This window comes from Dactylosporangium sp. NPDC005572, from assembly GCF_040605515.1.
In the GTDB taxonomy this organism is placed as follows: Bacteria; Actinomycetota; Actinomycetes; order Mycobacteriales; family Micromonosporaceae; genus Dactylosporangium.
This window is the reverse complement of record NZ_JBEXCY010000011.1, coordinates 57,887-115,152: the sequence shown is the minus strand read 5'-3', so window position 1 is coordinate 115,152 and position 57,266 is coordinate 57,887. Positions and strand designations below refer to the sequence as shown.

Here is a 57,266-nt window from a genome sequence, read left to right as displayed (position 1 = left end):
CGCTGGCGGACCGCCGCCTCGGAGAGGCCGACGACCTTGGCCAGCGCCGCGTACGACATCCGGCCGTCACGCTGCAACTGCTCGATGATGCGCTTGTTGACGTCGTCGAGGACTGGGTCGGTCACATGTGGATTCTTGCCCAAGACCCAGGGGTTGGCAACTAATTCCATGGCTGGTCAACGGCAGATCTGCGGAATCGTTTGGGGTACTGAAGGTCGGTTTTCCGTGCCAGACTGGCGGCCCCGGTTTCGGCGAGGTGACAGCCGTAACCTCGGCTTGACCAGGTAGCGCTTTTCGTTGTGCGACCCGATCGTGACGACGGAATCCCTTGTGAGCGATGGCACCGCGTGTCAGGATCAGTCGTCGGTTCACCGCCCCCCAGAAGTGTGCACCGGCATCGAGATCCATAGGAGCCCCCCGTGCGAAACCCCTCTCGCCCGCCGCTCTCCCCTGAAGCGGCCGCGATCCTGAATGCCACCGGACTCTCGCGCCGCACGCTGATGCGTGGCTTCCTGGCCGGCGGGGCGTTCATGGCGGCCGGTGGTGCGCTCGCGGCCTGCGGTACCGCACCCGCGAAGAAGCCCGACGCGAGCAGCAGCCCGTCGTGCGTCGGGACGGACGTCTCGGCGACCGAGAAGAAGCTCAACTGGTCCAACTGGCCGCTCTACATCGACGTCGACGAGAACGACGAGAAGAAGCGCCCGTCGATCGACGCCTTCACCGCGAAGACCGGCATCGCCGTGACGTACACCGAGGACGTCAACGACAACAACGAGTTCTTCGGCAAGGTCCGCAACCAGCTGCAGGCCTGCCAGTCGATCGACCGCGACGTCATGGTGCTCACCGACTGGATGGCCTCGCGCGTCGTCGGCCTCGGCTGGACGCAGGCGTTCGACCCGGCCAAGACCCCCAACTTCGGCAAGAACGTCCTCGCCTCGCTGCGCAACCGGCCGTGGGACAAGGACATGAACCACGCGGCGCCGTGGCAGTCCGGCCTCACCGGCCTGGCCTACAACGGCAAGGTGACCAAGGAGATCCGCACGCTCGACGAGCTGCTGACCCGCCCCGACCTCAAGGGCAAGGTCGCCGTGCTCACCGAGATGCGCGACACCGTCGGCCTGGTGCTGCTGTCGATGGGCAAGGACCCGGCCAATGTCACCGACGCCGACTTCGACGCGGCGATCGAGAAGCTCAAGAAGGCCGTCGACTCCGGCCAGATCCGCAAGTTCACCGGCAACGACTACAAGGAGGACCTCGCCAAGGGCGACCTCGCCGCGTGTGTGGCCTGGTCCGGCGACGTCATCCAGCTGGCCGCCGAGGACGAGAACATCAAGTTCGTCACGCCCGACGAGGGCCTGATGCTCTGGTCGGACAACATCCTGATCCCGTCCACGGCGACCCACAAGGCCAACGTCGAGCAGCTCATCGACTACTACTACGACCCGAAGGTCGCCGCCCAGGTCGCCGCGTCCGTCAACTACATCTGCCCGGTGCAGGGTGCGCAGGAGGCGATGCAGCAGGTCGACCCGGAGCTGGCCGACAACCCGCTCATCTTCCCCGACGCGGACACGCTGAAGAAGGTCCACTCCTTCAAGGCGCTGACCGAGGCCGAGGACAAGAAGTACGCCGAGAAGTTCGAGTCTGTTTCGGGAGCCTGATACATGGCCGAGCAGCACAGTGGTGCCAGCGGCGCCGACCTCAACCTGGTCGGCGTGACCAAGCGGTTCGGGGCCTTCACGGCGGTCGACGACCTCACCCTGACGGTGCCCCGGGGGTCGTTCTTCGCGCTCCTCGGCGCGTCCGGGTGCGGCAAGACGACCACGTTGCGGATGATCGCCGGCCTCGAGGAGCCGACGGCTGGCCGGGTGATGCTCGGCGACCAGGACGTGACCCGGTTGCGGCCCTACAAGCGGCCGGTGAACACGGTGTTCCAGTCCTATGCGCTGTTCCCGCACCTCTCCATCGCGGACAACGTCTCGTTCGGCCTGCGCCGGCGCGGCGTGAAGCAGTACGCCGACCAGGTGGAGCGCATGCTCCACCTGGTCGAGATGGACGGCTTCGGCAAGCGGCGGCCGGCCCAGCTCTCCGGCGGCCAGCAGCAGCGCGTCGCGCTGGCCCGGGCGCTCATCAACCACCCGCAGGTGCTGCTGCTCGACGAGCCGCTCGGCGCGCTCGACCTCAAGCTGCGCCGGCAGATGCAGGTGGAGCTCAAGCGGATCCAGACCGAGGTCGGGATCACGTTCGTCCACGTCACCCACGACCAGGAGGAGGCCATGACGATGGCCGACACGGTCGCGGTGATGAACGCGGGGAAGATCGAGCAGCTCGGCTCGCCCGTGGAGATGTACGACTTCCCCGGTACCGCGTTCGTGGCGAACTTCCTCGGCCAGTCGAACCTGCTCGCCGGTACCGTCAGCGGCCGCAACGGCGACGACGTGCTCGTCGAGGCGTACGGCGGCCGCTACTCGGTGCCCGCCGCGCGGGCCCGGGCCGCCGACGGCACGGTCTGGCTCGGCGTGCGGCCGGAGAAGCTGCACGTCGGCACCGAGCTGCCGGCCGGCCACCAGGGCGTGCGGGGGATCGTGACCGACTCGTCGTACATGGGCGTCAGCACGCAGTACCTGGTCCGCGCCGAGTGGGGCGACGAGTTCACCGTCTTCGTGCCGAACCAGGGCGTCTCGGCGCCGCTCGCCGTGGCCAGCGAGGTGACGGTGTCCTGGCGGCCCGAGCACGCGTTCCTGCTCAGCCGCCCGGCGGGCGAGACGCACGCTCCGGTCGTGGATGCCGAAGAAGTACCGGCATGAGCGCGCTCGGGCAACTGGGCGCGGGGACGGGGCCGGCGCCGGAGCTGCACAAGCCGCGCAAGAGCTGGCTGCCCTACCTGCTGCTGCTGCCCGGCGGCCTCTGGCTCATCGTGTTCTTCGCGGTACCGGCGATCCAGCTCTTCGCGACCAGCCTCTACGACCCCGAGGGGTCGCTGGAGAACGGCTACGTGATGACCTGGCACTTCGCCAACTACTCCGACGCCGTCCAGGAGTACCTGCCGCACTTCGGGCGCTCCATCGGCTACGCCGCGCTCACCACCGCCATCTCCCTGCTGGTCGGCTACCCGCTCGCCTACGCGATCGCGGTCAAGGGCGGCCGGTGGAAGAACGTGCTGCTCATCTGCGTCATCGCGCCGTTCTTCACCAGCTTCCTGATCCGCACGCTGGCCTGGAAGGTGATCCTCTCCGACGGCGGCTGGGTCGTGTCGACGCTGAACTGGCTGCACGTGCCGCTGCCCGACGGGCGGCTGCTGGCGACCACCCCCGCCGTGATCGCCGGCCTGGTCTACAACTTCCTGCCGTTCATGGTGCTCCCGCTGTACGCCAGCCTGGAGAAGCTCGACCCGCGCCTGGTCGAGGCGGCCGGCGACCTCTACGCCCGGCCGGTGGCCCGCTTCACCCGCGTGATCCTGCCGCTGTCCATGCCCGGCGTCGTGGCCGGCACGCTGCTGACGTTCATCCCCGCCGCCGGCGACTACATCAACGCGCAGCTGCTCGGGACGAACCGGCAGTACATGATCGGCAACGTCATCCAGTCGAAGTTCCTGCGTGTCGGCGACTACCCCGCCGCCGCCGCGCTCTCGTTCACCCTCATGGCGGCGATCCTCGTGCTGGTCTTCGTCTACGTCCGCCGCGCCGGAACCGACGAGGTGCTGTGATGGTCCACCGCCTCCGCCGCCTCGTCGCCGACCACTGGGTGATGGCGATCGGCCTGCTCGTGCTCCTGTACCTCTTCGTGCCGATCGCCGTGGTCGCCGCCATGTCGTTCCGGGACGCCGGCCGCAACGCGCCCTACACGCTGCAGAACTACAAGTTCACCTGGGACCACTGGGCGAACCCGTTCGGTACCGCCGGCATCGGCGACGCCTTCTGGACGAGCATCGCGATCGCGCTCATCTCCACCCTGGTCGCGACCGTGCTCGGCACGCTGATGTCGTTCGCGCTGGCCCGGCACCGCTTCCGCGGCCGGGCCGCCACCAACACCCTCATCTTCCTGCCGATGGCGACGCCCGAGATCGTGATGGGCTCGTCGCTGCTGGCGCTGTTCGTCGCGTCGGGCGTGCAGCTCGGCTTCTGGACGATCGTCATCGCGCACGTCATGTTCTGCCTGTCCTTCGTGGTCGTCACGGTGAAGGCCCGCCTGTCCGGGCTCGACCCGCGGCTGCAGGAGGCGGCGATGGACCTCTACGCCAACGAGACGCAGACGTTCCTGCGGATCACGCTGCCGCTGGTCATGCCGGGCATCGTGGCGGCGGCGCTGCTGTCGTTCTCGCTGTCGTTCGACGACTTCATCGTCACGAACTTCAACTCCGGCACCGTCGTGACGTTCCCGATGTTCGTCTGGGGCGCGTCGCAGCGCGGCATCCCGCCGCAGATCAACGTGATCGGCACGGCGATGTTCCTCATCTCGTTCCTGATCGTCCTCGTCGGACAGCTGCCGCGACTGCGCCGGAAGGCCTGACATGCGACTGCTCATCGTCGGGGCCGGCGGCGTCGGCACCGCGGCCGTGCGCATCGCCGCCCGCCGCGCGTTCTTCGAACACTGCGTGGTCGCCGACTACTCGCTGGAGCGCGCCCAGGCGGCGGTGGCCGCCACGGACGACCCGCGCTTCATCGCCGCCCGGCTCGACGCGTCGTCGGCGGCGGAGGTCGCCGAGCTGTGCCGGTCGCTGACGATCACCCACGTGCTCAACGCGGTCGACCCGCGCTTCGTCATGCCCATATTCGACGGCGCGTTCGACGCCGGGGCGCACTACCTCGACATGGCGATGTCGCTGTCCCGGCCGCACCCGACCCGGCCCTACGAGCTGACCGGCGTGAAGCTCGGCGACGAGCAGTTCGCCGCGTCCGACGCGTGGGCCGGCGCCGGGCGGCTGGCGCTGTGCGGCATGGGCGTCGAGCCCGGGCTGTCGGACGTCTTCGCGCGGTACGCCGCCGACCACCTCTTCGCCGAGGTGCACGACGTCGGCGTCCGCGACGGCTCCGACCTGGTCGTCGAGGGGTATGACTTCGCTCCGTCGTTCTCCATCTGGACCACGATCGAGGAGTGCCTGAACCCGCCGGTGGTCTACGAGAAGAACCGCGGCTGGTACGTCACGCGCCCGTTCTCGGAGCCGGAGATCTTCGACTTCCCGGCCGGCATCGGGCCCGTCGAGTGCGTGAACGTGGAGCACGAGGAGGTGCTGCTCATCCCGCGCTGGGTCGACGCCCGGCGGGTGACGTTCAAGTACGGCCTGGGCAACGAGTTCATCGAGGTCCTCAAGACCATCCACAAGCTCGGCCTGGACGCCACGGCGAAGGTCCGCGTCGGCGGCGTCGAGGTCTCGCCGCGGGACGTGGTCGCCGCGTGCCTGCCCGACCCGGCGACGCTCGGCGACCGCATGCACGGCAAGACCTGCGCCGGCACCTACGTCACCGGCCTCGGCCGCGACGGCCGCCCCCGCGCCACCTACCTCTACCACGTCGTCGACAACGCCTGGACGATGCGCGAGTACGGCTCGCAGGCCGTGGTCTGGCAGACCGCCATCAACCCGGTCGTGGCGCTGGAGCTGCTCGCCGACGGCACCTGGTCGGGCCGCGGGGTGCTGGGCCCGGAGGCGCTGCCGGCGAAGCCGTTCCTCGACCTGCTCACCGCGTACGGCTCGCCGTGGGGTATCCAGGAGAAATGACCCGTTCATGACCCGTTACGGCCCGATGTTCGGCCCCGACATCACGTTCCTGGGCGTGCCTCCCTGCGATCTGTCCGACTCCGGGAGCTTTGCGGACGCGGACGTCGTCATCCTCGGCGCCCCCTTCGACGGCGGCACCTCGCACCGGCCGGGCACCCGCTTCGGCCCGCAGGCCATCCGGCAGGCGTGCTACCTGCCGCACGACGGCTCTCGCCCGTCCCTCGCCCTGCGCGTCGACGCGCTGCAGGACCTGCGGGTGGTGGACGCCGGCGACGTCGAGATGTTCTCCGGCGACGCGGCCGCCTCGGTCGCCGCCCTCGAAGCCGCCGTCCACGCCGTCGCAGCCGCCGGCGCGATCCCGGTCGTCCTCGGCGGCGACCACACGATCGCCTGGCCCGACGCCACGGGCGTGGCCCGCAAGCTCGGCTTCGGCCGCGTGTCGATGGTCCACTTCGACGCGCACGCCGACACGGGCGACACCGAGTTCGGCTCGCTGATCGGCCACGGCCAGCCGATGCGCCGCCTGATCGACTCCGGCGCCGTGCGCGGCGACCGCTTCCTCCAGATCGGCCTGCGCGGCTACTGGCCCGGCCCGCAGACGCTGTCCTGGATGGCCGAGCAGCGGATGCGCTCGTACGAGATGACCGAGATCGTGGCCCGCGGCCTGGACGAGTGCCTGACCGAGGCGTTCGAGATCGCGGTCGACGACTGCGACGGCGTGTTCCTCTCGGTCGACGTGGACGTGGTCGACCCGGGGATGGCCCCCGGCACCGGTACCCCGGAGCCGGGCGGCCTGACGTCCCGCCAGCTGCTGGACGCGGTCCGCCGGTGCTGTTACGAGCTGCCGGTCGTCGGCGTGGACGTGGTCGAGGTCAGCCCGCCCTACGACCACGCCGAGATCACGGCCTACCTGGCCAACCGCGTCGTCCTGGAGGCGCTGTCCGCCCTGGCCAGACGCCGCCGCGGCGACGCCTGGGACCCCCACCAGCCCCTCCTCGACGCCCGCCAGCCCCCGCCGCCGCCCGGGCCGCCCGGGCCGTGATCACGTAGAGAAGTTGTCGCCGGGGTCGGGTTTGGGGCTGCGCCACGGGAGGCTGGGCCATGATCCCGAAGACTTGTTGTATCCAGGGGTACCAGAAGTCTTCGCGGTCCTGGTCGGTGGTGGCAACAACTCTTCGAGATCATGCTGTTCGGCGGTCCGGTGTGTCTGTGGTCGCCGGCTGGGCTTGCCGGCTGGGCTTGCCGGCTGGGCTTGCCGCAATGCCGCTCAGGAGGCGGCCGGCAGCGCCGATCGGTTCCGCCGAGCCGCCCCGCGTGGTCTCCTCCGCGATCTTGGAGTTGTGGTCCCGACCATGTACGGCCATGTCGGGCAATTCGCGGACCACAACTCCAAGATCGACGAGGGAGGGCTGGGGGGACGGTATGGCGCGACGGGGCGCGGCGGGCTACCCGAGGGCCGTCAGCTCCTCCGGGGTCAGCAGGCGGGAGCGGATCAGGAAGCGGACGCCCTCCGGGGCCTCCAGGGAGAAGCCGCTGCCGCGGCCCGGGACCACGTCGACGGTGAGGTGGGTGTGCCGCCACAGCTCGAACTGCGACCGGGACATCCAGAACGTCACCGGCTCGTCGACGCCGTCGACGCGCAGCGACGCGAGCAGGACGTCGGAGGACCCGGTGCGGAACTCGCCCTCCAGGTAGCACATCGGGGAGCTGCCGTCGCAGCAGCCGCCCGACTGGTGGAACATCAGCGGCCCGTGGGTGCCCCGCAGCGACCGGATCAGCTCGGCCGCCGCTGGGGTCACCGCCACCCGCTCCATCAGAAGAAGCCCAGCTTGTTCGGGGAGTAGCTGACCAGCAGGTTCTTCGTCTGCTGGTAGTGCTCCAGCATCATCTTGTGGTTCTCCCGGCCGATGCCGGACTGCTTGTACCCGCCGAACGCGGCGTGCGCCGGGTAGGCGTGGTAGCAGTTCGTCCACACCCGGCCGGCCTGGATCGCCCGGCCCGCCCGGTAGGCGAGGTTGACGTCGCGGGTCCAGACGCCGGCGCCGAGGCCGTAGAGCGTGTCGTTGGCGATCTTGATCGCGTCGGCGACGTCGGCGAACGAGGTCACCGACACCACCGGGCCGAAGATCTCCTCCTGGAAGATGCGCATCGCGTTGTCGCCCTCGAAGACCGTCGGCTGGACGTAGTAGCCGCCCGACAGCTCGCCGCCGAGGTCGGCCCGCTCGCCGCCGATGCGTACCTTGGCGCCCTCCTGGCGGCCGATGTCGAGGTACGACAGGATCTTCTCCAGCTGGTCGTTGGAGGCCTGCGCGCCGATCATCGTGTCCGTGTCGAGCGGGTGGCCCTGCTTGATGGCCCGCACGCGCTCGACGGCGGCGTCCATGAAGGTGGCGTAGTGGCCCTGCTGGACGAGCGCGCGGGACGGGCAGGTACAGACCTCGCCCTGGTTGAGGGCGAACATGGTGAACCCTTCGAGCGCCTTGTCGTAGAAGGCGTCGTCGGCCGAGCTCACGTCGTCGAAGAAGATGTTCGGGCTCTTGCCGCCGAGCTCCAGCGTCACCGGCTTGATGTTCTCGCTGGCGTACTGCATGATCAGCCGCCCGGTCGTGGTCTCTCCGGTGAACGCGACCTTCGCGACCCGCGGGCTGCTGGCCAGGGGTTTGCCGGCCTCGACGCCGAAGCCGTTGACGATGTTGACCACGCCCGGCGGCAGCAGGTCGGCGATGAGGCCCATGAGGACGTGGATCGAGGCCGGCGTCTGCTCGGCCGGCTTGAGCACCACCGCGTTGCCGGCGGCGAGCGCCGGTGCCAGCTTCCAGGTGGCCATGAGCAGCGGGAAGTTCCACGGGATGATCTGCGCGACGACGCCGAGCGGCTCGTGGAAGTGGTAGGCGACGGTGTCGTCGTCGAGCTCGCCGATACTGCCCTCCTGCGCCCGGACGGCGCCGGCGAAGTACCGGAAGTGGTCGACCGCGAGCGGCAGGTCGGCGGCCAGGGTCTCCCGGACCGGCTTGCCGTTCTCCCAGGTCTCGACGACGGCCAGCCGCTCGAGGTTCGCCTCGATCCGGTCGGCGATCTTGTTGAGGATGTTGGCCCGCTCGGCGACCGGGGTGCGGCCCCACGCGTCGGCGGCGCCGTGGGCGGCGTCGAGGGCGAGCTCCACGTCCTCGGCGGTGCCGCGGGCGATCTCGGTGAACGTCTGCCCGGTGACGGGGGTGGGGTTCTCGAAGTACTGGCCGCGGGCGGGCTTGACGTATTCGCCGCCGATCCAATGGTCGTAGCGGGACTCGAAGTCGGGGGCTTCGTATCGGGTCATCGATGACCTCCCAGGTTCGGCGCCCGCCGGCGGTGGCGGGCGGCCTGGGCGGACGCTAACGCCGGGGAGGTTGCAACGACGTTGCGCCGAACTCGGCGGCCAGCTGCCCGATGCGGTCGAGGACCAGCGGCAGGCGCGGCGAGCCGGCCGGCAGGGCGGCGGCCAGCGCCTCCCACATCCACAGGTCGTCGCCGCCCCAGCTGGACCCGGTCCAGGCGGTGAGCAGGGCCGGGTCGCCGGCGGCCCGGACCCCGGCCCGCAGCTGCCCCTCGACGAGCCGGCGCAGCCGCACGATGCCGGGCGCCTCCGAGGCGGGCAGCAGCGGCCCCCGGTAGGCGGCGAGCGCGCCGCCGACGTCGCCCCGCGCGAGCCGGTCGAGCACGCCCTGGAAGTCGGCGGAGACGATCTCGCGGATCCGGTACGGGCGGGAGTCGAGCAGGGCCGGGCCGACCAGCCGGCGGAGACGGGACAGCTCGGCCCGCAGGGTGACCGGGTTGAGCAGCTCGTCGCCGTAGAGGTCGAGGCCGAGCCGCTCGCCGGTGCACCCCTCGGGGTGCTGGAGCAGCACGACGAGCAGCTCGCTGTGCCGCCGGCTGAGCTTGCGGGCCCGGCCGTGGACGGTCAGCATCGCCTCGTCGCGGCCCAGCCCGGTGAAGGTGACGGTCGCCGGCGGGGCGGCGGTGGCGAGGTGGGCCTCGGCGGCGCGGGCGGTCGCCCGGACCAGCGCCAGGCTGTGCGGGTTGGCCAGGTGGTCGCCGCCGGTCACGTCGATCGCGCCGAGCAGCCGCCCGGTGTGCGGGTCGTGGATCGGGGCGGCCGAGCAGGTCCAGCGCTGCACCCGGCGGCTGAAGTGCTCGGTGGCGAAGATCTGTACCGCGTGGTCGACCGCGACCGCGGTGCCGGGCGCATTGGTGCCGGCGTGGGACTCGTCCCAGCGCGCGCCGGGGACGAAGTTCATCCGCTCGGCCTGGCGCAGCACGGCCGGGTGCCCCTCGACCCACAGCAGGCGGCCCCGCTCGTCGCAGATCGCCATGAGATGGTCGCCGTCCTCGGCGATCGCGCCGAGCAGGTCGCGGACCAGCGGGAGCGTCCGGCGCAGGGGATGGGCCTCGCGGTACTCCTCGAGCTCGGCGTCGGTGAGCTCGACCGGCGCCGTCGCATACGGGTCGAGCCGGGCGGCGGCGCTGCGCCGCCACGAGTCGGCGACGACGCCGCGCACCTGGTCGCCGATGGCTCCGGCGGCGAGGAAACCGTCCCACGCCCGCCCGTTCAGGCGGATCCGCTCGAGCGGATCCGCACCGGTGCGCAGCGCGAGCCACGGGTCGGCCATGGACCCATAGTGGCCCGCGCCACACACCAGCGCCAGGGGTCAGCCGAGCGCGGACTCCAGCCGGTCGAGGGCCCGGCCCAGGGTCTCGTCGTCCATGACCAGCGGCGGGAGGAAGCGGATCACGTTGGAGTACGTGCCGCAGGTCAGCAGCAGCAGGCCCGCCTCGTGGGCCGCCTTCTGGATCGCCGCCGTCCGGGCCGGGTCCGGGGTGGCGCCCAGCGGGGCGCCCCGGCCGTGGACGCGCTCCGCGGTCAGGGTGCCGGGCGTCGCCGAGCCGGGCACCACGATCTCCATGGCCAGCATGGCGCCGCGACCGCGGACGTCGCCGACGAACGGGTGCTTGCCGGCGAGGTCCCGCAGGCGCGGGAGCATCACCGACTCGATCCGCCGGGCGGCGGCGTTGAGGTCCAGCTCCCGCATGGTCTCGATCGAGGCCAGGGCGGCGGCGCAGGCGATCGGGTTGCCGCCGTACGTGCCGCCCAGGCCGCCCGGGTGGACCGCGTCCATGACCGTGGCGCGGCCGGTGACCGCGGCCAGCGGGAGGCCGCCGGCGATGCCCTTCGCGGTCGTGACCAGGTCGGGCTCGACGCCCTCGAACGTCGAGGCGAACCAGTCGCCGGTACGGCAGAAGCCCGTCTGGATCTCGTCGGCGACGAACAGCGCGCCCGCGCCGCGGGCCCAGGCGGCCAGCGACGACAGGAAGCCCGGCGCGGGCACCACGAAGCCGCCCTCGCCCTGGATGGGCTCGATGAGCACGGCGGCCACCTGGTCGGCGCCGACCTGCTTCTCGATGGTGTTGATCGCCAGGGCCGCCGCGTCCGGGCCGGACAGCCCGTCGCGGAACGGGTACGACATCGGGACCCGGTAGACCTCCCCGGCGAACGGCCCGAAGCGGTGCTTGTAGGGCATCGACTTCGCGGTCAGGGCCATCGTCAGGTTGGTCCGGCCGTGGTAGGCGTGGTCGAACACCACGACCGCCGGCCGCCCGGTGGCGTGCCGGGCGATCTTCACCGCGTTCTCGACCGCCTCGGCGCCCGAGCTGAACAGCGCCGAGCGCTTCTCGAACGCGCCCGGGGTGAGCGCGTTCAACTGCTCGCAGACGGCGACGTAGCTCTCGTACGGCGCGATCATGAAGCAGGTGTGGGTGAACCGCTCGGCCTGGCGCCGCACGGCCTCGACGACCCGCGGGGCCGAGTTGCCGACGTTGGTGACGGCGATGCCGGCCGCCAGGTCGATCCACTCGCGACCGTCCACGTCGGACAGCGTGCCGCCCGCCGCGTGATCCACATAGGACGTGATCATGCTGCTCACGCCGCGGGCGACGGCGGCGGTGCGGCGCTTGTGCAGGTCTGAGGACAGCGACATCACAGCTCGAAATTGTGCATGACGTGCTTCACCCGGGTGTAGTCCTCCAGCCCGTACATCGACAGGTCCTTGCCGTAGCCCGACTGCTTGAAGCCGCCGTGGGGCATCTCGGCGACGATCGGGATGTGCGTGTTGACCCATACGCAGCCGAAGTCGAGGCGCCGGGTCATCCGCATCGCGCGGCCGTGGTCGCGGGTCCAGACCGACGACGCCAGCCCGTACTCGACGCCGTTGGCCCAGCGGACCGCCTCGTCCTCGTCGCTGAACCGCTGCACGGTGATGACCGGGCCGAACACCTCGTCCTGGATGATCTCGTCGTCCTGGCGCAGGCCGGAAACGACCGTCGGCGAGTAGAAGTAGCCCCGGTCGCCGACCCGGGCGCCGCCGGCGTCGACCGAGGCGTGGCCGGGGAGCCGCTCGATGAAGCCGCCGACCCGGGCCAGCTGGTTGGCGTTGTTGAGCGGGCCGAAGAGGATGTCCTCGTCGTCCGGCGCGCCGGTCTTCGTCGCCGCGGCCTGCTCGCTGAGCGCGGCCACGAAGTCGGCGTAGATGCCCGGGCCGGCGAGCACGCGGGTGGCCGCGGTGCAGTCCTGGCCGGCGTTGAAGTACCCGGCGACGGCGATCGCCTCGGCGGCCGCCGCGAGGTCGGCGTCGTCGAAGACCACGACCGGCGCCTTGCCGCCGAGCTCCAGGTGGGTGCGCTTGAGCGACGGCGCGGCGGCGGCCGCCACCTCGCGGCCGGCGCGGACCGAGCCGGTGATCGAGACGAACTGCGGCGTCGGGTGGTTGACCAGGGCCCGGCCCGTCTCCCGGTCGCCGGTGACGACGTTGAGCACGCCCGGCGGCAGGAACTCGGCGGCCAGCTCGGCCAGCAGCAGCGTCGAGACCGGGGTCGTGTCCGACGGCTTGAGCACGACGGTGTTGCCGGCGGCGAGCGCCGGGGCGATCTTCCAGACCGCCATCATGAGCGGGTAGTTCCACGGCGTGACCTGCGCGCAGACGCCGATCGGCTCGCGGCGCACGTAGCTGGTGTGGCCCTTCATGTACTCGCCGGCGGACTTGCCCTCGAGGACCCGGGCGGCGCCCGCGAAGAAGCGGATCTGGTCGATCGCCGGCGGGAGCTCGTCGCTGGCGGTCAGGGCCCGCGGCTTGCCGGTGTTGCGGACCTCGGCGTCGATGATCTCGGCGGCCCGGTCCTCCATGGCGTCGGCGAGCTTCAGCAGCGCGCGCTGGCGCTCCGACGGCGTCGCGTCGCGCCAGGTCTCGAACGCCTTGGCGGCGGCCTTCACGGCCCGGTCGACGTCCTCGGCGCCGGACACCGGCGCGGAGGCGAAGACCTCGCCGGTCGCCGGGTCGATCAGGTCGGAATAACGGCCGTCAACGGGATCCACCTGGGCGCCGTCGACGAAGTTCTGCAGTTGTTTGGTCATGTGTCCACTCCTTTGAGTGCCGGCAGCCACATCTTTCCATCGAATCCGCAGTGCACAACCCCTTGAGCAACTGTTTCCGCGCCGTAAACGGGCATAGGATTGAGATCGTGACCCCGTTCTACATCGCCGGTCGCCCGGCCACCAGCGACGACGTCGTCGACATCCGGCATCCCTACGATGGGCGGGTCGTCGGTGGTACCGCATATGCCACCCCCGACCAGGTCGAGACCGCCGTCGCCGCGGCGGCCGCGGTCGCCCCGGAGGCCGCCGCGCTGCCGGCGAGCGCCCGGGCCGCGGCCCTCGACCACGTGAGCGGGCGGCTCAAGGAGCGCGCCGAGGAGGTCGCCCGGCTGATCACCGCCGAGAACGGCAAGCCGATGAAGTGGTCGCGCGGCGAGGTCGGCCGCGCGGTCTCGACGTTCCGCTGGGCGGCCGAGGAGGCCCGCCGCTTCTCCGGCAGCGTGCAGCGGCTCGACACCGACCCCGCCGCGACCGGCCGCATCGCGTTCGTGAAGCGGGTCCCGCGCGGGCCGGTGCTCGGCATCTCGCCGTTCAACTTCCCGCTCAACCTGGTCGCCCACAAGGTCGCGCCGGCGCTCGCGGTCGGCGCGCCGATCGTGCTCAAGCCGGCCCCGGCCACGCCGCTGAGCGCGCTGCTGCTCGGCGAGATCCTGGCCGAGACCGACCTGCCCGAGGGCATGTGGTCGGTCGTGCCGGTGCCCAACGACCGGGCCGCCGCGCTGGTCGCCGACCCGCGGCTGCCCGTCGTGTCGTTCACCGGCTCCGGCCCGGTCGGCTGGCAGATCCGCGACGCGGTGCCGCGCAAGCACGTCACGCTGGAGCTCGGCGGCAACGCGGCGGTCGTCGTCTGCGCCGACTGGGACGATCTCGACTGGGCCGCGACCCGCATCGCCACCTTCTCCAACTACCAGGCCGGGCAGAGCTGCATCGCCGTCCAGCGGGTGTACGTCCACGAGCGGCACTACGACGCCCTGGCCGACAAGCTGGTCGCCGCCGTCGAGGCGCAGCGCACCGGCGACCCGTCCGACGACGCCACCGACGTGGGCCCGCTCATCAGCGCGGCGGCCGCGGAGCGGGTCGAGGCGTGGGTCAACGAGGCTGTCGCGGCCGGCGGGAAGCTGCTCACGGGCGGGGTGCGCGACGGCGCCGCCTACGCCCCCACCGTCCTGGCCGGCGCGCCCGTCTCCACGAAGGTCGTCGCCGAGGAGGTCTTCGGCCCCGTGCTCGTCCTGGAGCGGATCGCCTCGGACGAGGAGGGCTTCGCCGCCGTCAACGACTCGCAGTACGGGCTCCAGGCCGGCGTCTTCACCCGCCGGCTCGACCGGGCGTTCGAGGCGCACCGGGTGCTCGACGTCGGCGGCGTCATCGTCGGCGACGTGCCGAGCTACCGGGCCGACCAGATGCCGTACGGCGGGTCGAAGGCCAGCGGCGTCGGCCGCGAGGGCCTGGCCTCCGCGATGGCCGACTACACCGAGGAACGGGTGATGGTGCTCACGGGCCTGCAGCTGTAGCTACTCCCACCCCGGACGGGGCTCGTCGGCCGCCGAACCCGGCGGCCGGACGGCCTCGCTGAGCGACGGGTCGAACACGTCCGGTTCGATGAAGATGAAGCACTCGTAGCTCAGCTCCTCCCGGACCCGAGCCTCGGCCCGGTTGATCGCCTGCGCCACATGGCCCATCGGCTCGTCGGCCCGCACCGCCACCTTGGCCGCGATGAGCAGCTGGTCGGGGCCCAGGTGCATGGTCCGAAGGTGGATCATGCGCTCGACCAGCGGCTCCCGCTCGATCGCCGCCTCGATGCGGTGCAGTGTGGCGTTGTCGGCCGACTCGCCGATGAGCAGGCTGCGCATCCGCTGCGACAGGGTGATCGAGATGACCACGAGCAGCGCGCCGATCGCGAGCGTCCCGGCCGCGTCCCAGCGCCCGTCGCCGGTGACGACCGCGAGGGTGATGCCTACCAGGGCGAACGTGAGGCCGGTCAGCGCGCCGAAGTCCTCGGCCAGCACGACCGGCAGCTCGGGGGAGCGGGTGGTCCTGATGAACCGCAGCCACGGCAGCCCGCGCCGGGACGGCTGGGCCTCGTGGACGGCGGTGCGCAGCGAGAAGCTCTCCAGCACGATCGAGACCCCGAGCACCGCGAACGCCCAGACCGGCGACTCGACCGGCGTCGGGTCGTGCAGCTTCTCGTACCCCTCGAACAGCGCGAACACGCCGCCGACCAGGAAGATCACCAGCGTGACGAGGAAGCCGTAGAAGTACCGGAAGCGGGCGTAGCCGAACGGGTGCAGCTGGCTGGCGCGCTGCCGGGCCCGGCGCCCGCCGACGAGCAGCAGCACCTGGTTGGCGGTGTCCGCCACCGAGTGCACCGCCTCGGCCAGCAGCGAGGACGACCCGGTGAACACGAAGGCGACGAACTTGCTGAGCGCAATACCGAGGTTGGCGGCCAGCGCTGCGACGATCGCCCGGATTTCGGCCATGATTCATCCTGCACCACAAGCGTTACGGGATCTCACCACCGCTACTCCGGACTGACACGTGCGCGGTACGTGACGGCACTAGGCTCCCAGTAGGAACAGTGACCACGACAATGGGTAGGGGACTGTGATCGACCTGAGCCGGATCGTCAAGGCGTACGACGTGCGGGGCACCGTGCCCGACCAGCTCAACGAGCCGGTGGCCGAGGCACTCGGCCGCGCGTTCGTGCTCACGCTGCGCGACCGCGGCGAGTTCGCCGAGCGGATCGTCACCGCGCACGACATGCGCGAGTCCGGCCCGGCGCTGGCGGGCGCGTTCGCCGCCGGTGCGCGCGCCGAGGGCGCCGACATCGTGGAGGCGGGGCTGGGGTCGACCGACCTCCTCTACTACGCGTCGGGTGCGCTGGACCTGCCGGGCGCGATGTTCACGGCAAGTCACAATCCCGCGCAGTACAACGGGATCAAACTCTGCAAGCAGGGCGCCAAGCCCGTCGGGCAGGACACCGGGCTGGCCGACATCCGCTCGCGCGCCCAGGCGCTGCTCGACGCGGGTGACCGCGCGGGCGAACCGAAGGGTGGAATCGAGCAGCGCGGCATGCTCACCGCCTACGCCGCGCACCTGCGCACGCTGGTCGACCTCACCGGCATCCGCCCGCTGACCGTGGTCGTCGACGCCGGCAACGGCATGGGCGGCTACACGGTGCCCGCGGTGCTGGGCGAGGGGCTGCCGCTGACGATCATCCCGCTGTACTTCGAGCTCGACGGCTCGTTCCCCAACCACGAGGCCAACCCGCTGGAGCCGGCCAACCTGGTCGACCTGCAGGCCAAGGTCCGCGAGACCGGCGCCGACCTGGGCCTCGCCTTCGACGGCGACGCCGACCGCTGCTTCGTGGTCGACGAGCGCGGCGAGGCCGTCGCGCCGTCGACGATCACCGCGATGGTCGCCGTCCGCGAGCTGGCCAAAGTGCCCGGGGCCACGATCATCCACAACCTCATCACCTCGCGGGTCGTGCCCGAGATCATCACCGAGCACGGCGGCGTCCCCGTGCGCACCCGGGTCGGCCACTCGTTCATCAAGGGCGAGATGGCCCGCACCGGCGCCGTCTTCGGCGGCGAGCACTCGGCGCACTACTACTTCCGCGACTTCTGGGGCGCCGACACCGGCATGCTCGCCGCGATGCACACGCTCGCCATGCTCGGCGGGCAGGCCGCGCCGCTGTCCGCGCTCGCCAAGGACTACGAGCGCTACGCCGCCTCCGGGGAGATCAACTCAACGGTCGCCGACCAGACCGCCAAGATGGCCGAGATCGAGGCCGTGTTCGCGGTGCCCGTCGACCGCCTCGACGGCATCACGCTGGACTTTCCCGACGGCAGCTGGGCCAACGTGCGCCCGTCGAACACCGAGCCGCTCCTGCGGCTCAACGTCGAGGCGCCGACCGCCGAGCGGATGGCGGCCCTGCGCGATGAGATGCTGGGTGTGATCCGCCGCTGACGCCCGCACGAAGGAGATGGCACGCGTGTCCGTCGACCCCGCCCTGCTTTCGATCCTGCGCTGCCCCGACGAGCACCACGCCGAGCTCACGCTCGACGCGGACGAGCAGACGCTGACCTGCACCGAGTGCGGCCGGATCTACGAGATCCGCGACGGCATCCCGGTCCTGCTGCTCGACGAGGCCCGCACCGCGCCGGCCGAGGGGGAGCAGTCGTGAACCCGCTGGAAGGCACCGCGGGCGTCCGCGGGCACCGGGACGTCGACCTGTCGCTGCTCGACAACGCCGAGGCGCTGGAGCGCAACGACCCGGGCGGCATGCTGCGGGCCACCGCGTCGGCCGGCGCCCAGGTGCGGGAGTCGGCGGCCCTGGCCGCCGAGACCGACCTGAGCGCGCTGGCCGACGAGGGCCGGCCCCGCGCCGTGGTCATCGCCGGGGTCGGCACCGCCGCCCGCACCGGCGACATCCTGGAGACCGTCGCCGGGCCGCGCTGCCCGGTGCCGGTCCTCGCCCACCGCAGCGCCGGCATCCCCGGCTGGGTCGGCGCCGCCGACGTGGTCATCGCGGTGTCGGCGTCGGGCCGCTCCCCGGAGGCGCTCGCCGCGGCCGAGGCCGCCGGCCGCCGCGGCGCCCGGCTGGTCGCGATCGGTGCCCCCGACACCCAGCTGCACGCCCTCGCCGACCGCTTCCGGGCGCCGTTCATCCCGGTGCCCCGCCGCGCCCCGGCCCGGGCCAGCCTGTGGGGGCTCGCCGTGCCGGTGCTGTTCATCGGCCGCCAGCTCGGCCTGGTCAAGGTCAACGAGGCGGACTTCGCGGAGACCGCGTCGCGTCTCGACGCCGACGCCGACCGCTGCCGCATGACCCTGGAGTCGTTCGTCAACCCCGGCAAGAGCCTCGCGCTCGACCTGGCCCACTCGGTGCCGATCGTCTGGGGCTCGTCGCCGCTGGCCACGGTGGCCGCGCGGCGCTTCGGCGACACGCTCGCCGCCAACGCCCGCTACCCCGCCGTGGCCGGCGCCCTCGGCGAGGCCGGCCGCGGCCGGGTGGGCCTGCTCGACGGCGTCTACGGCGGCCTGGCCGAGGCCGACCGCGACATCTTCGCCGACCCGTCCGACGACGACAACGACAGCCCGACCCGCCTGCGGCTGGTCCTGCTGCGCGACGGCGGGCTGGCCAACGACGAGGAGGAACTCGACGGCGAGCCGACCGTGGTGGAGGAGCGGCGCGCCGAGGCGGTCCAGGAGCTGGCCGAACGCCGCGGCGTGCGGGTGAGCCTGATCACCGCCGAGGGTGGCTCGGCTCTGGAACGATTGGCGTCGCTCGTGGCTGTGCCGGACTTCGCCTCCATCTATCTTGGACTCGCGCACGGCTTCGACCCCATGGCCGTGCCCGCCGTGTCCGAGATGAAGGAGCTGGTCAGTCCGTGAGTACCGAAGGTGGGACGAAGGCCGTAGTCGCGGCACTGTTCGCGAACCTCGGCATCGCCGTCACCAAGTTCATCGCGTTCGCCCTGACCGGGTCCTCGTCGATGCTGGCCGAGGCCATCCACTCGGTCGCCGACTCCGGCAACCAGGGCCTGCTGCTGTTCGGCGGCCGGCAGGCCGTACGGCCCGCCACCGCGCGCCACCCGTTCGGGTACGGCCGCGACCGGTACATCTACGCCTTCATCGTGGCCGTCGTGCTGTTCTTCGTCGGCGGCATCTTCGCGCTCTACGAGGCGTGGCACAAGCTGGCCGACCCGCACCCGATCGAGGAGTGGAAGTGGGTGCCGGTCGTGGTGCTCGTCGCCGCGATCATCATGGAGAGCCTGTCGTTCCGCACGGCCATCATCGAGACCCAGAAGATCAAGGGCGAGGCGTCGTGGTGGCAGTTCATCCGCCGCGCCAAGCAGCCCGAGCTGCCGGTCATCCTGCTCGAGGACCTCGCCGCGCTGCTGGGCCTGGTCCTGGCGCTGTTCGGCGTCGGGATGACCCTGATCACCGACAACGGCATCTGGGACGGCGTCGGCACCGCCGCGATCGGTGTGCTGCTCATCGTGGTCGCCGCGATCCTCGCGGTGGAGATGAAGAGCCTCCTGGTCGGCGAGTCGGCCACCGACGAGCAGATCGACGCCATCGAGCAGGCCATCGTCGACGGCCCCGAGGTCGAGTCCGTGATCCACATGCGCACCGTCCACCTGGGCCCCGACGAGCTGCTCGTCGCGGCGAAGATCGCGGTCCGGCACAACGAGACGGCCGACGAGGTCGCCCGCGGCATCGACGCGGCCGAGGCCCGCATCCGGGCCGCCGTGCCGATCGCCCGGGTCATCTACCTGGAGCCGGACATCTACCAGGCGGGGAAGGCCGGGCAGGAGACGGCCGCCCCCTCGACCGCGGAGGCGCATTAGCTTGGAGCTGCTGGATAGCCCGATCCGCAAGTACGCGTGGGGGTCGCACACCGCGATCGCCACCCTGCAGGGCCGCCCGGCGCCGACGGACGACCCGGAGGCGGAGCTGTGGATGGGCGCCCACCCGGCGAGCCCGTCCCGGCTCGCGGTGAGCGGCATGTCGCTCGTCGACGCGGTCGCCACCGACCCGCAGACCCTGCTGGGCCCGCGCAACGTCGAGCGGTTCGGGCTCCGGCTGCCGTTCCTGCTGAAGGTGCTGGCCGCGGCCCAGCCGCTGTCCCTCCAGGCCCACCCGGACCTGGAGCGGGCACGCGAGCGGTTCGCGGCCGGCCACGCCTCGTACGTCGACGCCTGGCACAAGCCGGAGATGCTGGTCGCGGTCACCGAGTTCGACGCCCTGTGCGGCTTCCGCGACCCGGCCGACACGGCCCGTGACCTGGCGGCACTGAACGTCCCGCGGCTCAAGGCGACGATCGACGCCCTGAGCCAGCCCGACCCGGCCCGGGCACTGCGCGACGCGGTCCGCGGCCTGCTCGGCCAGCCCGACCCGGAGCTGGTCGCCGACGTGGTGGCCGCCAGCCGCCCCGGCGAGCTGATCGCCGACCTGGCCGTCCAGTATCCGGGCGACACCGGCGTCATCGTCGCCACCCTGCTCAACCGCGTCCGCCTCCGCCCGACCGAGGCGGTCTGGATGCCGGCCGGCAACCTGCACGCCTACCTGCAGGGCGTCGGCGTCGAGATCATGGCCGCCTCCGACAACGTCCTGCGGGGCGGCCTGACCCCGAAGCACGTGGACGTGGAGGAGCTGCTGGACGTGCTGCGCTTCGAGGTCCTCCCGGACCCGGTGACGCGCCCGGTGGCCCTGGCGCCCGGCCTGACCGCGTACCCGGTGCCCATCGAGGACTTCACCCTGCACCGCGCGGTGCTCACCGCCGAGACCCCGGCGGTCCGCTTCCCGGCGGGCGGCCCACGCATCATCCTCTGCCTACGGGGCACCCTGCGGGTCGACGACGGCGTGGTCCCGGTGTCGCTGACCCAGGGCCAGGCAGCGTTCGCACCGGCGTCACGGCCGGAGCTCGCGGTGAGCGGCACTGGCGAGGCGTATCAGGCGGCGACTCCGTAGCGCTCGTGCTTTGGCCCTCGCCATGATCAAGGGAAACTTCTGGCTGTGATAGCGACCAGATCTTTCCCTTGATCATGGGGAGGAATCCGCACGCCCCGTCGATCTCGCACGGCGAGCTCCTCGCGGAGGCTCGAGGGTCCGTGGAGTCGTCCGCACGTCCACGCCGACCTCCGCGACCTCGGTGACCCGCACCGCGGTCCAGGAGTGCGGGGCGCGGCTTCAGTGGGCCGGGCGTGTCCGGCACGGTCGGTGACGGAGCGGTCGGCCGATTTGGCGGCGCGGGGTACGTTGATTGAGAAACGTGTCCGCATCGACGTGGTGCGATGCAAGGGTCATCGACAGCGCGAGCCCGGCGACCCGTTCTGCCAGGCGCGCTGCTGAGCGTCCTGCTCGCCGCGCTCTGCTGCTCCGGCGCGACGCGTCGCCTCCTGACCCCCGCGCTTGTGGCGGGGCTGTGGAGGCTCGTATGGACATCCGGTGGCGGATTCCCGGCAGCGCTGGCGGATGGCGTGGACGCGGCCAGCGCAGGGGTGCGGGCCGCCGAGGTCGTGGCGGGCTGAGGTCGCGGCGGGCTGAGGTCGCGGCGGGCTGAGGTCGCGGCGGGCTGAGGTCGCGGCGGTAGGTCAGGGCAGTAGGTCACGGCGGGGCGGGCCGACGGCGTTGTGGCAGCTGGGCGGGTCGCCGAGATCGCGGCAGTGGATCCCGGCCGGGCCGGCCGGCGGCGTCGAGGCGACCGGTGTGGACGTCCAGGCCGCCGAGGGTGCGTCCGGCAACGTAGGCCGGCGGCGTTCGGCGCATCCGGGGTGTCGAGGTCGCGACGCCGGTCGCCATGCCACGGAGTCGGCCCGACGCTGCCCGGCGTTTGACGCGCAGCGCATGCGGTACAAGTCCGGCTTGACCGATTTTTGCGATTTGCTCGACATTCGTATCGCGCAGAGTAGTGTTGCGGGTGCGCAGGGGTTGGCAATGGGTGCGAGCCGCATGCGGGGGAACCAAACCGGGGGGAAGCGCGGGGCGGTGGGAGCGATCTCACCGCCCCGCGCGCTGTCCAGTGTCAATCCGCGCCACCGTGAGGCGGTTGGTCCCCGGCAAATCGTCCCGCGTACCGTGAAGGGTCGCCGCAACGCCTCTGGAGAAGCAGGAGATTGCATTGACCAGCACGATGCCGCCGCAGACCGACCCGGGAGACCGCCCGCAGACCGTCGCCGACGGCGACTTCAAGGTGGCCGATCTCTCCCTCGCGGCCTTCGGGCGCAAGGAAATCCAGCTCGCCGAGCACGAGATGCCCGGCCTGATGGCGATCCGCCGTGAGTTCGCCGCTGCGCAGCCGCTGCGGGGTGCGCGGATCACCGGGTCGTTGCACATGACGATCCAGACCGCGGTACTGATCGAGACCCTCGCCGCCCTCGGCGCGCAGGTGCGGTGGGCGAGCTGCAACATCTTCTCCACCCAGGACCACGCGGCCGCGGCCATCGCGGTCGGCCCCGACGGCACGCCGGAGAAGCCGCAGGGCATCCCGGTGTACGCCTGGAAGGGCGAGACCCTGGAGGAGTACTGGTGGTGCACCGAGCAGGTGCTCGTCTGGCCCGACGGCCAGGGCCCCAACATGATCCTCGACGACGGCGGTGACGCCACCCTGCTCGTGCACAAGGGTGCGGAGTTCGAGGGCGCCGGCGCCGTGCCGTCGCCGGACACGGCCGACTCCGAGGAGTACGCCGTGATCCTGGGCCTGCTGCAGCGCTCGCTGCAGGAGGACAACCGCCGCTGGACCCGCGTCGCCGCCGGCATCAAGGGCGTGACGGAGGAGACCACGACGGGCGTGCACCGCCTGTACGAGATGCAGCAGCAGGGCACGCTGCTCTTCCCGGCGATCAACGTCAACGACTCGGTCACCAAGTCGAAGTTCGACAACAAGTACGGCTGCCGCCACTCGCTCATCGACGGCATCAACCGGGCCACCGACGTGCTCATCGGCGGCAAGGTCGCGGTCGTGTTCGGCTACGGCGACGTGGGCAAGGGCTGCGCCGAGTCGCTGCGCGGCCAGGGCGCCCGGGTCATCGTCACCGAGGTCGACCCGATCTGCGCGCTCCAGGCCGCGATGGACGGCTACCAGGTCGCCACGGTCGAGGACGTCGTCGAGACCGCCGACATCTTCGTCACCGCGACCGGCTGCCTCGACGTCATCACCGCCGACCACATGGCGCGGATGAAGCACCAGGCGATCGTCGGCAACATCGGCCACTTCGACAACGAGATCGACATGGCCGGCCTGGCCCGCCGGACGGACGTCAAGCGGATCAACATCAAGCCGCAGGTCGACGAGTGGAAGTTCGACGACGGCCACTCGATCATCGTGCTCTCCGAGGGGCGCCTGCTGAACCTCGGCAACGCGACCGGCCACCCGTCGTTCGTGATGTCGAACAGCTTCACCAACCAGGTCATCGCGCAGATCGAGCTGTTCACGAAGCTCGAGCAGTACCCCGTGGGCGTCTACACGCTGCCGAAGCACCTCGACGAGAAGGTGGCCCGCCTGCACCTCGACGCGCTCGGCGTCAGGCTCACCGAGCTGACCAAGAAGCAGGCCGAGTACCTCGGGATCCCGGTGGAGGGCCCGTACAAGTCGGACCACTACCGCTACTGATTCCAGTCCCGCGCAGCGGGGTCCGGTCATGTGACCGGACCCCGTTTGTGTTCTACAAGCTTGTAGCGGATCATCGAAGAGGTCTAAGGTATGGCTGACCTAACTTAGGTATAGCTAACCTACGGAGCTCGGCATGACCGCCATCTACCTGATCGGCCTCCGCGAAGGACTCGAGATCACGCTCGTCGTCTCGATCCTCGTGGCGTTCCTGGTCAAGAGCGGCCGCAAGCACCTGCTGAAGTGGGTCTGGTCCGGTGTCGCGCTCGCCGCCCTGATCTCGATCGGCTTCACGGCGCTGCTGGAGATCGGCGCCGCCGAGCTCACCTTCGAGCAGCAGGAGCTGTTCGAGGCGATCGCCTCGTTCGTGGCCGTCGCCTTCGTGACCTGGATGATCTTCTGGATGCGCCGCATGGCCCGGCGCATGGCCGCCGAGCTGCGTGGCCGGCTCGAAGAGGCGATCAAGGTCGGCACGTTCGCCGTCGCCGGCATGGCCTTCCTCGCCGTGATCCGCGAGGGCCTGGAGACGTCGATCCTGTTCTATGCCGCCGCACAGGGCGCGATGGACACCGCGGAGCCGCTCATCGGCATCTCGCTCGGCCTGCTCACGGCCGTCGTGCTCGGCTGGCTGCTGTATGCGAGCGCCGTGCGCATCAACCTGACGAAGTTCTTCACCTGGACCGGTGCCCTGCTGGTGCTGGTCGCCGCCGGCATCTTCAAGTACGGCGTGCACGACCTCCAGGAGGCCGGCATCGTGCCCGGCCTCAACACGTACGCGTACGACGTGACCAAGGCGTTCCCGCCCGACTCGTGGTACGCCGAGCTGCTGCGCGGCATGTTCAACTTCACGCCCCAGCCGTCCGTCCTGGAGACCGTCGCCTGGGCCGGCTACGGCATCCCGGTCCTCGTCCTGTTCCTGCTGCCGCTGCTGCGCAGGCAGCCGAAGACCGATGCGAAGCCGCCGGCAGTGGAGCCGGCCAGCACCAACGCCTGAAGTACCCACGGAATCCCCCTTCGTGTAGGAGCACCATGCGCATTTCACGACTGCTCGTCATCGGTGTCGCCTGCAGCCTGGCGGCGGCATGCGGCGGCGACAAGACCGAGGACCAGGGCGGCGACGCCCCGAAGAACGGCAAGATCACCGTCACCGCGACCGACACCGAGTGCAACGTCGCGACGACCGAGACCGCCGCCGGTCCGGTGACGTTCGCCATCAGCAACAAGGGCGCGAAGGTCACCGAGTTCTACGTCTACGCCGGCGGCGACCGGATCATGGGCGAGGTCGAGAACATCGCGCCGGGCCTGACCCGCGAGCTCATCGTCGAGCTGCCCGCCGGCACGTACGAGACGGCCTGCAAGCCCGGCATGATCGGCAAGGGCATCCGTGGCGGCTTCAAGGCCACCGGCGAGAACAAGCCGCTGACCGACGACGCGAAGCTCAAGCAGGCGACGACCGACTACCAGCGGTACGTCAAGAGCCAGACCGGCGCCCTGATCGACAAGACCACCGAGTTCGTCACCGCGGTCAAGGCGGGCGACATCGCGAAGGCCAAGGAGCTCTTCCCGATCGCCCGGACCTACTGGGAGCGCATCGAGCCCGTCGCGGAGAGCTTCGGCGACCTCGACCCGGCGATCGACGCCCGTGACGGCGACCTGGAGCCCGGCCAGGAGTGGACCGGCTTCCACAAGATCGAGCAGGACCTCTGGGTGAACAACGACGTCAGCAAGTCCGGCCCGACGGCCGACAAGCTGCTCACCGACGTCAAGACGATCGTCGAGAAGGCGAACACCGTCGAGCTGTCCCCGCTGAACCTGGCCAACGGCGCCAAGGAGCTGCTCGACGAGGTGGCCACCGGGAAGATCACCGGCGAGGAGGACCGCTACTCGCACACCGACCTGTGGGACTTCGCGGCCAACCTGGAGGGCTCGCGGGCGGCCATCGCCGCGCTGCGCCCGGTCATCGAGGAGAAGGACGCCGCCCTGGCCAAGACGCTCGACGAGAAGTTCGCCGCGGCCCAGGCCGAGCTCGACAAGCACCGCAAGGGCGACGGCTGGAAGCTGCACAACGAGCTGTCCGAGACCGAGCTCAAGGCGCTCGCCGACACGATCAACGCGCTCGCCGAGCCGATCAGCAAGGTCGCCCCGCTGGTCGCCACCAAGTAGTCACGCACCGGCCGCGGGGGCGCCCCGCCCCCGCGGCCGTCCACAATGGAGGTTTCGATGGACCGCCGGAAGATGCTCGGCCTCGCCGGGGCGGGAGCCGTCGGAGCGGCCGCCGCCGGTGTCGTCGGCGCACAGGTGTTCGACAGCCCAAACCCTGCGCAAGCCGCCGATGCGGGCGCCGCCATCCCCTTCTACGGCGCGCACCAGGCCGGCATCGTCACCCCGGCGCAGGACCGCCTGCACTTCGTCGCGTTCGACGTCATCACCAGCAAGCGCGAGGAGCTCGTCGAGCTGCTCCAGCGCTGGACCATGGCCGCCGCGCGGATGACCACCGGCAAGGACGCCGGCAGCATCGGCGCGGTGAACGGCGCGCCCGAGGCCGCGCCCGACGACACCGGCGAGGCGCTCGGCCTGCCGCCGTCCGGCCTCACCCTGACCATCGGCTTCGGCCCGAGCCTCTTCCGTACCGCCGACGGCAAGGACCGCTTCGGTATCGCGGACAAGCGCCCGGCGGCCCTCGCCGACCTGCCCCGGTTCGCCAAGGACACGCTGCAGCCGGCGATCTCCGACGGCGACATCTGCGTGCAGGCCTGCGCCCACGACCCGCAGGTCGCCGTGCACGCCGTGCGCAACCTCGCGCGCATCGGCTTCGGCGTGGTGAGCGTGCGCTGGTCGCAGCTCGGCTTCGGCCGCACCTCGTCGACCTCGCGCAGCCAGACCACGGCCCGCAACCTGTTCGGCTTCAAGGACGGCACCGCCAACCTCAAGGCCGAGGACGCGAAGCTGCTCCAGGACCACCTGTGGGTGCAGGCCGGCGACGGTCCGGAGTGGATGACCGGCGGGTCCTATGTGGTCACCCGCAAGATCCGTATGCTCATCGAGACGTGGGATCGCACGTCGCTCGGCGAGCAGGAGGGGATCATCGGTCGCAACAAGGGCGAGGGCGCACCGCTGACCGGGGTGAAGGAGTTCGACGAGCCGGCCTTCGCGGTGAAGGACGCCGCCGGTGAGTCGACGATAGCGATGGATTCGCATGTACGGCTGGCGCACCCGGACTTCAACAACGGCGCACGCCTGCTCCGGCGTGGGTACAACTTCGTCGATGGTTCCGACGGCCTCGGGCGGCTCGACGCCGGGCTCTTCTTCATTGCGTACCAACGGGATCCACGCCGCCAGTTCGTGCCCATGCAAACTCAGCTCGCGCGTCAGGACGCACTCAACGAGTACATCCGCCATGTGTCAAGTGGTTTGTTCGCCTGCCCGCCGGGCATCAAGGCCGCCGACGACTACTGGGGTCGATCCCTGTTTGCGTAGATTTGACGGGTTGTTTCCAGGTCATTTCGGGCGTGGGTCGGCAAGATCTACTTGCACCATCTGTAATCTGACGACTTCGCAACGTCCGTTAGTGCCGTAAATTCGTCCCGCAATCGTCCGCATAACGGGACAGTTACGAATCTCTACATCCTCTATGCAGGCAGAGCCGAGCGTCGTTTCCTTTAGGCACCACAACGCAGCCCGGTTGGCCCACGGTCGTGCCCGCGACCGCGGACTGGTCGTGGCCCGGGCCTGCGTTTCTGACTGGAGGGGACATGCGTACGAGATCGAAGGGGCTTACCAGCCTCGTCGCGGTCGGGGCAGCCACCGTGCTGGTTCTGAGCGCTTGCGGTGGCGGCGGCGGCGACAAGGACAACGGCGCGCCGACATCCAACGCCGGTTACGCGGATTGCGAGAAGAACCCGAACACCTGCAACAGTGGGCAGACCAAGCCCGGTGGTGAGTACGTCTTCGGCCTGGAGCAGAGCTTCACGAGCTGGAACATCAACACCGAAGAGGGCAACACGCTGGTCGCCGCGCAGGCGATGTCCGGTCTCATCCCGCAGGTCTTCAAGTCGGACCCGGGTGGTCAGCTGCAGCTCAACACCGACCTGCTCGTCTCGGCGGAGCTCACGAACCAGAACCCGCAGACGATCGTCTACAAGATCAAGCCGGACGCCGTGTGGAACGACGGCACGGCGATCGGCATCGACGACTTCACGCTCGCCTGGAAGCAGAACTCCGGCAAGAAGGAGCACTGCACCGAGTGCGCGCCGGCGAGCTCGTCCGGCTGGGAGCTCATCAAGAGCATCGTCGGCTCCGACAACGGCAAGACGGTGACCCTCACCTTCGAGGACGGCAAGACCTACGCCGACTGGAAGGGCCTGTACTCCACCGACGGCCTCTACCCGGCCCACCTCGCCACCAAGCAGGGCTTCGACCTGAACAAGCCCGAGGGCGTCAACAGCGCCGCCAACTGGTTCAGCGAGACGGTCCCGACCTGGTCCGGCGGCCCGCTGGTCATCGAGTCCTTCACCAAGGACCAGTCGCTGGTGCTGAAGAAGAACGACAAGTGGTACGGCAAGGTCAAGCCGTCGCTGGACAAGGTCGTCTTCAAGTTCATCATCGACCAGGGCTCCGTGATCCCGGCGCTGAAGAACAAGGAGATCACCGGCATGTCGCCGCAGCCGAACGCGGCGCTCGTCAACGGCGCGGGTGAGACGCCCGGCGTGATCTACCGCATCGGCCACGGGTACACGTGGGAGCACATCGACCTGAACCTGAAGAACAAGTACCTGGCCGACACCGCCCTGCGCCAGGCGATCTTCACGGCGATCAACGTCAAGTCGGTGATCGACAAGACCTACGGCGTCTTCGACAAGCAGGCCAAGCCGCTCGGCAGCCACAACTTCTTCCCCGGCGACCCCAACTACAAGGACGTCGTCTCGTCGACCGGCCAGGGCTCGGGCGACATCGAGAAGGCGAAGAAGATCCTCACCGACGCCGGCTACAAGATCGAGGGCGGCAAGCTCATCACCAAGGCGGGCGAGACCGTGCCGGCCTTCCGCTTCCGCCACACCAAGGGCAACCAGCTGCGCGCCACGACCGGCGAGCTGGTCCAGGCCGCGCTGAAGAACCTCGGCATCGAGATCAAGATCGAGGTCACCGAGACGCTCGGCAAGACGCTCACCACCGGTGACTTCGACTTCATCATCTTCGCCTGGGTCGGCAGCCCGCTCTTCCAGGGCAGTGCCGAGCAGAACTGGGTGACCGGCGGCGGCGGCAACTACGGCAACTACACGAACTCGCAGGTCGACGACCTCAACAAGCAGGGTGCGCAGGCCCTCGACGCCAAGAAGGGCGCCGACCTGCTCAACCAGGCCAACGAGATCATGGCCAAGGACGCGTACGTGCTGCCGCTCGTGCAGAAGCCGACGCTCACCTTCACGTACTCCGACTACGTGAACTTCCGCGACAACCCGACGCAGTGGAGCCCGACCTACAACATCCAGGAGTGGGGCCAGAAGGCCGCCTGAGTCTGGGCTTTCTCACACGGGGACCCCGGACGCCGGCGACGGCGTCCGGGGTCCTGCGTCAAGCGGAGGTAGATCATGATTGCCTATGCGGTGCGCCGGCTCCTGATCGGAATCCCGGTACTGCTCGCCGCCTCGATCTTCGTGTTCGTCATCGCGTCCCTCTCGGGCAACCCCATCGACGACATGGAAGCGCGGAACCCACCGGTACCGCTGGAGACCCGCCAGCTTGAGGCCCACCGGCTCGGCCTCGACAAGTCATTGCCCGAACGGTACTTCGACTGGCTGTTCGGCCTCGTCGTGCACGGCGACTTCGGCCAGTCCACCGAGCGCACACTCAACATCGGTGAGCAGCTCGGCGACCGGCTCTGGGTCACCCTGCGGCTGGTCTTCGTGGCCATGCTGCTCGCCGTGATCCTGGCCGTCATCTCCGGCGTCATCAGCGCCGTCAAGCAGTACAGCAAGGTCGACTACGGCTTCACGTTCGTGGGCTTCCTGGCCCTGTCGATCCCGTCCTTCTGGCTGGCGCTGCTGCTGAAGGAGGCGGGCATCGCCTACAACCAGAGCACCGGGACGCAGACCTTCTACACGCTCGGCGACAAGGACTACAACCACGACCGGTTCGACACGTGGGGGAAGATCGCCGACATCGCCGGGCACATGGTGCTGCCCACGATCGCGCTGACGCTGATCACCTACGCGGCGTGGAGCCGCTACCAGCGCGGCGCCATGCTGGAGGTCCTCAACAGCGACTACGTCCGCCTGGCCCGGGCCAAGGGCCTGCGCAGCCGGCAGGTGATGATCCGCCACGCGCTGCGCACGGCGCTCATCCCGCTGACCACGATCACCGCGGTCGACATCGGCGCCATCTTCGGCGGCGCGGTCATCACGGAGACCGTCTTCAACTGGGCCGGGATGGGGACGTACCTGCTGGAGTCCGTGACCCGGCGGGACGTGAACTCGATCCTGGGCTGGCTGCTGGTCTCCGGCCTCGTGGTCATCCTGTTCAACATTGTCGCCGACCTGCTGTACGCCGTGCTCGACCCGAGGATCCGCTATGAGTGACACGACCGTCGCCGCCAAGCCCCCGGCGCAGCAGACCGTGCAGGAGATCAACACCCGGCAACGGACCCAGCTCGAGCTGGTCATCCGGCGCTTCCTGCGGCACAAGCTCGCCGTCGGCAGCCTGGTGCTGTTCCTGCTGATCGTGCTGTTCGCGTTCGTCGGGCCGCTGCTGTGGAAGTACGACTACACCTACATCGACGGGCCGAGCTACTCGCCACCGTCGATGGACTATCCGCTCGGCACCGACCAGGCCGGCCACGACCTGCTCGGCCAGAGCATGCGCGGCACCCAGCAGTCGCTGAAGATCTCGCTGCTGGTGGCGCTGATCGCGACCACCTTCGGCGCGCTGTGGGGCGCCGTCGCCGGCTTCTACCGGGGCTGGCTCGACGGCCTGCTCATGCGCATCGCCGACGTGGTGCTCACCCTGCCCAGCATCGCCATCGCGGTCTCCCTGGCGATCAACTTCCGCGGCGGCGCCAGCTGGTGGGGCCTCGCCCTGGTGCTGTCGTTCCTGGCCTGGGCCGGCATCTCGCGCGTGGTCCGGGGCGTCGTGCTCGCGCTGCGCGAGCAGGAGTTCATCGAGGCGGCCAAGGCGATGGGCGCCAGCGACCTGCGGATCATCCTGCGGCACCTGCTGCCCAACGCGCTCGGCACGATCATCGTCGCGGCCACGGTCACGATCGCGACGACGATCCTGGCCGAGACCGCCCTGTCGTTCATCGGCTTCGGCGTGCAGCGACCGGACACCTCGCTCGGCCTGCTCATCAACGACGCCAAGCTGTCCGTGCAGGACCAGCCCTGGCTGTTCTACTTCCCGGGCCTGTTCATCATCCTCATCGCGCTCACCGTCAACTTCGTCGGCGACGGGCTCCGCGACGCCTTCGACCCCCGACAGACCTTGGTGCGCCGATGACCAGCATCTCTTTGGACCCACCCGTCGCCACTGACACCGTGCTCGAGGTCAGCGACCTCAGCGTGGCCTTCCCGACCGAGGACGGGCTGGTCAAGGCCGTCCGAGGGGTCTCGTACTCGCTGCGGCGGGGCGAGACGCTCGGCATCGTCGGCGAGTCCGGCTCCGGCAAGTCAGTGACGTCGCTCGCCCTCATGGGCCTGCTGCCCCGCTCCGCCCGGATCACCGGCTCCGCCAAGTTCCGCGGCGAGGAGCTGCTGGGCAAGAACGACCGTCAGATGAGCGCGGTCCGCGGCAAGCACCTGGCGATGATCTTCCAGGACCCGCTGACCTCGCTCAACCCGGTGTACCCCATCGGCAAGCAGATCGCCGAGGCCGTCCTCGTCCACAACGAGGTCAGCCGGCGCACCGCCTGGGACCGGGCCGTCGAGCTGTTGCGGGTCGTCGGCATCCCGAACGCCGAGCAGCGCGTGCACAACTACCCGCACGAGATGTCGGGCGGCATGCGCCAGCGCGTCGTCATCGCGATCGCCATGGCCAACAACCCGGAGGTCATGATCGCGGACGAGCCCACGACGGCGCTCGACGTGACCGTGCAGGCGCAGGTCCTGGAGGCCCTCGAGGCCGCCCGGACCGAGATCGGCGCCGCGCTCGTGCTCATCACGCACGACCTCGGGGTCATCGCCGGGCACGCGGACCGGATCTGCGTCATGTACGCCGGGAAGCTCGTCGAGTCGGGCACGGTCGACGACATCTTCTACCGCCCGCGCATGCCCTACGCCCTCGGCCTGCTGGGCAGCCTGCCCCGCGTCGACGAGGGCCGCGACGCCCGGCTCACGCCGATCGTCGGCACCCCGCCGTCGCTGCTCAACCTGCCGCCGGGCTGCCCGTTCCGGCCGCGCTGCCCGCTCGCGCAGGACGTCTGCGACGAGTCGGAGCCCTCGCTGGAGGCGGTCGAGCACGGTCACTTCGCGGCCTGCCACTTCAGCGACCAGCTGGGGTCGGCGTCGGCGGCCGACGTGTTCACCGTGACCTCGATCGACGTCGACACCAACGAGGTCGACGTGGCGTCCACGTCCCTGGCCACCGACGTGGCCGACGTCTCGGAGGAGGACGCGTGAGCACCGCCGTCGCTACCAAGGCCGTCATCTCGGCGCGCAACCTGGTCAAGCACTTCCCGGTCCGGTCGCGGGGCATCCTGCGCCGCCGGGTCGGCGAGGTGCACGCGGTCTGCGACGTGTCGTTCGAGATCGGCGCCAACGAGACCCTCGGCCTCGTCGGCGAGTCGGGCTGCGGCAAGTCGACCACGGCCCGCCTGCTGCTCAACCTGATCCGCCCGACCAGCGGCACGATCCAGTACGAGGGCAGGGACCTGGCGACGCTGTCCCGGGCCCAGATGCGCCCCCTGCGGCGGGACCTGCAGATCGTCTTCCAGGACCCGTACGCCTCGCTCGACCCGCGCATGACGGTGTTCGAGATCATCGCCGAGCCGCTGCGGATCCACGGCCTGTTCGGCTCCGCGGGCCGCTCCACGGTCCGCGAGCTGATGAAGACCGTGGGCCTGAACGCGGAGCACGGCAACCGGTACCCGCACGAGTTCTCCGGCGGCCAGCGCCAACGGATCGGCATCGCCCGGGCACTGGCGCTGCGCCCGAAGGTCCTCGTGCTGGACGAGCCGGTGTCGGCCCTGGACGTCTCCATCCAGGCCGGCGTGATCAACCTGCTGGAGGACCTGCAGACCGAGCTCGGCCTGTCGTACCTCTTCGTCTCGCACGACCTCTCCGTGGTACGCCACATCGCCCATCGGGTCGCCGTGATGTACCTGGGCAAGATCGTGGAGACGGCCTCGGTCGAGGAGCTGTTCACGAAGGCCTCGCACCCGTACACGCAGGCCCTCATCTCGGCGATCCCGCTGCCCGACCCGCGCAAGGAGCGGATGCGGCAGCGCATCCTGCTCACCGGCGACGTCCCGAGCCCGGTGGACCCGCCGTCGGGCTGCCGCTTCCGGACCCGCTGCCCGAAGTTCGCGGGCGTGCTCTCGAGGGACGAGCAGCAGCGCTGTGTCACGGAGGAGCCGGCCCTGACCGACCGCGGCCAGGGCCACCTGAGCGCCTGCCACTACGCGGAGGCGGTCAAGCTCGTCTGACGCTGTGTGGGCTCCGGGGCCGCCGCAACGGCCCCGGAGCCACCACCGCGCCGGCCCTCAGGGGCGCGGGGCGGCCGAGCGGATCGTCGGGACCGAACCCGTCGGTGCGGGCGGTGCGGAACCCGGCGGCGGCGCCTGCGGCATCGTGAAGGCCGGGGTCCACGGCGTCGGCTGCAGCGGTGACGTCGGCGCCGACACCTGACCCGACACGATCAGCGGCGGGGTCGGGTTCAGCGCGGCGGCCAGGGTCGGGAACATGCTCGCCGACGCGGCGCGGACCCGCATCAGCTGCCGTGCGGCCCGGCGGTGGCGCTCGGCGAGGACGGCGGCGAGGTACGCCCAGCCGGGCACGCCGTACGGCGGCGGCGGGGTCGTGCAGGCGGCGACCTCCCGGGCCAGCGCCTGGCCGAGCTGGGTGCGGGCCGGCTCGGAGATCTCCCGGTTGCGGGCGAGGAAGTGCCGCACCGCGAGGGCCAGGCTGTCGTCGAGGCCGGTCAGGTCGAGCAGCGCCGCCCAGCGGGCCAGCGGCGGCGGCATCGCGGGCACCCAGCCCCAGCTCGCCGGGGTGCGCTCGTGGATGACGATGGTGCCGGCGGCCAGGTCGCCGAGCCGCTTGCCGCTGCGGTTGAGCAGCAGGGTGCCGAGGCTCGCCAGCCAGGTGACCACCGGCATCAGCAGACCGGGCCACTCCAGCGCCAGGCCCACCAGCCCACGCGTGAACGCGTGCCGGAAGCGCACCGGGCCGCCGTCGTCGCGCACGACGCGCAGGCCCATGGCGGCCTTGCCCGGGGTGCGCCCACGCAGCAGCGTCTCGAAGAAGACCGGGTACCCCAGCAGTACCGTCACCACGACCACCACCATGACCGCCTGGTCCAGGCCGGGGTCGAACAGCCCCAGGAGGAGCAGCAGCCACTCGCCCAGCCGGGCCAGGACCAGCAGCGCGACGAACAGCACCACCTGCGCGACGATGTCGATCATCAGCGCGAGGACCCGCGAGCCGGCCCGCGCCACGCGCACGTCCAGCTCGACGGCCTCGCCGCTGACCAGCCGGTCGCCGGGGACCTCGGGGGCTGACGTGACGGCCATGGCGAACAGTGTCCTACAAGAGCGCACCCCCGTGGGTCGCGCGGGCCGTCTACGCTGCCGGGGTGGACCTGGACGCGTACGTCGCCGAGCACGGCGGCGAGTGGCGGCGCCTGGAGGAGCTCAGCCGGCGCCGGCGCGTGACCGCCGCCGAGGCCGACGAGCTCGTCGCGCTGTACCAGCGCGCGGCGACGCACCTGTCCCTCGTCCGCAGCCGCTCGCCCGACCCGGCGCTCGTGGCCCGCCTGTCCCGCCTGGTCCTCACGGCCCGCAACGCGATCACGGGCGCGCCCGCCTTCTCGTGGCAGACGGTCGGCCGCTTCTTCACCACGACGTTTCCCCTGGCCGTGTACCGCGCGTGGCCCTGGTGGTGCGGCGTGGCCACCACCTTCTCGCTGTTCACGTTCGGCCTCATGGCGTACATCGCGGCCAACCCCGAGGTGGCGAACTACTTCGTCTCCGACCGCGAGATCGCCACCCTGGTCAACAGCGAGTTCGAGGGCTACTACAGCGAGTTCCAGCCGCAGAACTCCACCCTGCGCGTGTGGACCAACAACGCCCTCCTCACCGGCATGGTGCTGGCCGCGGGTGTACTCCTGGTGCCCGTCGCCTACATCCTCTTCATCAACGCCCTGAACACAGGCCTGGTCGGCGGCGTCATGATCGCGTACGGCCGCAGCGACGTCTTCTTCGGCATGATCATCCCGCACGGCCTCCTGGAACTGACCGCGGTCTTCATCGGCGCGGGCGTGGGGCTGCGCATCGGCTGGTCCTGGATAGCCCCCGGCCCGTACCGCACCAGGGGCCGCGCGCTGGCCGAGACCGCCCGCGAGGGCATGCTGGTGGCCCTGGGCCTGGTGGTGGTGCTCCTGGTGAGCGGCCTCCTGGAGGGCTTCGTGACCCCGGCGCCGATCCCCATGCTCCTGAAGGACCTGGTCGGCGCCCTGGTGTGGGGCGCGTTCCTGACCTACATCGTCGTCCTCGGCCGCCGGGCCGCCCACCGCGGCGAGTCGACGGCCCTCCCGGAGGACCAGACCGAGGCCGCCCTGCCCACCAGCTAGCGCCCGCGGTCCCGGCGTCAGAGGCGGCCGGAGTGCTTCAGGGACAAGTAGTGGTCGGTCAGCCTGGAGGCGAACTCGTCCACGGGGGCGTCGACGACCTCGACGCCGTGGTGGCGCAGGGCGGACGCCACCCGGTCGCGTTCGGCCAGGGCGCGCTGGGCGGCCGCGGCGGCGTACACGTCGGCCGGCTTCGCGGCCGGGCCGACCCGGGCCATCCGGGTCAGCTCCGGGTCGTGGACGGCCGCGACGATCACCTTGTGCTTGGCGGCCAGCTGCGGCAGCACGGGCAGGAGCCCCTCGCCGAGCGCGCCCGGCTCCAGCGCCGTGAACAGCACGACCAGCGCCCGCTTGCGCTCGCGGCGCAGCACCTCGCCGGCGACCAGCCCGAAGTCGGTCTCGACCAGCGCGGGCTCCAGCGGGGCCATCGCGGTCACCAGGCGGAACAGCAGCGTGCGCCGCTCGACGTTGGTCACCGACGCGCGCACCGCGGTGTCGACCGCCAGCAGGTCGACCCGGTCGTCGGCGCGCGACGCCACCGACGCGAGCAGCATCGCCGCGTCCATGGCGGCGTCGAGGCGCGGCTCGTCGCCGATGCGCGCCGCCGACGTACGGCCCGTGTCGAGCACGCAGACCAGGCGCCGGTCGCGCTCGGGGCGCCACGTGCGCACCACGACGTCGGACCGCCGGGCGCTGCCGCGCCAGTCGATGGAGCGGACGTCGTCGCCGAGCACGTACTCCCGCAGGGTGTCGAACTCCGTCCCCTGCCCCCGCCCCCGGGTCACCACCGAACCGTCGAGCACGCGCAGCCGCGCCAGCTTCTCCGGCAGCAGCCGCCGCGAGGTGAAGCGCGGATACACCCGCAGCGCCCACGGCGGCGTCAACGCGTCCGAGGCCGCGCGGCTGCTCTGCCGGTACGCCAGCCGCAGCGGACCGTAGGCCCGCACCGTCACCCGCACGGCCGGCCGGTCGCCGCGCCGCGTCGGGGTGAGCCTGGTGGTCAGGGCGACGGCCCGCCCCGGCTCGATCCGCACGTCCTGGATCGCCGGCGTGGCCCCGGCCGACGGCACCCAGGCGTCGCGGATCTGGCCGGCGAACACCCGGTCGGATCCGTTGTGGACGACCAGCTTCACCACGCCCGACTCGCCGAGCCAGACGGCCTGGTCACCGGTGCGGCTCATCCGCAGCCGCCCCGGCGACGGCGCGGCCAGCGCGTCGCCCAGCGCGGCGCCGAACACCACCAGCACGAGCACCCCGGCGACCGGCCAGAGCACCGCCGCGCTGATCCCGCTCCCCGCGACGAGGCCGACGATGGAGAGCAGCACCGTGCCCGCCGCGAGCAGCGCCGCCGGCCGCCAGGTGATCATCGCGGCGTCGGGACGGTGGCCAGTACCGAGTCGAGGACGGCGTCGGAGGTGACGCCCTCGAGCTCGGCCTCGGGCCGCAGGCGGACGCGGTGGCGCAGCGCCGGGCGGGCCAGCGCCTTGACGTCGTCGGGCGTGACGTAGTCGCGGCCGGTCAGCCAGGCCCACGCCTTCGCCGCCGCGAGCAGCGCCGTGGCGCCGCGCGGGGAGGCGCCCAGCTCCAGCGACGGCGAGACCCGGGTCGCGCGGCAGAGGTCCACGATGTACGCGAGCACGCCGTCGGCCACCGCCACCCGCTGCACCGCGGCCCGGCCGGCCACCAGGTCGGCGGCGGTCGCCACCGCCTGCACGCCGGCGTCACGGAGGCGGCGCGGGTCGAAGCCCCGGTGGTGGGCCCGCAGGACCCCCAGCTCCTCGTCGCGGGTGGGCAGCGGCACGGTCAGCTTCAGCAGGAACCGGTCCAGCTGCGCCTCGGGCAGCGGATAGGTGCCCTCATACTCGATCGGGTTCTGGGTGGCGGCGACCAGGAACGGATCGGGCAGCGCCCGCGGCCGCCCCTCGACCGACACCTGCCGCTCCTCCATGACCTCCAGCAGCGACGCCTGCGTCTTCGGCGGCGTCCGGTTGATCTCGTCGGCGAGCAGCAGGTTGGTGAACACCGGCCCCTCGCGGAACTGGAACTCGGCGCTGCGCGCGTCGAAGATCAGCGACCCGGTCACGTCGCCGGGCATCAGGTCGGGCGTGAACTGCACACGCTTGGCGTCGAGGTCGAGCGCGGCCGCGATGGTGCGGATGAGCAGCGTCTTCGCCACGCCCGGCACGCCTTCGAGCAGCACGTGGCCGCGGGCCAGCAGCGCGATGACCATGCCGGTCACCACCGCGTCCTGGCCGACGACGACCTTGGCCACCTCGGCGCGCAGACGCCCGAGCGCCGCCCGGGCCTGCTGCGTCCCGGGGTCGGCGCCGGTGCCCTGGGTCATCGGAATGGCGGTGTCGGTCACCGTGACTCTCCTTCGAATGGCGCGTGCGTTGCCGGGCCCGCTGATGTCTCGGTCGTGGATGGCGCGCCGGGCGGCGCGGCCGGGCCGTCCGCCTGCGCCGCATCACCGGACGCCGGTTCGGCCGGGCCGCCGGCCTGTGCGGCGTCACCGGACCCCGGTGTGGCTGGGCCGTGCCCTTGTGTCGCATTACCGGGCCCCGGTGCGGCCTGGCCGTGCCCTTGTGCTGCGTCACCGGACGTCGGCGCGGCCGGGCCCTGCCCTTGCGCCGCGGCGGCGTCCGTCGCGGCGGCCGGGTCGTCCGCCGCGGTGGACGACGGGCGTTGTGCGGCGACGGCGTCCGCCAGCCGCTCGAGGCGGACGGCCGCGGCGACGAGCTGCTGGTCGTCGTCCGGCTCCGGGCCGAACAGCGTCTGCTCGACCACCTCGGCCGGCCAGCCGCTCTGTGCGGCGACGGCCTCGACGAGCGCCGGCGGCTCGGTGTCGGGCTCCAGTCGCAGCAGCCGGGACATCCGGGCGACCGCCGCCTCCCGCAGTGTCCGCAGGGACTCGCCACGGGCCCTCGCCCGCAGGTACAGCCGGCCGCGCCCGGACACCGTCTCCGTGGCCCGCACGACGACCGGCAGCGGCTCGACCACCGGGCCGCCGAGCCGGCGGGCCTGCGCGACCGCGAGCGCCAGGACGATCGCCGTCAGCAGTACCACCGCCACCTGCGTCCACGGCGGGAACGCCTGCAGGAGCGGGTTCGGCGCCTCGTCGGAGTCGCTCTCGCCGCCCGCCTGCGGCTGGCTGCCGTCGGGGTCGCTGTTGTCGCCGCGGACCGGGAAGTCGGAGTCGCCGGACTGCTCGGACGGCGCCGGGCGCAGGGACGGCGGCGCGGCCGGGTCGTCGCGGACGGCCGGGTCGTCGGTGACGAGCGGTGGTGGCTCCTTGCGGTGCAGGTCGAGCCAGATGAGGGTGGGCGCCCCGGTCAGCAGGCCGGTCGCGAGCTTCGCGTTGCCGTGCTCGCCGATCCGGTCGTTGCGGAACGGGTCGGCCGACCCGACGACGACGATCCGGCCGGAGTCCCGGCTCACCACCACGAGCGCGCCGTCGTAACAGCGGTCGAGCTCGCGGCCCGCGTCGGGGTCGACCGGCCCGTAGCGGGTGCGGCCGACCGCGGCCCGCCCCGCCTGCGCCGCCGGTGCGAAGCCGCACCCCGGTGCCGAGACCACGCTCGCATACTGCCGGTCGGCGCTGACGATCGGCAGGAAGCCCTCGTACAACGTCTTGGTCCGCGGCTCGACCACCACCACGGTGGTCGAGGACGGCAGCAGCTTCAGCATGCGCAGGTAATAGGGGTGCACCAGCTCGGGCGTGCTGATGAACAGCGTCGCGTTGCCGCGGTGCGCGGCGACGAGCGCGTCGGACGACTTCGTCATGCGCTCGATCCGGACGCCCGCGTCGCGCACCCGGCCGGCGAGCGTCGCCGCACCGATGTCCGCCGTGCTGGCCGGCGACAGGTACGCCGCGTCCTCCTCGTCCGGCTGCTCCAGCTGATACAGCAGCGTGCCGACCAGGATGAGCACCAGCACGATCGCGGGCGGCAGCACCAGCCGCAGCCAGCGCCGGCTCCGGCGCCGCGGCGGGGAGGCCGGCTCGGGCGCGGCCGGGCCCGCGGACCTGGCCGGCGCGTCGGGCGGAGCGGGGGGAACCGTCGCGGTCGTCATGCTCCGACCTCCGCGGCGAGCCGGCGCATCCGGTCGTCGTGCTCCGCGGTGGCGGGGCGTTGCCCGTACCAGACGTCGGAGAAGATGCCCGTCGCGCTGCGCAGCGGGGCGTCGACCGCCGGCATGGCGGCGGCCGCGGCGCCGGCGAGCTCGGTGACCGTCATGCCGGGCCGGTGCTCCAGCACCCGGCGCTCGACCAGCCCGCGGACGATCGCGCGGAGCCGCTCCCGGATCGCCTCCGCATAGCGGCCCTCGGCGGCCAGCCGGTCGGCCAGCGACATGAACACGTGCGCCGGCAGGTCGGGCAGCTCGGCGTCGGGCTCCGGCTCGATCTGCGGCGCCGCCGCCTCGGGCAGCTCGGCCTCCTCGTGCTCCGGCCGCTTGCGCCGGCGCAGGAAGCCGGGCAGCCGTCGGGGCACCCAGGCAGGGTAGAAGAAATGCAGCAGGGCGAAGGCCACCGACGCGGTGATCAGGATGAAGAGGATCCAGGCCAGCGACAGCTTGCTGCAGACGTCCTGGAGCAGCTCGGACCACTCGCGGGTCATCGCGCCGCCCCGAGGATCGCGGCGCCGGCCAGGTCGACCGGCCGGCCGAGCCGGCGGATGCGTCCGATCGCGATGTCCAGGCCCTCCACCCGCATGCGGGTCTCCAGGTAGAGCACCGCGTCGATGCAGGCCAGCGTCGCGTAGGCCACCGCGTCGACGAGCACCCACAGCGCCAGCATCAGCAGCGTGAACGCGACGGTGCCGGGGCGCAGGGTGACCTGCAGCAGTCCGTATGCCGTATAGCCGAGCGCCAGCCGGATGGCGGCCCAGCTGAGGTAGCCGCCGAGGCGGACCGCCGCACCGCGCAGGCCGACCGACGCCAGCTTGAACGAGCGGCCCAGCGCCCTGGCGGGACCGACCCGGTCGACGACGAGCGCCGGCGCGGCCAGGCCGACCAGCCCGAAGAGGAACAGCCAGGGAAGCAGGAGGAAGAGCGAGCCGGCGAGCAGGATCACGGCGGTCACGCCGGCCACCACCAGCAGCGCCGGCAACCGGCGCAGCACCTGTCGCAGCAGCTGCCGCCAGGCGGCCGGCTGGCCGAGCAGGCCCGGCCCGGCGGCGGCGCCGGCCAGCCCGCCGAGCAGGGCGAGGATCGTGCCCTCGGTCGTCAGCCCGACGCAGAAGGCCAGCCATGACGAGCCGAACCGATCGGGATCGGGCAGGTGCAGCGGCGGCTCCGTGCCGGCCCACGCGCGCAGGGGATAGAGGAACGCCTGCTCGCACACCGCCAGCACGGCGGCCGACACCAGGAGCAGGGGCCACTGCACGCGCAGCAGCGACACCGCCGCGTCGAGCAGCTCACCGAAGGTGAGCGGACGCATCGGTATGACGGCCCGGGTGTCTTCCACGCGCACACCGTAGTAGGCCTGGGCGACAAATTTTGTGCCGATAGTCTCGAAGGTCACGCAGAGTGGACGTGATCGACACGGAGGGGCACGGCTCGCCCATGATCGGCCGACGGGTTCCCATGTTCGGGCGGTGAGGTGAAATATTGGACCGCATGAGAGCCCGTGTCCTGGTGGTCGACGACGACCCCGCCCTCGCCGAGATGCTCGGCATCGTCCTGCGCAGCGAAGGTTTCCTCCCCTCGTTCGTCGCGGACGGTGAGCGTGCCCTCGCTGCGTTCCGGGACACCCGGCCCGACATCGTGCTGCTCGACCTGATGCTCCCCGGGATGAGCGGGATCGACGTCTGCCGGTCCATCCGCGCCGAGTCCGGCGTGCCGATCGTGATGCTCACCGCCAAGAGCGACACGGTCGACGTGGTCCTCGGCCTCGAGTCCGGCGCCGACGACTACGTCATGAAGCCCTTTAAGCCCAAGGAGCTCGTCGCGCGCATGCGGGCGCGGCTGCGCCGGGGCGAGGACGTGGCGCCCGAGCTGCTGACCATAGGGCCACCCGGCAACCAGATCACCATCGACGTGCCGGCGCACACCGTCATGCGCGACGGCGACGAGGTCAAGCTGACCCCGCTGGAGTTCGACCTGCTGGTGGCGCTCGCGCGCAAGCCGCGCCAGGTCTTCACCCGCGAGGTGCTGCTGGAGCAGGTCTGGGGCTACCGGCACGCCGCCGACACGCGCCTGGTCAACGTCCACGTCCAGCGGCTGCGCGCGAAGATCGAGCCCGACCCCGAGAAGCCGGAGATCATCCTCACCGTGCGGGGCGTCGGTTACAAGGCCGGTACTGGTTAGGTCGTGTTCCGTGGTGCGTATTGATCCGATCATCGTCCAGGTCCGCCGGCTCCGGCCGCGGCGGCTGGTGCCCGTCGCCGTGGCGCGGCGGACCCGGCGCTACTGGGCGGCGGCCCGGCGGCAGTGGCGGCGTTCGCTGCAGTTCCGGGTCGTCGGCATCACCCTGTTGCTGTCCGCCACGCTCGTGCTGGCGTTCGGCTACACGGTGGCGTCGCTGATCAGTCAGGGCGTGTTGCAGAGCAAGATCAACACCTCGAAGGACCAGATCGCCAACGGCTCCGACTACGCCGCGCGGGAGCTGGAGGGCTACACCCAGGCCGACGACCCGGGCCTGCCGAACAAGCTGGTCACCGTCGCCGGCTCGCTGGCCAACTCCATGGACGTCGACGGCGCCGCGGTGATCCTGCTGCGGCGCAGCTCGGGCCTTGCCGGCTCATGGCCGGAGCGCGACGCCTACACCGTGATGACGACGCCCGCCATGGAGCCGATGCGCTCCCAGGTCGTCGGCAGCCGCCCGGGCATCTATCAGCAGATCGCCACGCTCGACGTCGGCATGGGTCTGCAGAAGTACCTCGTGCTGGGCGCGCGGGTGGCCACGGCCGGCGAGCCCGTCGAGCTGTATTACCTGCTCCCCCTGAAGGCGGAGGACGACCTCGTCCGGTTCGTCGCCCTGGTCGTCACCGTCACCGGCATCGCGCTCGTCGCGCTGCTCGCCCTGATCGCGGCCATGATGACCCGCCTGGTCGTCAAGCCGGTCCGGGTCGCCGCCCGCACGGCGCAGCGGCTCTCGGCCGGTCTGCTCGACCAGCGCATGCAGGTGAAGGGCGAGGACGACCTGGCCCGGCTGGCCGCCGCGTTCAACCAGATGGCGGCCAACCTGCAGCGCCAGATCGTGCGCCTGGAGGAGATGTCGCGCCTGCAACGCCGGTTCACCTCCGACGTCTCGCACGAGCTGCGCACGCCGCTGACCACCGTCCGGATGGCGGCCGACCTGCTGTTCTCCTCCCGCGAGGACTTCGACCCGGCGGCGGCCCGCAGCGCGGAGCTGTTGCAGGCCGAGCTCGACCGGTTCGAGGGCCTGCTCACCGACCTGCTGGAGATCAGCCGGTTCGACGCCGGGTTCGCGGCGCTCGACGCCGAGCCGACCGACCTGGTGCCGGTGGTGCGGCGGGTCGGCGAGCGGCTCGAGTCGCTCGCCGAGCGCTGCGGGGTCGAGCTGGAGATCGAGACACCCGACACCGAGGTCATCGCCGAGGTCGACCCGCGCCGGGTCGAGCGCATCCTGCGCAACCTGGTCGGCAACGCGGTCGAGCACGGCGAGGGCAAGCCGGTGATCGTGCGACTGTCCGCCGACGGCTCGGCGGTGGCCGTGACCGTCCGCGACCATGGCGTCGGCCTCAAGACGGGGGAGGAGAAGCTGGTGTTCAACCGGTTCTGGCGGGCTGACCCGTCCCGCGCGCGCCAGACCGGCGGCACCGGCCTCGGGCTGTCGATCAGCCTGGAGGACGCCCGCCTGCACGGCGGCTGGCTGGAGGCGTGGGGCGCACCGGGCAAGGGTGCGCAGTTCCGCCTCACCCTGCCGGCCCGCAGCGGCGACCGCCTCGTGTCCTCGCCGCTGCGCCTCGTCCCCGACGACGCCCGCGCCGACGAGGCCGCCCTGATCGGCGAGACCCCGTGACCCCGCCGCGGCCCGGGCGCCGGTGGCTGGGCGCGTTGCTGGCCGTCTGGGCGCTGCTCGGCACGATGCTGGTCGCCGGTTGCGGGCTGCCGGGGGAGACCGAGCCGAAGTACCTGGAGCCGGCCGCCACCGCCAACCCGACGCCCGACCGCGTGCAGCAGCCGCCGTCGCCGACCGGCGCGGCGACCGCGTCCGAGCTGGTCGCGCGCTTCCTGGAGGCGTCGGTCGGCGGCAACCAGGCGGACAGTGCCGAGGCGCGCAACACCACGCAGAACCGGATGCGCGAGTTCATCGCGCCCGACACGCGGGCGAGTTGGCGGCCCGGGCAGGAGCTGGAGGTCGTGCGCGCGGAGTACGAGGCGCAGGAGCCGGTCACCGACCCGAAGGACAGCGGCAAGTGGACGGTGAAGACGACGTTCGAAGTCATCGGGAAGCTCACGCCGACCGGGATGCTCCGCCAGGTCGACGCACCGCCGGAACCCTGGACCGCCGAGGTCGTGACCGTCAACGGTCAGCTGCTGATCGCCAACCCGCTGCAGGGCCGGCTGCTGATCAGCAGCGCCGGCCTGGACCGCTGGTACAACCAGCAGCCGGTGTACTTCTGGGAGTCGCGCAACGACAACCCGAAGCTGGTGCCCGACCTCCGGTACATGTCGAAGCTGCTCTCGCAGGCGCAGAAGGTCCAGGAGGTCCTGGACTGGCTGCGCTCGCCGTCCGATCTCCTCACCCCGGTCGCGACCGGCCTCTCGACCGACATCGAACCCAAGGACATCCCGTCGGCCAGGCAGGACGGGGTCGTCATCAACCTGAGCATCAAGGCCGTCGGCAAGGAGGACGAGGTGCGCCGGGCGGCCCGGCAGATCCGCTGGTCGCTCGAGGGCCATCCACAGGTCACGCTCACGATCGACGGGGCGCGCGACACCGCTTTCACCGCCGACGGGTTCGAGGACGACAACCCGGCCGTCGCCCTCGCCGCCGACACCGACCCGGAGAAGTTCGTCGTGGCCAACAGCTCCGTGCGGCCGGTCGACCTGACGGCCGGGGCACCGGCGCTCTTCGCGGCCGGCGGGGACAACACCGCGGTGGTGTCCGCGGCCATCAACCGGGCGAGGAACCGGGCCGCGCTCGTGCGCGCGGTCGACAAGAAGCAGGTGCTGTACCTCAGCACGCCCGACACCTCGGCGAACCCGCCGAAATACGTGACGTCGGTCCCGGAGGTCAGCGGCGCGTCCCTGACCCGGCCGGTATGGGTCGACCGCCCCACGCCGATGTTCCTCGTCTCGGACGGCACCGATCTGTGGGCCGTCACGCCGCCGACCGCCGCCGACCCGACCCACGCGAAGGCCGAGACCGTCCGTGGTCCGCAGGGTCCTGAGCGGCCCTCGCTCGGCATCACGGCGCTCGCGGTCTCGCCCGAAGGGCGGCGGATCGCGTTCGTCACCGGGTCGACCGTCAAGGTGGCGCCGCTGGCGTACGAGGGCGGCAAGGTCAGCCTCGGCACGTTCCGGACGGTCCGCACCTCGCTCGGCGCCGCCCAGTCGGTCGGCTGGATCACCGAGACGACCCTGGCCGTCGGCGGCAGCCGCAACCCGTACGTGCAGGTCGTGCAGGCGTACTCGCTGGTCTCGATCACCATCGACGGCACGGCCGAGCAGCCGCTGCCGGGGCGTGCGCCGTATGCCACCGCGCAGAACGTGATCACCGAGATGTCGGTGCGCACCGCCGATCCGCGGTCCCAGGCGGGCGCGGGGTTGATCATGTTCGAGTCGAACGGCATCGCGTACACGGTGTACAACGAGGGGATTCGCGCCATCCAGCTCACGCCGGGTCCACAGCCGTCAGCCTCGCCGAGCGGGCAGGCCGGGCCGCCGCCGCAGGCGAAGGCGCCGTTTTACCCGGACTGAGCCGTGTTCCTCGCCGATCTCGTCGACCTGGTGCTGCCGGCCGCCTGCGCCGGTTGCGAACAGCCGGCGCGCGGCCCGCTCTGCGGCCCATGCCGGGCGGCCTTCCACGCGGCCGTCCCGCAGCGCACCCGGCCCGACCCGGAGCCGCCGGGGATGCCGCCGGCGTACGCGCTGGCGGCGTACGCGGGGTCGATGCGCGCGGCCCTGCTGCAGTACAAGGAGAAGGGCCGGCGCGAGCTGGCCCGGGACCTCGGTGAGGCGCTCGCCCGGGTCGTGGTCCGCGCCGTGAGCACACCGGCCCCGGGGCCGCTCAGCGATGCGTCAGCGGGCCGGCCGATCTGGGCGAGTCACGCGCTGCCGGGCCAGCCGCCGCTGGGGGCGAGTCACGCGCTGCCGGGCCAGCCGCCGCTGGGGGCGAGTCACGCGCCGCCGGGCCGGCCACCGATGTGGGCGAGCCACGTATCGCCGGGTCGAGGGGGCTTCGGAGCGCTGGGCACAGAGCTGCGGGCGGCGGGCCAGGTGGCGCTGGTGCCCGTGCCGGCCACGGCGGCGGCCGTGCGGGAGCGGCACGGGGATCACGTGCTGCGGCTGGCCAAGGCCGCTGCCAGGATGCTGCCCAATGCCAGCGTCGTCATGCCGTTGCGGGCACTGCCGAAGCGGGGAGACTCCGCCGAGCTGTCGGCGGCCGAGCGGGCGGTGGCGGCGCGGCAGGCGTTCGCGCTGCGGGCCCGGGGAGCGGCCGAGCTGCGGGCGAGGGTGGCGGACGGTGCGGCCGTGGTCATCGTCGACGACATCGTCACGACCGGGGTGACCCTCGCGGCCGCCGCCGCCTGGGTGGCCCGGGTGACGGGCGGGGGAGCCGTCCCGCGCGCGGCGGTGCTGGCGGCCACGCAACGCCGGTCGGTGCGGTGCGCGGCCCCGCAACAAGCGTGGCGGCCCAGGGATCCGGCGTGAACGCTGAGCGAGTCGTCCGGATCCGCCCCGGCCGGGGGGTTCTGATGGCTACGCAACGTCAGCGTGTGGTGTCGCGCTTCGTGCCCATTTGCACCGAACGTAACTCCTTGCGTTGCGTGGGGTAATCCCCGAGGAGGGTTTCGTAACTCGCCACCCTTGTTCTTGTGAACCAGGGGTGACTAGCGGCTGTCCGCGGTTTAACGTCGAGAGACGACCAATGCTCTGAGTGGCCGAGGCCACGAAGGGAGGACGCTGACACCCGCAGTTTCGGTCGCGTGCCGCGTGGGCTCAGCCTCTGGGGAGGCGCGTTCCGGCCGAGCAGTCCCGACACAACCCGAAACCCGAACCCTGTTTTCTTTGAAGTACCCGTGGGGGAGGTCAGGAGTGGACATCGTCGTCAAGGGCCGCAACGTCGAGGTGCCCGACCACTACCGGCAGCATGTCGCCGACAAGCTGGCCAAGGTCGAGCGATACGACCACAAGCTCATCCGCGTCGACGTCGAGCTGTTTCACGAGCGCAATCCTCGCCAGTCGGACCACTGCCAGCGCGTCGAGATCACGTGCTACTCGCGCGGGCCGGTGATAAGGGCGGAGGCCTGCGCCGCGGACTTCTACAGCGCACTGGACACCGCGATCAACAAGCTGGACAGCCGCCTCAGCCGGGCCGCTGACCGCAGACGTGTCCATCGGGGCCGGCACGCGCCGGTCTCCGTCGCCGCGGCGACCGCGTCACTCGCATTCACACCACCCGAACGGTATTCCACCGCGGCCACCGAGTCCGCGGTGCGCGAAACCGGCGGATTCGACCTGATCGAAGAGGCCGATGACCAGCCGTGGCACATCGTCCGGGAGAAAGAGCACCCGGGCGAGCCGATGACCGTCGACGACGCCCTGTTCCACATGGAACTGCTCGGCCACGACTTCTACCTGTTCAACGACAAGGAGTCGGGCCGGCCCAGCGTGGTCTACCGGCGCCGGGCCTACGACTACGGCGTCATGAGCCTGGGGATGTAAGCACGGACGACGAAGGCGGGCCCGGTGCCAGGGCCCGCCTTCAGTACCGGTGACAGCTCAGGACTTCCAGAGATCCCGGGCCAGGTAGGCCGTGTCCGGGTAGTCGGCGAAGACGCCGTCGAGGCCCGCGGCCAGGAACGTCCTGATCTCGGTCAGGATGTCGCCCCAGGCGTTCGGGTCGGTGCCCGTGCGCAGGTTGAGCGGCAGGAACTGGTTCTCGTTGCGGAACGTCCACGCGTGGACCTTGAGGCCCCGTGCGTGCGCGTCGTTGATGAGCGGCGACGGCTGGAGCAGGTTGCCGGCCGCGTCGCGCGGGATGACCAGGTTCTTGGTGGCGCCCACGCCGTTGGTGAACGTCTTCAGCCAGTCCAGTCCGGCCGGCTTCGCGAGGTCGGCCCAGGTGCGCGGGTCGCCGGAGACCCGGAAGTCGTACGGCTGGCCGACCGCGTCGAGCAGCACGACCGACGGCGTGTCGACCAGGCCGCGGAGCTTCTTGATGCTCGTCGGCTCGAACGACTGGAGGAAGACCGGCGCGTTGCGCCCCGCCAGGTTGTTGCGCTTGAGCACCCGGGCGACGAGCGGCTCCAGGGCGAGCCCGACCGAGGCGAAGTACGTCGGGTGCTTCGTCTCCGGGTACACGCCGATGGTCCGGCCGAGGCGCTTGCCCTCGGCGCGGGCCAGGTCGATGACCTCCTGGAGGGTCGGGATCTCGAAGAGCCCGTTGTAGATGGTGTTGTGCGTGCGCACGGCGGGGAGGCGCTCGACGGCCCGGAGGGTCTTGAGCTCGGCGAGCGTGAAGTCCTCGGTGAAGAAGCCGGTGACCGCGACGCCGTCGACGGTCTTGGTGACCCGGCGCGACGCGAACTGCGGCTTCGAGGCCACGTCCGTGGTGCCGGAGATCTCGTTCTCGTGCCGGGCGACGAGCTGGCCGTCCCTGGTCGGCACCAGGTCGGGCTCGATGAAGTCGGCGCCCATCGCGATGGCCAGGCGGTACGCGGCCAGCGTGTGCTCCGGGCGGTGGCCGCTCGCGCCGCGGTGGCCGATGACCAGCGGGCGGCGGAACGACGTGGAGTCGTGGGCGTGGGCCGCGGTGGGGCTGACGAGGGTGGCGGGGAGGACGGCCGCGCCGGCGGCCGCCCCCATGCCGGAAATCACTGCACGACGACGCATGCGCCTGATGGAAGTTGGCGCACGGCAACATCGGATGACGACTAGGTGGCCGCCGGGCGCAGTTTGGCGAACGCAACGTTGTCGATGCGAGCCCCGTCCGGGCCTGGCAGTTTGCCGGGCTGGATTCCTTCCCGAAGGTAACCGGCCCGCTCCAGCACGCGCTGGGAGGCGACGTTGTCGTCCGCGGTGCCGGCGGTCATCCGGGCCACGCCGATCTCGAAGCCCCAGTCGGTGATCAGCCTCGCCGCCCGGCTGGCGTACCCGTGGCCGCGCGCCTCGGGCGTCAGGCTGTACCCGATCATCGCCTCCCGCAGCAGCGGCTCGTTGTAGAAGAGGGCGATCTCGCCGAGGTAGGCGTCGTCGCCCGCCCGCCGGATCGTGCACTCGGCCCGCCGGCCCTCCAGCCACCGCGACTCGGACTCGGCGCACTGCCGCGCGACGATCGCCGGGTCCATCGGCGTTCCCACGACGGACCGCCCGCTGACGTCCGGGCGGATGCGCATGGTGTACGTGCTGTCGCTGTCCGCCGCGGTCAGCGGGCGCAGGACGACGACGCCGTCGGTGAGCGCGCCGCCGGGGAAGTCGGGCAGGGCGCGCGGCGAGGGGCCGTCGGGGTCGCCGGCCACGCGGGCCCAGACGACCAGGTCGAGCGGCGCGCCCGAGGCGTCCGTGCCGGCCCCGCGGGCGACCCCCTCGCGGGTGTACCCGGCGGCGACCGCCGCCCGCTGGGTCCGGCCGTCCGCCAGGGGCACCTGGAGGTACAACCGCCGGAGTCCGGCGCCGAACAGCTCCTCGGCCGCCGGCAGCGGTCCGTCCAGCGGCAGCAGGAGCTCGGCGACGCCCGTGCCGCGCCCGGCGTGCCGGATCATCGGGTCAGGTCCTTCGCCAGCAGCGTCGCCACCCAGCCGTCGACGCGGACACCCCGCTGCTCGCAGCTTTCCCGCTGTACACCTTCCACCACGAAACCCACTCTCTCCGCGACATGTCGCGATCCGTCGTTGCCCACATGTGCCCGCCAGACGATCCGGCCGAGCGCCAGCCGGTCGAACCCGTACCGGCAGACGGCCCGGGCGGCGGCTGTCATGTATCCCTTGCCGCGCACCCAGGGCGCCGAGCTGTAGCCGATCTCGGCGGTGACCGGGTCGGCCGGGCTGATCCGCAGGTCGATCGTGCCGGCGAACCGGTCGTCGGCGTCGGCCACCACGAACCCGGCGCCGGTGCCGCGCCGCCAGGCGTCGGGGTACCGGTGCTGGATGAAGTCGTGCGCGTGCTCCGGGCCGTAGTCCAGCGGTACCGACGTCCACTCGACCGTGTCCGGGTCGCGGAAGGTCGCCACCACGTCGTCCAGGTCGCTCTCGCGGGCCTGGCGCAGCGTGACCGGGCCGGCCGGGAGCCGCTCGGGCGGGTGGCTGAACGCCTGGGCCCGCCGGGCGCCCGGACGGCCCGGGGCCACCCACGCCGGCGGGGTGTCGCACACCTCACCGGGCAGCAGCACGCCCTGCCAGCCGTCGGTGAAGCCGCCGTCGCGGGTGGGCAGGCCGGCCCGGACGACGCCGTCGAAGGTGAACCCGATCCGCTCGGCCGTCAGGCGGGACGCGTGGTTGCCGACCTCCGCCCGCCAGAGCAGCCGGCGCAGCCGCAGCACCTCGAACGCCCAGTGCGCCACCGCGCGCCCGGCCCGCTCGGCGACCCGCCGCCCGCGCGCCCAGGGGGCCACCCACGTGCCCATCTCCGCGTGCCGTTCGGCCCGGTCGAGCGTGACCAGGCCGCCGGAGCCGAGCAGGTCACCGGTCCGGGCGTCGAACACCCCGAGCGGGGCCGAGGTCTCCGCCGCCCACGACGCCGGCGAGACCACGCTGACGAAGTCGGCGGCGTGTTCGCGCAGGTAGGGGACCGGGACCATGGTCCAGCGCTGGATCAACGGGTCCTGGCACGCCTGGAAGACGCGCTCGGCGTCCTCCGCGTGCCAGGCGCGCAGGACGAGCCCGTCGCCGGTGGTCAGTTCGATCGGCTCCATGACCGCCGATCCTGCCCCATCACTCCCGGTCAGGAGGCGAATATTTCCCCGGTACCTCAGGTGATTTGTCCGGCTATGTCGGCTACTGTCCGTAGAGTGGCGGGACGGGGGCGGCGGTTCGCTCGGAAAGCCGCCTACGATGGGTCGCAGACGTTTGAGGGAGCGCTGACCCGTGTCGATTTTCGAGAGAATCCTCCGCGCCGGCGAGGGCCGCATGGTGCGGCGGTTGAAGGCTGTCGCCGACGCCGTCAACTCGCTGGAGGACGAGTTCGCCGACCTGACCGACGAGGAACTGCGCGGCATGACCGAGCAGTTCAAGGAGCGGCTCGCCGACGGGCAGACGCTGGACGACATCCTGCCGGAGGCGTTCGCGGTCGCGCGCGAGGCCGCCTCCCGGGTCCTCGGCCAGCGCCACTACGACGTGCAGGTGATGGGCGGCGCCGCCCTGCACTACGGCAACATCGCCGAGATGAAGACCGGTGAGGGCAAGACTCTCACCTGTGTGCTCCCCGCGTACCTGAACGCGCTGTCCGGCAAGGGCGTGCACGTCGTCACCACCAACGACTACCTCGCCCAGCGCGACGCCGAGTGGATGGGCCGGGTGCACCGCTTCCTCGGCCTGACGGTCGGCACCGTGCTGCCCAACCAGCCGTCCGCCGCGCACCGGGCCGCCTACGACTGCGACATCACCTACGGCACGAACAACGAGTTCGGCTTCGACTACCTGCGCGACAACATGGCGTGGTCGAAGGAAGAGCTCGTGCAGCGCGGCCACAACTTCGCGATCGTCGACGAGGTCGACTCCATCCTCATCGACGAGGCCCGCACCCCGCTGATCATCGCCGGCCCGGCCGAGCAGTCCGCCCGGTGGTATCAGGAGTTCGCCCGCGTGGTGAACCGGATGAAGCGCGGCAAGGAGCCGGTCAACTCCGGCGACGTCGACCCCACCGCCGACTACACGGTCGACGAGTCGAAGCGCACCATCTCGGTCACCGAGCGCGGCGTGGCCCGGGTCGAGGACCAGCTCGGCATCGACAACCTGTACGAGTCGGTGAACACCCCGCTGGTCGGCTACCTGAACAACGCGATCAAGGCCAAGGAGCTCTACAAGAAGGACAAGGACTACGTCGTCAACGACGGCGAGGTCCTCATCGTCGACGAGTTCACCGGCCGCATCCTCCACGGCCGCCGCTACAACGAGGGCATGCACCAGGCCATCGAGGCCAAGGAGGGCGTGGAGATCAAGCAGGAGAACCAGACGCTCGCGTCGATCACCCTGCAGAACTTCTTCCGCCTGTACGCCAAGCTCTCCGGCATGACCGGCACGGCGCAGACCGAGGCCGCCGAGTTCAACAAGGTCTACAACGTCGGCGTGGTGTCGATCCCGACCCACCGCTCGATGATCCGGCTGGACCACCCGGACGTGATCTACAAGACCGAGAAGGCGAAGTACACAGCCGTGGTCGACGACATCGTCGAGCGGCACGCCCTCGGCCAGCCGATCCTGGTCGGCACGGTCTCCGTCGAGAAGTCCGAGCTGCTCTCGCAGCTGCTGCGCAAGCGGGGCGTCTCGCACGCCGTCCTCAACGCGAAGTTCCACGCCAAGGAGGCGGAGATCATCGCGCAGGCGGGCCGCCGGGGCGCGGTCACCGTCGCGACGAACATGGCCGGCCGCGGCACCGACATCCTCCTGGGCGGCAACGCCGAGTACCTCGCCAACTCCGAGCTGCGCCAGCAGGGCATCACCGAGGAGGAGAGCCCGGAGGAGTACACGAAGGCCTTCGAGGACGCCCTCCCGCGCTGGGAGGAGCTCTGCGACACCGAGTCCGAGGAGGTCGTCGAGGCCGGCGGGCTCTACGTGCTGGGCACCGAGCGGCACGAGTCGCGTCGCATCGACAACCAGCTCCGCGGCCGCTCCGGCCGGCAGGGCGACCCGGGCGAGTCCCGGTTCTACCTGTCGCTGCAGGACGAGCTGATGCGCCGCTTCCGCGCCAGCGCGGTCGAGGCGGTCATGGACCGGTTCAACATCCCCGAGGACGTGCCGATCGAGTCGAAGATGGTCACGCGCCAGATCAAGGGCGCGCAGACCCAGATCGAGGCGCAGAACGCGGAGATCCGCAAGAACGTCCTGAAGTACGACGAGGTCCTCAACAAGCAGCGCAAGGTCATCTACGCCGAGCGCAAGCGCGTGCTCGACGGCGAGGACCTGAGCGAGCAGGTCCGCAACATGATCGACGACGTCGTCGGGGCCTACGCGGTCGGCGCGACCGCGACCGGCGAGACCGCCGAGGACTGGGACCTCGACCAGCTCTGGTTGAGCCTCAAGCAGCTGTACCCCGTGGGCGTCACCATCGAGGACCTGGAGGAGGAGGCCGGCGGCCAGCTCGACCCGGAGTTCCTCCGCGTGCAGCTCATCGAGGACGCGCACGCCGCCTACGACCGGCGCGAGGAGGAGCTCGGCGCGGAGGCCGTCCGCGAGCTGGAGCGCCAGGTGCTGCTCAACGTCATCGACCGCAAGTGGCGCGAGCACCTCTACGAGATGGACTACCTCCAGGAGGGCATCAGCCTGCGGGCCTACGCGCAACGCGACCCCGTGGTCGAGTACCAGCGCGAGGGCTTCGACATGTTCCAGCAGATGCAGGAGGGCATCAAGGAGGAGGCGGTCGGCTTCCTGTTCAACCTTGAGGTCCAGGTCGAGGAGGCCGCGCCGGCCCTGGTCGTGGACGACGAGGTCGACAGCGACGCGGGCACCGCGATCCCGCTGCCGGAGCCGCACGTCGAGATCCGCGCCAAGGGCCTGGGTGGCAACCGCGTGCCGCGCGCCCTGCAGTACTCGGCGCCCACGATCGACGGCGAGGCCGGCGTCGTGATCGAGCAGCAGCAGGAGCAGGCCCCGGCCCTCGGCCTCGGCGGCGACGGGCGCACGTCCCCGTCCGGCAACGGCGGGCGCCGCTCCGGCCCCTCGGCGCCGTCCACCCGCAACCCCTCGCCGGGGCAGGCGGTGGCGAGCAACGGCCCGTCCCGCAACGCGCCGTGCCCGTGCGGCTCGGGCAAGAAGTACAAGCGCTGCCACGGCGCCCCGGGCGGTCCCGCCTGATCCGCTGACAGTTCATGGCACCGCCCGCCCGCGCAGTCTCGCGCCGGCGGGCGGTGCCATGTCCGGGCCGCCATGGCGGCCCGATCCCGCCGTCGATCAGGAGAGGGCCGCGGTCGCCGCGAACGTCGTCGCCGCGGCGGCCAGCATCAGGCTGTGCAGGATCATGTGCTCCAGGTTCGGGCGCGGCCGGTCGCCGATGCGGGGGAGCACGATGATCGTGCTCGCGTACGTCCGGGCGTGCAGCTCCGACCAGGTCGCCCCGGTGCCGGCGGTGGCCCAGGGCGCGGTGACGCCGGCGAGGTACGGCATCCACCACAGCGTCAGGCCGCCGAGGGCGATCAGCACCTCGAGGCCCCCGGCGACGTAGCCGAGCGCGGGCAGCGACAGGATCGCGGCCAGCCCCAGCAGTACCGCCGGCAACGCCATGACCGGCGCGTTCGTCAGCACCTCGGTGCGCTGCTCGGCGCGCTCGGCGTCGCGGACGTTGTTCAGCGGGTAGAGGTCGACCAGCGTCGTGACCAGGTGGTACACGACCGTGGCCAGGATCAGGACCAGAGCGGACACGAGCATGGTGGCGCCTCCCATCAGGTTTACGCTGTAAGCATCGCTAGGATGGCTTACATCGTAAACATCCGTCAAGGGGGTTGCCCGTGCCGAACCGTCCCAGCGGCGCCAAGGCGGGGCTGACCCGCGAGCTCGTGCTCGACGCGGCCCTGGAGTACCTCGACGAGCACGGCCTGCCGGCGCTGTCGATGCGGAAGCTGGGCGCGCGGCTCGGCGTCGAGGCGATGTCGCTGTACCGCCACGTCCCCAACAAGGACGCCCTGCTGGACGGCCTCGTCGACCGGGTCATGGAGCTCGCCTTCGCCGGCCTGGACGACCCGCGGGACGGCTGGGTCCCGTGGATGCGGCAGTTCGCCCACTCGCTGCGGGCCGCCCTGGTGGCCCACCCGGGCGTGCTGCCGCTCGCCGCCACCCGGCCGGTGAACTCGCCCGACGCGCTGCGGATGTCGGAGCGGTGGCTGGCCGCGATGCGGGCCGCCGGGCTGCCGCTCGGGCGGGCCATGGACGTGGTCAACGTGATCGCCACGTTCACCATCGGGCACACCCTCGCCGAAGTCGGCCGCACGCCCGGTCACGAGGGGTCGGAGCCGGACCTCGACCAGCGCTCGGACGAGCTCGACCCGGCCGAGTTCCCCAACCTCACCGAGGTCATCCGGACCCGGGCCGGCCTGGACTTCGACCACCGCTTCACCGAGGCGGTCGACATCCTGCTCGGCGGCTACGCGGCGCTCGACTGACGGCTCAGACCACCTGCAGCAGCATGCAGCGCCAGCCCTGCAGCTGCGGCGGCGGCTGGCCGGCCGGGTCGTGCTCCAGCCGGATCGCCATCGCCCACGCCGTCTCGCCCTGCTCCAGCACCAGGACCGCCTCGGCGATGCCGGGCAGCGGCTCGGTCACCAGCAGCCGGCGGGCCCGCACCAGCCGGCCCTGGCGGGCGGCCTCGGCGGGCCGCATGCGGATCCGGACCGCGCGGCGCATGAGCTGGTCCGTGACGTCGGCGAAGCGGTGCGGATGGGTGAGCGGGCGCAGCTGGGACGCCGGACGGTAGCCGTTGAGCACCTCGACGCACAGGCCGGCGAAGCGGCGGCAGGCGGCGTGCGCGCCGGGCGGGTGCGGGTCGCCGGGGCGGCGCAGCGGCGGCCCGGGCGGCGGCCCCGGCCAGGGCAGCGGCAGCTCGTCGAGGCCGGGCATCGCGGGCGGGGCGGCGCCGACCGGCGGGTCGAGGGGTGGCGCGGCGCGGACGACGACGGACGCCATGGGATGCCCCCGAATCCTTGCGTTTGCGTTCGATTGCCTCCAGCTCAGTGTGGAAAGCGCCACTCCCTCGGAGCAAGCCGCCCGACCGGATCGTCCGGAAACGTCGTTTCAGGCGAGGTCGTCGTCCCCGACGAGCGGGTTGGCGCGCACCCACTCCGCGGTCTCGGCGTACTTGCGCTGGATGTACTCCTCGAGCTTGCTGCGCTCGATCCGCCACTGCCCGCGGCCGCCCACCTTGATCGCCGGCAGCTCCCCGCTGCGGACCATGTGGTACACCTGCGAGGTCGACACGTTCAACTGCTCCGCAACGTCGGCCATGAGCAGGAATCGCGGCTCCATCGCCTCAGTTTGCCATCGACATCCCCCGACCGGCTGTGACGACCTGACAAGCGGGCCGCCGAGGGTGTAGGACAGGGGGCGTGACGACGGACCTCACGCGCGTGTACCTTCCCGCGACCCTCGCCCAGCTCGCCGTGCTGCGGGAGAGCGGCGAGCTGCCGCCGCCCGCCGAGGCGCACGCCGTGACCCCCGCGCTGCGCGAGTGGTACGCGGAGGGGGACGAGGAGGAGCTGGAGTACGTCGCCTTCACCCGGGCCGCGCAGGCCGCCCTGCGGCTGCTGCGCCACGACGGCAAGGCGCCGCGCCGCCGGGTGGTCGTGAGCGCCGACCTGCCCGGCGCGGCGCTCACCATGAACGGGCTCGACCTCGGATCCAGCCGGGTCGAGGTCGGCGGCAAGGTGCCGCTGCGGGTGGTCGCGGCGATCCACGTGGACGGCGCCGACGCGGAGGCCGACGTCGCCGCGGCGGCCGAGGTCGTCGAGGAGGCCGAGGCCGGCGACCCCGACGCGCAGTTCACCGTGGACGGTGCCGAGGACCACGAGCTGGAGTGGTACGACCCGTCGGAGCTCGACCAGCTCGTCAGCTGACAACTGGGTCAGTCAGGGCGGCGCATGGTGCGCCCGACGGCGACCATCGCCGTGAAGGCGCCCGCGAAGAACACGATCATGCCGTGGTTGACCTGCTCGGGCAGGCGGTTGAAGACGATCTGCGCGTCGAAGCTGCTGTAGTCCTCGATGATCCCGGTGAGCGGCAGGCGGCCGATCCAGCCGAGCAGGGTGGCGCCGAGCTCGAGCACGCCCGGGATGGCGCCGGCCAGCAGATAGGCCGGCCAGGGCAGGGTCAGCCCGGTGCGGCGCAGGAAGACGTACGCCACCAGGCCGCCCAGCACGCCGCTGACGATCGACGTCGTGAGCTGCAGGCGCGCCGCGGCCTCGGCCATCGTCCCGACGGTCTCCTGGTTGCCGAACAGGTCGACGAGGTCGTTCTGGAAGTACGCCACCAGCAGCCCGATGGCGCTGACCGTGACGCCGCCGGCGACACCTGCCGCGACCGAGCTGATCGGCCGGATCGCGGCGAACGCGCCGCCGAGCACGCCGGTGACCGCGGCGACCGCGGCCACGAAGGCGACCGAAGGGCCGTTGTGGTACGCCGCGATCGTCCCGCCCAGCGACAGGAGGCCGACCGGCAGGCCGCCGAGGGCGCCGTACAGCAGCCGCGACGGCACCCGGGCCAGGTCGGCGACCCGGCCGATCGCCACGACCCCGAGCGCCGCGCCGGCCAGCACCGTCGCGACCAGGATGCTCGGCAGCACCAGCGCCGCCAGGGTCGTGATGAGGAACTCGCTGGACGCACCCGAGATGACGGTCCAGGCAGAGAAGAGGGTGAGCAGGAGCAGCAGGAGGGCCAGCACGGCCACGATCAAGGCGCCCGACGGCCGCTGGACATCGGTCGGTTCGGCCACCTCAGCACGTTTGGCTCCCACGTCCATGGAGAGTACGCGAGCCCGGATGACGGCCGAGCGGGCGTGCAAGGATGAGAGGAACCCCAAGCCGATGATGACATGGGAGACCCTCATGGATGGCCTGTCCACCGTGCCCGAGCCGAAGAACGAGCCGGTCCACGGTTACGCCCCCGGCACCCCCGAGCGGGCCGCACTCCAGCGCCGGCTGACCGAGCTGGCCGCCGACAAGCTCGACCTGACCATGACGATCGGCGGCGAGCAGCGGATGGCCGCGGGCGCGCCGATCGACGTCGTCCAGCCCCACCGCCACCGGCACGTGCTCGGCGTGACCGGCAACGCCACCACCGACGACGCGGCCCGGGCCGTCGCCGCGGCCAAGGCGGCCGCCCCGGCCTGGCGCGACCTGCCCTTCGACGAGCGGGCGGCCGTGTTCCTGCGGGCCGCCG

Annotated in this window: 51 protein-coding genes (2 of these 51 running past the window's edge); 31 read left to right on the top strand and 20 right to left on the bottom strand. The window is 71.5% G+C overall.

Annotated elements, in window-relative coordinates; all coding sequences use genetic code 11:
- Positions 1 to 170 carry the 5' end (the start) of an Lrp/AsnC family transcriptional regulator gene (locus tag ABZS66_RS08875; protein ID WP_354756534.1) on the bottom strand. It extends 331 nt beyond the left edge of the window, so only the first 170 of its 501 coding nucleotides appear in the window; the start codon lies at positions 168 to 170; its stop codon lies off the left edge, out of view.
- A gap of 249 nt (positions 171 to 419) precedes the next feature.
- Between ABZS66_RS08875 and ABZS66_RS08870 the strand changes: the two genes are divergently transcribed.
- From ABZS66_RS08870 to speB, 6 genes are read left to right on the top strand one after another with little or no spacing between them, the layout of a single operon-like run.
- Positions 420 to 1,658: a spermidine/putrescine ABC transporter substrate-binding protein gene (locus ABZS66_RS08870; protein ID WP_354756533.1), complete on the top strand. Its 1,239-nt coding sequence runs from the start codon at positions 420 to 422 to the stop codon at positions 1,656 to 1,658.
- A gap of 3 nt (positions 1,659 to 1,661) precedes the next feature.
- Positions 1,662 to 2,804, top strand: coding sequence for an ABC transporter ATP-binding protein (locus ABZS66_RS08865; RefSeq protein WP_354756532.1), 1,143 nt, complete (start codon positions 1,662 to 1,664; stop codon positions 2,802 to 2,804).
- Positions 2,801 to 3,703: an ABC transporter permease gene (locus ABZS66_RS08860; protein ID WP_354756531.1), complete on the top strand. Its 903-nt coding sequence runs from the start codon at positions 2,801 to 2,803 to the stop codon at positions 3,701 to 3,703. The genes ABZS66_RS08865 and ABZS66_RS08860 overlap by 4 nt, the downstream gene beginning before the upstream one ends.
- Positions 3,703 to 4,506, top strand: coding sequence for an ABC transporter permease (locus tag ABZS66_RS08855; protein ID WP_354756530.1), 804 nt, complete (start codon positions 3,703 to 3,705; stop codon positions 4,504 to 4,506). The genes ABZS66_RS08860 and ABZS66_RS08855 overlap by 1 nt, the downstream gene beginning before the upstream one ends.
- A gap of 1 nt (position 4,507) precedes the next feature.
- The gene (locus tag ABZS66_RS08850) at positions 4,508 to 5,713 is read left to right on the top strand and encodes a saccharopine dehydrogenase C-terminal domain-containing protein (protein ID WP_354756529.1); all 1,206 of its coding nucleotides are present in this window, start codon (positions 4,508 to 4,510) and stop codon (positions 5,711 to 5,713) included.
- A 7-nt stretch (positions 5,714 to 5,720) separates the two neighbouring features.
- Positions 5,721 to 6,755: an agmatinase gene (speB, locus tag ABZS66_RS08845; RefSeq protein ID WP_354756528.1), complete on the top strand. Its 1,035-nt coding sequence runs from the start codon at positions 5,721 to 5,723 to the stop codon at positions 6,753 to 6,755.
- Between the two features lie 403 nt (positions 6,756 to 7,158).
- On the opposite strand, the gene ABZS66_RS08840 is transcribed toward speB, so the two are convergent.
- Genes ABZS66_RS08840 through ABZS66_RS08820 form a run of 5 tightly spaced genes read right to left on the bottom strand, consistent with a single transcriptional unit; the run spans position 7,159 to position 13,154 of the window.
- A complete protein-coding gene (locus ABZS66_RS08840) occupies positions 7,159 to 7,530 on the bottom strand; it encodes a DUF779 domain-containing protein (RefSeq protein WP_354756551.1) in 372 nt (123 codons plus the stop codon).
- A complete protein-coding gene (adh, locus tag ABZS66_RS08835) occupies positions 7,527 to 9,029 on the bottom strand; it encodes an aldehyde dehydrogenase (protein WP_354756527.1) in 1,503 nt (500 codons plus the stop codon). The genes ABZS66_RS08840 and adh overlap by 4 nt, the downstream gene beginning before the upstream one ends.
- 55 nt (positions 9,030 to 9,084) lie before the next feature.
- The gene (locus tag ABZS66_RS08830; protein ID WP_354756526.1) at positions 9,085 to 10,359 is read right to left on the bottom strand and encodes a GAF domain-containing protein; all 1,275 of its coding nucleotides are present in this window, start codon (positions 10,357 to 10,359) and stop codon (positions 9,085 to 9,087) included.
- A 39-nt stretch (positions 10,360 to 10,398) separates the two neighbouring features.
- Positions 10,399 to 11,724, bottom strand: coding sequence for a 4-aminobutyrate--2-oxoglutarate transaminase (gene gabT, locus ABZS66_RS08825; RefSeq protein WP_354756525.1), 1,326 nt, complete (start codon positions 11,722 to 11,724; stop codon positions 10,399 to 10,401).
- Positions 11,724 to 13,154 (bottom strand): gamma-aminobutyraldehyde dehydrogenase, encoded by a 1,431-nt coding sequence (locus ABZS66_RS08820; protein ID WP_354756524.1) that lies wholly within the window; start codon positions 13,152 to 13,154, stop codon positions 11,724 to 11,726. Before ABZS66_RS08820 ends, gabT begins: the two co-directional genes overlap by 1 nt.
- 98 nt (positions 13,155 to 13,252) lie before the next feature.
- Here ABZS66_RS08820 and ABZS66_RS08815 point away from each other — a divergent pair, with 98 nt between their 5' ends.
- On the top strand, positions 13,253 to 14,686 hold the full coding sequence (locus ABZS66_RS08815; protein WP_354756550.1) for an aldehyde dehydrogenase family protein: 1,434 nt from the start codon (positions 13,253 to 13,255) through the stop codon (positions 14,684 to 14,686).
- Here the strand turns inward: ABZS66_RS08815 and ABZS66_RS08810 are convergent, their stop codons facing one another.
- Positions 14,687 to 15,652, bottom strand: coding sequence for a cation diffusion facilitator family transporter (locus tag ABZS66_RS08810; RefSeq protein WP_354756523.1), 966 nt, complete (start codon positions 15,650 to 15,652; stop codon positions 14,687 to 14,689).
- 124 nt (positions 15,653 to 15,776) lie between these two features.
- Between ABZS66_RS08810 and ABZS66_RS08805 the strand changes: the two genes are divergently transcribed.
- From ABZS66_RS08805 to ABZS66_RS08740, 14 genes are all read left to right on the top strand, one after another.
- On the top strand, positions 15,777 to 17,141 hold the full coding sequence (locus ABZS66_RS08805) for a phosphomannomutase/phosphoglucomutase (RefSeq protein ID WP_354756522.1): 1,365 nt from the start codon (positions 15,777 to 15,779) through the stop codon (positions 17,139 to 17,141).
- 25 nt (positions 17,142 to 17,166) lie between these two features.
- Entirely contained in the window at positions 17,167 to 17,358 is a 192-nt protein-coding gene (locus tag ABZS66_RS08800; RefSeq protein WP_238015216.1) for a Trm112 family protein, read from the top strand.
- Positions 17,359 to 17,363: 5 nt separating this feature from the next.
- Positions 17,364 to 18,566, top strand: coding sequence for an SIS domain-containing protein (locus tag ABZS66_RS08795; RefSeq protein ID WP_354756549.1), 1,203 nt, complete (start codon positions 17,364 to 17,366; stop codon positions 18,564 to 18,566).
- A complete protein-coding gene (locus ABZS66_RS08790; RefSeq protein WP_354756521.1) occupies positions 18,563 to 19,525 on the top strand; it encodes a cation diffusion facilitator family transporter in 963 nt (320 codons plus the stop codon). The genes ABZS66_RS08795 and ABZS66_RS08790 overlap by 4 nt, the downstream gene beginning before the upstream one ends.
- 1 nt (position 19,526) lies before the next feature.
- Positions 19,527 to 20,648, top strand: a complete 1,122-nt coding sequence (manA, locus tag ABZS66_RS08785) for a mannose-6-phosphate isomerase, class I (RefSeq protein WP_354756520.1) — start codon at positions 19,527 to 19,529, stop codon at positions 20,646 to 20,648.
- A gap of 1,162 nt (positions 20,649 to 21,810) precedes the next feature.
- Entirely contained in the window at positions 21,811 to 23,289 is a 1,479-nt protein-coding gene (gene ahcY / locus ABZS66_RS08780) for an adenosylhomocysteinase (RefSeq protein WP_354756548.1), read from the top strand.
- Positions 23,290 to 23,422: 133 nt separating this feature from the next.
- Positions 23,423 to 24,280, top strand: a complete 858-nt coding sequence (gene efeU / locus ABZS66_RS08775; protein WP_354756519.1) for an iron uptake transporter permease EfeU — start codon at positions 23,423 to 23,425, stop codon at positions 24,278 to 24,280.
- A gap of 35 nt (positions 24,281 to 24,315) precedes the next feature.
- Positions 24,316 to 25,449 (top strand): iron uptake system protein EfeO, encoded by a 1,134-nt coding sequence (efeO, locus tag ABZS66_RS08770; protein ID WP_354756517.1) that lies wholly within the window; start codon positions 24,316 to 24,318, stop codon positions 25,447 to 25,449.
- Positions 25,450 to 25,506: 57 nt separating this feature from the next.
- Positions 25,507 to 26,763, top strand: a complete 1,257-nt coding sequence (efeB, locus tag ABZS66_RS08765; RefSeq protein ID WP_354756515.1) for an iron uptake transporter deferrochelatase/peroxidase subunit — start codon at positions 25,507 to 25,509, stop codon at positions 26,761 to 26,763.
- A gap of 275 nt (positions 26,764 to 27,038) precedes the next feature.
- Positions 27,039 to 28,799 carry an ABC transporter family substrate-binding protein gene (locus tag ABZS66_RS08760; RefSeq protein ID WP_354756513.1) on the top strand — a complete coding sequence of 587 codons (1,761 nt, stop codon included), beginning with the start codon at positions 27,039 to 27,041 and terminating at the stop codon, positions 28,797 to 28,799.
- 75 nt (positions 28,800 to 28,874) lie between these two features.
- Positions 28,875 to 29,861 carry an ABC transporter permease gene (locus ABZS66_RS08755; protein WP_354756511.1) on the top strand — a complete coding sequence of 329 codons (987 nt, stop codon included), beginning with the start codon at positions 28,875 to 28,877 and terminating at the stop codon, positions 29,859 to 29,861.
- Positions 29,854 to 30,774 carry an ABC transporter permease gene (locus tag ABZS66_RS08750; RefSeq protein WP_354756509.1) on the top strand — a complete coding sequence of 307 codons (921 nt, stop codon included), beginning with the start codon at positions 29,854 to 29,856 and terminating at the stop codon, positions 30,772 to 30,774. Before ABZS66_RS08755 ends, ABZS66_RS08750 begins: the two co-directional genes overlap by 8 nt.
- A complete protein-coding gene (locus ABZS66_RS08745) occupies positions 30,771 to 31,892 on the top strand; it encodes an ABC transporter ATP-binding protein (protein WP_354756508.1) in 1,122 nt (373 codons plus the stop codon). The genes ABZS66_RS08750 and ABZS66_RS08745 overlap by 4 nt, the downstream gene beginning before the upstream one ends.
- Positions 31,889 to 32,917, top strand: a complete 1,029-nt coding sequence (locus tag ABZS66_RS08740; protein ID WP_354756506.1) for an oligopeptide/dipeptide ABC transporter ATP-binding protein — start codon at positions 31,889 to 31,891, stop codon at positions 32,915 to 32,917. The genes ABZS66_RS08745 and ABZS66_RS08740 overlap by 4 nt, the downstream gene beginning before the upstream one ends.
- A 57-nt stretch (positions 32,918 to 32,974) precedes the next feature.
- On the opposite strand, the gene ABZS66_RS08735 is transcribed toward ABZS66_RS08740, so the two are convergent.
- On the bottom strand, positions 32,975 to 34,003 hold the full coding sequence (locus ABZS66_RS08735; protein ID WP_354756504.1) for an RDD family protein: 1,029 nt from the start codon (positions 34,001 to 34,003) through the stop codon (positions 32,975 to 32,977).
- A gap of 62 nt (positions 34,004 to 34,065) precedes the next feature.
- Between ABZS66_RS08735 and ABZS66_RS08730 the strand changes: the two genes are divergently transcribed.
- On the top strand, positions 34,066 to 35,061 hold the full coding sequence (locus ABZS66_RS08730; protein WP_354756502.1) for a stage II sporulation protein M: 996 nt from the start codon (positions 34,066 to 34,068) through the stop codon (positions 35,059 to 35,061).
- Positions 35,062 to 35,078: 17 nt separating this feature from the next.
- Here the strand turns inward: ABZS66_RS08730 and ABZS66_RS08725 are convergent, their stop codons facing one another.
- The 5 genes from ABZS66_RS08725 to ABZS66_RS08705 are packed head-to-tail and all read right to left on the bottom strand — an operon-like array spanning position 35,079 to position 40,522.
- A complete protein-coding gene (locus ABZS66_RS08725) occupies positions 35,079 to 36,425 on the bottom strand; it encodes a DUF58 domain-containing protein (protein WP_354756500.1) in 1,347 nt (448 codons plus the stop codon).
- On the bottom strand, positions 36,422 to 37,402 hold the full coding sequence (locus tag ABZS66_RS08720; RefSeq protein WP_354756547.1) for a MoxR family ATPase: 981 nt from the start codon (positions 37,400 to 37,402) through the stop codon (positions 36,422 to 36,424). Before ABZS66_RS08720 ends, ABZS66_RS08725 begins: the two co-directional genes overlap by 4 nt.
- A gap of 17 nt (positions 37,403 to 37,419) precedes the next feature.
- Positions 37,420 to 39,129, bottom strand: coding sequence for a DUF4350 domain-containing protein (locus tag ABZS66_RS08715; RefSeq protein ID WP_354756499.1), 1,710 nt, complete (start codon positions 39,127 to 39,129; stop codon positions 37,420 to 37,422).
- Complete coding sequence (locus tag ABZS66_RS08710; protein ID WP_354756497.1) at positions 39,126 to 39,674, bottom strand: DUF4129 domain-containing protein; 549 nt, start codon at positions 39,672 to 39,674, stop codon at positions 39,126 to 39,128. Before ABZS66_RS08710 ends, ABZS66_RS08715 begins: the two co-directional genes overlap by 4 nt.
- Positions 39,671 to 40,522 (bottom strand): hypothetical protein, encoded by an 852-nt coding sequence (locus tag ABZS66_RS08705; protein ID WP_354756495.1) that lies wholly within the window; start codon positions 40,520 to 40,522, stop codon positions 39,671 to 39,673. Before ABZS66_RS08705 ends, ABZS66_RS08710 begins: the two co-directional genes overlap by 4 nt.
- A 152-nt stretch (positions 40,523 to 40,674) precedes the next feature.
- Between ABZS66_RS08705 and mtrA the strand changes: the two genes are divergently transcribed.
- The 5 genes from mtrA to raiA all read left to right on the top strand — a co-directional run bounded on the left by mtrA (position 40,675) and on the right by raiA (position 46,914).
- A complete protein-coding gene (gene mtrA / locus ABZS66_RS08700; RefSeq protein WP_190251405.1) occupies positions 40,675 to 41,364 on the top strand; it encodes an MtrAB system response regulator MtrA in 690 nt (229 codons plus the stop codon).
- A gap of 67 nt (positions 41,365 to 41,431) precedes the next feature.
- Positions 41,432 to 43,042: an MtrAB system histidine kinase MtrB gene (mtrB, locus tag ABZS66_RS08695; protein WP_354756546.1), complete on the top strand. Its 1,611-nt coding sequence runs from the start codon at positions 41,432 to 41,434 to the stop codon at positions 43,040 to 43,042.
- Positions 43,039 to 44,946: an LpqB family beta-propeller domain-containing protein gene (locus ABZS66_RS08690; RefSeq protein WP_354756493.1), complete on the top strand. Its 1,908-nt coding sequence runs from the start codon at positions 43,039 to 43,041 to the stop codon at positions 44,944 to 44,946. The genes mtrB and ABZS66_RS08690 overlap by 4 nt, the downstream gene beginning before the upstream one ends.
- Before the next feature lie 3 nt (positions 44,947 to 44,949).
- The gene (locus tag ABZS66_RS08685) at positions 44,950 to 45,900 is read left to right on the top strand and encodes a hypothetical protein (RefSeq protein ID WP_354756492.1); all 951 of its coding nucleotides are present in this window, start codon (positions 44,950 to 44,952) and stop codon (positions 45,898 to 45,900) included.
- A gap of 384 nt (positions 45,901 to 46,284) precedes the next feature.
- A complete protein-coding gene (raiA, locus tag ABZS66_RS08680) occupies positions 46,285 to 46,914 on the top strand; it encodes a ribosome-associated translation inhibitor RaiA (protein WP_354756490.1) in 630 nt (209 codons plus the stop codon).
- A gap of 57 nt (positions 46,915 to 46,971) precedes the next feature.
- Here the strand turns inward: raiA and ABZS66_RS08675 are convergent, their stop codons facing one another.
- From ABZS66_RS08675 to ABZS66_RS08665, 3 genes are read right to left on the bottom strand one after another with little or no spacing between them, the layout of a single operon-like run.
- Entirely contained in the window at positions 46,972 to 48,084 is a 1,113-nt protein-coding gene (locus tag ABZS66_RS08675; protein WP_354756488.1) for a glycerophosphodiester phosphodiesterase, read from the bottom strand.
- 41 nt (positions 48,085 to 48,125) lie between these two features.
- Positions 48,126 to 48,953: a GNAT family N-acetyltransferase gene (locus ABZS66_RS08670; protein WP_354756487.1), complete on the bottom strand. Its 828-nt coding sequence runs from the start codon at positions 48,951 to 48,953 to the stop codon at positions 48,126 to 48,128.
- Positions 48,950 to 50,101, bottom strand: a complete 1,152-nt coding sequence (locus tag ABZS66_RS08665) for a GNAT family N-acetyltransferase (protein WP_354756485.1) — start codon at positions 50,099 to 50,101, stop codon at positions 48,950 to 48,952. Before ABZS66_RS08665 ends, ABZS66_RS08670 begins: the two co-directional genes overlap by 4 nt.
- A gap of 172 nt (positions 50,102 to 50,273) precedes the next feature.
- On the opposite strand from ABZS66_RS08665, the gene secA reads away from it, so the two are divergent.
- Positions 50,274 to 53,198 carry a preprotein translocase subunit SecA gene (secA, locus tag ABZS66_RS08660; protein WP_354756483.1) on the top strand — a complete coding sequence of 975 codons (2,925 nt, stop codon included), beginning with the start codon at positions 50,274 to 50,276 and terminating at the stop codon, positions 53,196 to 53,198.
- A 96-nt stretch (positions 53,199 to 53,294) separates the two neighbouring features.
- Here secA and ABZS66_RS08655 read toward each other — a convergent pair whose 3' ends face one another.
- On the bottom strand, positions 53,295 to 53,783 hold the full coding sequence (locus tag ABZS66_RS08655; protein ID WP_354756481.1) for a hypothetical protein: 489 nt from the start codon (positions 53,781 to 53,783) through the stop codon (positions 53,295 to 53,297).
- A gap of 65 nt (positions 53,784 to 53,848) precedes the next feature.
- Between ABZS66_RS08655 and ABZS66_RS08650 the strand changes: the two genes are divergently transcribed.
- The gene (locus ABZS66_RS08650) at positions 53,849 to 54,499 is read left to right on the top strand and encodes a TetR/AcrR family transcriptional regulator C-terminal domain-containing protein (RefSeq protein WP_354756479.1); all 651 of its coding nucleotides are present in this window, start codon (positions 53,849 to 53,851) and stop codon (positions 54,497 to 54,499) included.
- Positions 54,500 to 54,503: 4 nt separating this feature from the next.
- Here ABZS66_RS08650 and ABZS66_RS08645 read toward each other — a convergent pair whose 3' ends face one another.
- Together ABZS66_RS08645 and ABZS66_RS08640 are read right to left on the bottom strand one after the other, a co-directional pair.
- A complete protein-coding gene (locus ABZS66_RS08645; RefSeq protein ID WP_354756477.1) occupies positions 54,504 to 55,019 on the bottom strand; it encodes an Rv3235 family protein in 516 nt (171 codons plus the stop codon).
- Between the two features lie 108 nt (positions 55,020 to 55,127).
- Positions 55,128 to 55,358 carry a helix-turn-helix domain-containing protein gene (locus tag ABZS66_RS08640; RefSeq protein WP_354756475.1) on the bottom strand — a complete coding sequence of 77 codons (231 nt, stop codon included), beginning with the start codon at positions 55,356 to 55,358 and terminating at the stop codon, positions 55,128 to 55,130.
- 80 nt (positions 55,359 to 55,438) lie between these two features.
- Here ABZS66_RS08640 and ABZS66_RS08635 point away from each other — a divergent pair, with 80 nt between their 5' ends.
- Entirely contained in the window at positions 55,439 to 55,945 is a 507-nt protein-coding gene (locus ABZS66_RS08635) for a hypothetical protein (protein WP_354756473.1), read from the top strand.
- An 8-nt stretch (positions 55,946 to 55,953) separates the two neighbouring features.
- On the opposite strand, the gene ABZS66_RS08630 is transcribed toward ABZS66_RS08635, so the two are convergent.
- Positions 55,954 to 56,820, bottom strand: coding sequence for a hypothetical protein (locus ABZS66_RS08630; RefSeq protein ID WP_354756471.1), 867 nt, complete (start codon positions 56,818 to 56,820; stop codon positions 55,954 to 55,956).
- Positions 56,821 to 56,932: 112 nt separating this feature from the next.
- Between ABZS66_RS08630 and pruA the strand changes: the two genes are divergently transcribed.
- Positions 56,933 to 57,266, top strand: partial view of an L-glutamate gamma-semialdehyde dehydrogenase gene (gene pruA / locus ABZS66_RS08625; RefSeq protein WP_354756469.1) — the start only. It continues 1,292 nt past the right edge of the window; only the first 334 of its 1,626 coding nucleotides appear in the window; the start codon lies at positions 56,933 to 56,935; the stop codon falls past the right edge of the window.

Bases quoted from the DNA above. Each gene is read 5' to 3' on its own strand.
- ABZS66_RS08865 (WP_354756532.1), top strand. From the start codon at position 1,662: ATGGCCGAGCAGCACAGTGGTGCCAGCGGCGCCGACCTCAACCTGGTC.
- ABZS66_RS08860 (WP_354756531.1), top strand. From the start codon at position 2,801: ATGAGCGCGCTCGGGCAACTGGGCGCGGGGACGGGGCCGGCGCCGGAG.
- ABZS66_RS08855 (WP_354756530.1), top strand. From the start codon at position 3,703: ATGGTCCACCGCCTCCGCCGCCTCGTCGCCGACCACTGGGTGATGGCG.
- ABZS66_RS08850 (WP_354756529.1), top strand. From the start codon at position 4,508: ATGCGACTGCTCATCGTCGGGGCCGGCGGCGTCGGCACCGCGGCCGTG.
- speB (WP_354756528.1), top strand. From the start codon at position 5,721: ATGACCCGTTACGGCCCGATGTTCGGCCCCGACATCACGTTCCTGGGC.
- adh (WP_354756527.1), bottom strand. From the start codon at position 9,029: ATGACCCGATACGAAGCCCCCGACTTCGAGTCCCGCTACGACCATTGG.
- ABZS66_RS08830 (WP_354756526.1), bottom strand. From the start codon at position 10,359: ATGGCCGACCCGTGGCTCGCGCTGCGCACCGGTGCGGATCCGCTCGAG.
- gabT (WP_354756525.1), bottom strand. From the start codon at position 11,724: ATGTCGCTGTCCTCAGACCTGCACAAGCGCCGCACCGCCGCCGTCGCC.
- ABZS66_RS08820 (WP_354756524.1), bottom strand. From the start codon at position 13,154: ATGACCAAACAACTGCAGAACTTCGTCGACGGCGCCCAGGTGGATCCC.
- ABZS66_RS08810 (WP_354756523.1), bottom strand. From the start codon at position 15,652: ATGGCCGAAATCCGGGCGATCGTCGCAGCGCTGGCCGCCAACCTCGGT.
- ahcY (WP_354756548.1), top strand. From the start codon at position 21,811: ATGCCGCCGCAGACCGACCCGGGAGACCGCCCGCAGACCGTCGCCGAC.
- efeU (WP_354756519.1), top strand. From the start codon at position 23,423: ATGACCGCCATCTACCTGATCGGCCTCCGCGAAGGACTCGAGATCACG.
- efeO (WP_354756517.1), top strand. From the start codon at position 24,316: ATGCGCATTTCACGACTGCTCGTCATCGGTGTCGCCTGCAGCCTGGCG.
- efeB (WP_354756515.1), top strand. From the start codon at position 25,507: ATGGACCGCCGGAAGATGCTCGGCCTCGCCGGGGCGGGAGCCGTCGGA.
- ABZS66_RS08760 (WP_354756513.1), top strand. From the start codon at position 27,039: ATGCGTACGAGATCGAAGGGGCTTACCAGCCTCGTCGCGGTCGGGGCA.
- ABZS66_RS08755 (WP_354756511.1), top strand. From the start codon at position 28,875: ATGATTGCCTATGCGGTGCGCCGGCTCCTGATCGGAATCCCGGTACTG.
- ABZS66_RS08750 (WP_354756509.1), top strand. From the start codon at position 29,854: ATGAGTGACACGACCGTCGCCGCCAAGCCCCCGGCGCAGCAGACCGTG.
- ABZS66_RS08745 (WP_354756508.1), top strand. From the start codon at position 30,771: ATGACCAGCATCTCTTTGGACCCACCCGTCGCCACTGACACCGTGCTC.
- ABZS66_RS08735 (WP_354756504.1), bottom strand. From the start codon at position 34,003: ATGGCCGTCACGTCAGCCCCCGAGGTCCCCGGCGACCGGCTGGTCAGC.
- ABZS66_RS08725 (WP_354756500.1), bottom strand. From the start codon at position 36,425: ATGATCACCTGGCGGCCGGCGGCGCTGCTCGCGGCGGGCACGGTGCTG.
- ABZS66_RS08720 (WP_354756547.1), bottom strand. From the start codon at position 37,402: ATGACCCAGGGCACCGGCGCCGACCCCGGGACGCAGCAGGCCCGGGCG.
- ABZS66_RS08715 (WP_354756499.1), bottom strand. From the start codon at position 39,129: ATGACGACCGCGACGGTTCCCCCCGCTCCGCCCGACGCGCCGGCCAGG.
- ABZS66_RS08710 (WP_354756497.1), bottom strand. From the start codon at position 39,674: ATGACCCGCGAGTGGTCCGAGCTGCTCCAGGACGTCTGCAGCAAGCTG.
- mtrA (WP_190251405.1), top strand. From the start codon at position 40,675: ATGAGAGCCCGTGTCCTGGTGGTCGACGACGACCCCGCCCTCGCCGAG.
- ABZS66_RS08675 (WP_354756488.1), bottom strand. From the start codon at position 48,084: ATGCGTCGTCGTGCAGTGATTTCCGGCATGGGGGCGGCCGCCGGCGCG.
- ABZS66_RS08670 (WP_354756487.1), bottom strand. From the start codon at position 48,953: ATGATCCGGCACGCCGGGCGCGGCACGGGCGTCGCCGAGCTCCTGCTG.
- ABZS66_RS08665 (WP_354756485.1), bottom strand. From the start codon at position 50,101: ATGGAGCCGATCGAACTGACCACCGGCGACGGGCTCGTCCTGCGCGCC.
- ABZS66_RS08655 (WP_354756481.1), bottom strand. From the start codon at position 53,783: ATGGGAGGCGCCACCATGCTCGTGTCCGCTCTGGTCCTGATCCTGGCC.
- ABZS66_RS08645 (WP_354756477.1), bottom strand. From the start codon at position 55,019: ATGGCGTCCGTCGTCGTCCGCGCCGCGCCACCCCTCGACCCGCCGGTC.
- ABZS66_RS08640 (WP_354756475.1), bottom strand. From the start codon at position 55,358: ATGGAGCCGCGATTCCTGCTCATGGCCGACGTTGCGGAGCAGTTGAAC.